The 56617-nt window shown below is 67.6% G+C and carries 53 protein-coding genes and 5 pseudogenes (1 of these 58 running past the window's edge); 41 read left to right on the top strand and 17 right to left on the bottom strand.

Annotated elements, in window-relative coordinates:
* Nucleotides 1-136 precede the first annotated feature (136 nt).
* The 5 genes and pseudogenes from ABD907_RS15255 to ABD907_RS15235 all read left to right on the top strand — a co-directional run.
* Nucleotides 137-364 (top strand): annotated as a pseudogene (locus ABD907_RS15255) (dihydrofolate reductase family protein); the annotation flags it as partial.
* Between the two features lie 89 nt (nucleotides 365-453).
* Entirely contained in the window at nucleotides 454-1038 is a 585-nt protein-coding gene (locus tag ABD907_RS15250; protein WP_345217124.1) for a dihydrofolate reductase family protein, read from the top strand.
* 105 nt (nucleotides 1039-1143) lie between these two features.
* Complete coding sequence (locus ABD907_RS15245; protein ID WP_345217123.1) at nucleotides 1144-1509, top strand: YciI family protein; 366 nt, start codon at nucleotides 1144-1146, stop codon at nucleotides 1507-1509.
* Nucleotides 1506-1847 (top strand): YciI family protein, encoded by a 342-nt coding sequence (locus tag ABD907_RS15240; RefSeq protein ID WP_345217122.1) that lies wholly within the window; start codon nucleotides 1506-1508, stop codon nucleotides 1845-1847. Before ABD907_RS15245 ends, ABD907_RS15240 begins: the two co-directional genes overlap by 4 nt.
* A gap of 13 nt (nucleotides 1848-1860) precedes the next feature.
* Nucleotides 1861-3093, top strand: a complete 1233-nt coding sequence (locus ABD907_RS15235; RefSeq protein WP_345217121.1) for an RNA polymerase sigma factor — start codon at nucleotides 1861-1863, stop codon at nucleotides 3091-3093.
* Here ABD907_RS15235 and ABD907_RS15230 read toward each other — a convergent pair.
* Nucleotides 3090-3455 carry a VOC family protein gene (locus ABD907_RS15230; protein WP_345217120.1) on the bottom strand — a complete coding sequence of 122 codons (366 nt, stop codon included), beginning with the start codon at nucleotides 3453-3455 and terminating at the stop codon, nucleotides 3090-3092. The genes ABD907_RS15235 and ABD907_RS15230 overlap by 4 nt on opposite strands.
* 156 nt (nucleotides 3456-3611) lie before the next feature.
* Between ABD907_RS15230 and ABD907_RS15225 the strand changes: the two genes are divergently transcribed.
* The 8 genes from ABD907_RS15225 (at nucleotide 3612) to ABD907_RS15190 (ending at nucleotide 11685) form a co-directional block, all read left to right on the top strand.
* Nucleotides 3612-4280: a FadR/GntR family transcriptional regulator gene (locus ABD907_RS15225; RefSeq protein ID WP_345217119.1), complete on the top strand. Its 669-nt coding sequence runs from the start codon at nucleotides 3612-3614 to the stop codon at nucleotides 4278-4280.
* Between the two features lie 298 nt (nucleotides 4281-4578).
* Nucleotides 4579-5589: a C4-dicarboxylate TRAP transporter substrate-binding protein gene (locus ABD907_RS15220; protein ID WP_345217118.1), complete on the top strand. Its 1011-nt coding sequence runs from the start codon at nucleotides 4579-4581 to the stop codon at nucleotides 5587-5589.
* On the top strand, nucleotides 5586-6128 hold the full coding sequence (locus ABD907_RS15215; protein ID WP_345217117.1) for a TRAP transporter small permease: 543 nt from the start codon (nucleotides 5586-5588) through the stop codon (nucleotides 6126-6128). Before ABD907_RS15220 ends, ABD907_RS15215 begins: the two co-directional genes overlap by 4 nt.
* Nucleotides 6125-7399, top strand: a complete 1275-nt coding sequence (locus ABD907_RS15210) for a TRAP transporter large permease (protein WP_345217116.1) — start codon at nucleotides 6125-6127, stop codon at nucleotides 7397-7399. The genes ABD907_RS15215 and ABD907_RS15210 overlap by 4 nt, the downstream gene beginning before the upstream one ends.
* A gap of 13 nt (nucleotides 7400-7412) precedes the next feature.
* The gene (locus ABD907_RS15205) at nucleotides 7413-8177 is read left to right on the top strand and encodes an SDR family NAD(P)-dependent oxidoreductase (protein WP_345217115.1); all 765 of its coding nucleotides are present in this window, start codon (nucleotides 7413-7415) and stop codon (nucleotides 8175-8177) included.
* Between the two features lie 30 nt (nucleotides 8178-8207).
* Nucleotides 8208-9155, top strand: a complete 948-nt coding sequence (locus tag ABD907_RS15200; RefSeq protein WP_345217114.1) for a hypothetical protein — start codon at nucleotides 8208-8210, stop codon at nucleotides 9153-9155.
* A 34-nt stretch (nucleotides 9156-9189) separates the two neighbouring features.
* A complete protein-coding gene (locus ABD907_RS15195) occupies nucleotides 9190-10371 on the top strand; it encodes a dipeptidase (RefSeq protein WP_345217113.1) in 1182 nt (393 codons plus the stop codon).
* Nucleotides 10372-10452: 81 nt separating this feature from the next.
* Entirely contained in the window at nucleotides 10453-11685 is a 1233-nt protein-coding gene (locus ABD907_RS15190; RefSeq protein ID WP_345217112.1) for a TerC family protein, read from the top strand.
* Nucleotides 11686-11691: 6 nt separating this feature from the next.
* Here the strand turns inward: ABD907_RS15190 and ABD907_RS15185 are convergent, their stop codons facing one another.
* Together ABD907_RS15185 and ABD907_RS15180 are read right to left on the bottom strand one after the other, a co-directional pair.
* The gene (locus tag ABD907_RS15185; protein ID WP_345217111.1) at nucleotides 11692-11838 is read right to left on the bottom strand and encodes a hypothetical protein; all 147 of its coding nucleotides are present in this window, start codon (nucleotides 11836-11838) and stop codon (nucleotides 11692-11694) included.
* 112 nt (nucleotides 11839-11950) lie between these two features.
* The gene (locus ABD907_RS15180) at nucleotides 11951-12259 is read right to left on the bottom strand and encodes a hypothetical protein (protein WP_345217110.1); all 309 of its coding nucleotides are present in this window, start codon (nucleotides 12257-12259) and stop codon (nucleotides 11951-11953) included.
* A 102-nt stretch (nucleotides 12260-12361) separates the two neighbouring features.
* Between ABD907_RS15180 and ABD907_RS15175 the strand changes: the two genes are divergently transcribed.
* The 5 genes from ABD907_RS15175 to ABD907_RS15155 all read left to right on the top strand — a co-directional run bounded on the left by ABD907_RS15175 (nucleotide 12362) and on the right by ABD907_RS15155 (nucleotide 17713).
* Complete coding sequence (locus tag ABD907_RS15175) at nucleotides 12362-12574, top strand: hypothetical protein (protein WP_345217109.1); 213 nt, start codon at nucleotides 12362-12364, stop codon at nucleotides 12572-12574.
* A 136-nt stretch (nucleotides 12575-12710) separates the two neighbouring features.
* Nucleotides 12711-13499: a ThuA domain-containing protein gene (locus ABD907_RS15170; RefSeq protein WP_345217108.1), complete on the top strand. Its 789-nt coding sequence runs from the start codon at nucleotides 12711-12713 to the stop codon at nucleotides 13497-13499.
* A complete protein-coding gene (locus ABD907_RS15165) occupies nucleotides 13496-14617 on the top strand; it encodes a Gfo/Idh/MocA family protein (RefSeq protein WP_345217107.1) in 1122 nt (373 codons plus the stop codon). The genes ABD907_RS15170 and ABD907_RS15165 overlap by 4 nt, the downstream gene beginning before the upstream one ends.
* Before the next feature lie 263 nt (nucleotides 14618-14880).
* Nucleotides 14881-16047, top strand: coding sequence for an endo-1,4-beta-xylanase (locus ABD907_RS15160; protein WP_345217106.1), 1167 nt, complete (start codon nucleotides 14881-14883; stop codon nucleotides 16045-16047).
* Between the two features lie 76 nt (nucleotides 16048-16123).
* Nucleotides 16124-17713, top strand: a complete 1590-nt coding sequence (locus tag ABD907_RS15155; protein WP_345217105.1) for a S49 family peptidase — start codon at nucleotides 16124-16126, stop codon at nucleotides 17711-17713.
* 79 nt (nucleotides 17714-17792) lie between these two features.
* On the opposite strand, the gene ABD907_RS15150 is transcribed toward ABD907_RS15155, so the two are convergent.
* The 6 genes from ABD907_RS15150 to ABD907_RS15125 all read right to left on the bottom strand — a co-directional run bounded on the left by ABD907_RS15150 (nucleotide 17793) and on the right by ABD907_RS15125 (nucleotide 21727).
* Nucleotides 17793-18557, bottom strand: coding sequence for a VIT1/CCC1 transporter family protein (locus ABD907_RS15150; protein ID WP_345217104.1), 765 nt, complete (start codon nucleotides 18555-18557; stop codon nucleotides 17793-17795).
* Between the two features lie 109 nt (nucleotides 18558-18666).
* On the bottom strand, nucleotides 18667-19764 hold the full coding sequence (locus ABD907_RS15145) for an App1 family protein phosphatidate phosphatase (RefSeq protein ID WP_345217103.1): 1098 nt from the start codon (nucleotides 19762-19764) through the stop codon (nucleotides 18667-18669).
* Nucleotides 19765-19920: 156 nt separating this feature from the next.
* Complete coding sequence (locus ABD907_RS15140) at nucleotides 19921-20151, bottom strand: DUF6458 family protein (RefSeq protein WP_345217102.1); 231 nt, start codon at nucleotides 20149-20151, stop codon at nucleotides 19921-19923.
* Between the two features lie 123 nt (nucleotides 20152-20274).
* Nucleotides 20275-21000, bottom strand: a complete 726-nt coding sequence (locus tag ABD907_RS15135; protein ID WP_345217101.1) for a TetR/AcrR family transcriptional regulator — start codon at nucleotides 20998-21000, stop codon at nucleotides 20275-20277.
* The gene (locus ABD907_RS15130) at nucleotides 20997-21152 is read right to left on the bottom strand and encodes a hypothetical protein (RefSeq protein ID WP_345217100.1); all 156 of its coding nucleotides are present in this window, start codon (nucleotides 21150-21152) and stop codon (nucleotides 20997-20999) included. Before ABD907_RS15130 ends, ABD907_RS15135 begins: the two co-directional genes overlap by 4 nt.
* 425 nt (nucleotides 21153-21577) lie before the next feature.
* Nucleotides 21578-21727, bottom strand: a complete 150-nt coding sequence (locus ABD907_RS15125) for a hypothetical protein (RefSeq protein WP_345217099.1) — start codon at nucleotides 21725-21727, stop codon at nucleotides 21578-21580.
* A gap of 177 nt (nucleotides 21728-21904) precedes the next feature.
* On the opposite strand from ABD907_RS15125, the pseudogene ABD907_RS21140 reads away from it, so the two are divergent.
* A pseudogene (locus ABD907_RS21140) lies at nucleotides 21905-22417 on the top strand (ATP-binding protein); the annotation flags it as partial.
* A gap of 266 nt (nucleotides 22418-22683) precedes the next feature.
* Here the strand turns inward: ABD907_RS21140 and ABD907_RS21135 are convergent.
* The 5 genes and pseudogenes from ABD907_RS21135 to ABD907_RS15100 form a co-directional block, all read right to left on the bottom strand.
* Nucleotides 22684-23337 (bottom strand): IS110 family transposase, encoded by a 654-nt coding sequence (locus tag ABD907_RS21135; protein WP_425555781.1) that lies wholly within the window; start codon nucleotides 23335-23337, stop codon nucleotides 22684-22686.
* Complete coding sequence (locus tag ABD907_RS15115; RefSeq protein ID WP_345217097.1) at nucleotides 23337-23600, bottom strand: IS110 family transposase; 264 nt, start codon at nucleotides 23598-23600, stop codon at nucleotides 23337-23339. The genes ABD907_RS21135 and ABD907_RS15115 overlap by 1 nt, the downstream gene beginning before the upstream one ends.
* Before the next feature lie 232 nt (nucleotides 23601-23832).
* Nucleotides 23833-24153, bottom strand: a pseudogene (locus tag ABD907_RS15110) (transposase); the annotation flags it as partial.
* A gap of 173 nt (nucleotides 24154-24326) precedes the next feature.
* A complete protein-coding gene (locus ABD907_RS15105; RefSeq protein ID WP_345217096.1) occupies nucleotides 24327-25271 on the bottom strand; it encodes a glycoside hydrolase family protein in 945 nt (314 codons plus the stop codon).
* 29 nt (nucleotides 25272-25300) lie between these two features.
* A complete protein-coding gene (locus ABD907_RS15100) occupies nucleotides 25301-26554 on the bottom strand; it encodes an ROK family transcriptional regulator (protein WP_345217095.1) in 1254 nt (417 codons plus the stop codon).
* 187 nt (nucleotides 26555-26741) lie between these two features.
* Here ABD907_RS15100 and ABD907_RS15095 point away from each other — a divergent pair, with 187 nt between their 5' ends.
* The 4 genes from ABD907_RS15095 to ABD907_RS15080 all read left to right on the top strand — a co-directional run bounded on the left by ABD907_RS15095 (nucleotide 26742) and on the right by ABD907_RS15080 (nucleotide 33354).
* Nucleotides 26742-28076 (top strand): ABC transporter substrate-binding protein, encoded by a 1335-nt coding sequence (locus ABD907_RS15095; RefSeq protein ID WP_345217094.1) that lies wholly within the window; start codon nucleotides 26742-26744, stop codon nucleotides 28074-28076.
* Nucleotides 28077-28147: 71 nt separating this feature from the next.
* Entirely contained in the window at nucleotides 28148-29659 is a 1512-nt protein-coding gene (locus ABD907_RS15090; protein WP_345217093.1) for a glycoside hydrolase family 43 protein, read from the top strand.
* Nucleotides 29660-29745: 86 nt separating this feature from the next.
* Nucleotides 29746-32784, top strand: coding sequence for an alpha-mannosidase (locus tag ABD907_RS15085; RefSeq protein ID WP_486334106.1), 3039 nt, complete (start codon nucleotides 29746-29748; stop codon nucleotides 32782-32784).
* Nucleotides 32785-33057: 273 nt separating this feature from the next.
* Nucleotides 33058-33354, top strand: a complete 297-nt coding sequence (locus tag ABD907_RS15080; RefSeq protein WP_345217091.1) for a hypothetical protein — start codon at nucleotides 33058-33060, stop codon at nucleotides 33352-33354.
* 25 nt (nucleotides 33355-33379) lie between these two features.
* On the opposite strand, the gene ABD907_RS15075 is transcribed toward ABD907_RS15080, so the two are convergent.
* A complete protein-coding gene (locus ABD907_RS15075) occupies nucleotides 33380-34459 on the bottom strand; it encodes a LacI family DNA-binding transcriptional regulator (RefSeq protein WP_345217090.1) in 1080 nt (359 codons plus the stop codon).
* A gap of 43 nt (nucleotides 34460-34502) precedes the next feature.
* Here ABD907_RS15075 and ABD907_RS15070 point away from each other — a divergent pair, with 43 nt between their 5' ends.
* From ABD907_RS15070 to ABD907_RS15035, 8 genes are all read left to right on the top strand, one after another.
* Entirely contained in the window at nucleotides 34503-35855 is a 1353-nt protein-coding gene (locus ABD907_RS15070; protein WP_345217089.1) for an ABC transporter substrate-binding protein, read from the top strand.
* Between the two features lie 77 nt (nucleotides 35856-35932).
* Nucleotides 35933-36832, top strand: coding sequence for a carbohydrate ABC transporter permease (locus ABD907_RS15065; protein WP_345217088.1), 900 nt, complete (start codon nucleotides 35933-35935; stop codon nucleotides 36830-36832).
* A 2-nt stretch (nucleotides 36833-36834) separates the two neighbouring features.
* The gene (locus ABD907_RS15060) at nucleotides 36835-37680 is read left to right on the top strand and encodes a carbohydrate ABC transporter permease (protein ID WP_345217295.1); all 846 of its coding nucleotides are present in this window, start codon (nucleotides 36835-36837) and stop codon (nucleotides 37678-37680) included.
* A gap of 53 nt (nucleotides 37681-37733) precedes the next feature.
* Nucleotides 37734-40055, top strand: a complete 2322-nt coding sequence (locus tag ABD907_RS15055; RefSeq protein WP_345217087.1) for a YyaL domain-containing protein — start codon at nucleotides 37734-37736, stop codon at nucleotides 40053-40055.
* Entirely contained in the window at nucleotides 39950-41698 is a 1749-nt protein-coding gene (locus ABD907_RS15050) for a glycoside hydrolase family 43 protein (RefSeq protein WP_345217086.1), read from the top strand. The genes ABD907_RS15055 and ABD907_RS15050 overlap by 106 nt, the downstream gene beginning before the upstream one ends.
* Before the next feature lie 189 nt (nucleotides 41699-41887).
* Nucleotides 41888-43024 (top strand): Gfo/Idh/MocA family protein, encoded by a 1137-nt coding sequence (locus ABD907_RS15045; protein ID WP_345217085.1) that lies wholly within the window; start codon nucleotides 41888-41890, stop codon nucleotides 43022-43024.
* On the top strand, nucleotides 43021-44022 hold the full coding sequence (locus ABD907_RS15040) for a zinc-dependent alcohol dehydrogenase (protein WP_345217084.1): 1002 nt from the start codon (nucleotides 43021-43023) through the stop codon (nucleotides 44020-44022). The genes ABD907_RS15045 and ABD907_RS15040 overlap by 4 nt, the downstream gene beginning before the upstream one ends.
* A gap of 401 nt (nucleotides 44023-44423) precedes the next feature.
* Entirely contained in the window at nucleotides 44424-45746 is a 1323-nt protein-coding gene (locus ABD907_RS15035) for an ISL3 family transposase (protein WP_425555775.1), read from the top strand.
* A gap of 14 nt (nucleotides 45747-45760) precedes the next feature.
* On the opposite strand, the pseudogene ABD907_RS15030 reads toward ABD907_RS15035, so the two are convergent.
* Nucleotides 45761-46653 (bottom strand): annotated as a pseudogene (locus ABD907_RS15030) (LysR family transcriptional regulator).
* 168 nt (nucleotides 46654-46821) lie between these two features.
* Between ABD907_RS15030 and ABD907_RS15025 the strand changes: the two are divergent.
* The 7 genes and pseudogenes from ABD907_RS15025 to ABD907_RS21130 form a co-directional block, all read left to right on the top strand.
* A complete protein-coding gene (locus tag ABD907_RS15025; protein ID WP_486334111.1) occupies nucleotides 46822-47670 on the top strand; it encodes an EamA family transporter in 849 nt (282 codons plus the stop codon).
* Nucleotides 47671-48386: 716 nt separating this feature from the next.
* Nucleotides 48387-50513: an FtsK/SpoIIIE domain-containing protein gene (locus tag ABD907_RS15020; protein ID WP_345217080.1), complete on the top strand. Its 2127-nt coding sequence runs from the start codon at nucleotides 48387-48389 to the stop codon at nucleotides 50511-50513.
* A gap of 55 nt (nucleotides 50514-50568) precedes the next feature.
* Nucleotides 50569-50886 (top strand): hypothetical protein, encoded by a 318-nt coding sequence (locus ABD907_RS15015; RefSeq protein WP_345217079.1) that lies wholly within the window; start codon nucleotides 50569-50571, stop codon nucleotides 50884-50886.
* Nucleotides 50883-51128, top strand: coding sequence for a WhiB family transcriptional regulator (locus tag ABD907_RS15010; protein ID WP_345217078.1), 246 nt, complete (start codon nucleotides 50883-50885; stop codon nucleotides 51126-51128). The genes ABD907_RS15015 and ABD907_RS15010 overlap by 4 nt, the downstream gene beginning before the upstream one ends.
* A gap of 195 nt (nucleotides 51129-51323) precedes the next feature.
* On the top strand, nucleotides 51324-51608 hold the full coding sequence (locus tag ABD907_RS15005) for a hypothetical protein (RefSeq protein ID WP_345217077.1): 285 nt from the start codon (nucleotides 51324-51326) through the stop codon (nucleotides 51606-51608).
* Nucleotides 51520-51927 carry a WhiB family transcriptional regulator gene (locus ABD907_RS15000; RefSeq protein ID WP_345217076.1) on the top strand — a complete coding sequence of 136 codons (408 nt, stop codon included), beginning with the start codon at nucleotides 51520-51522 and terminating at the stop codon, nucleotides 51925-51927. Before ABD907_RS15005 ends, ABD907_RS15000 begins: the two co-directional genes overlap by 89 nt.
* A gap of 79 nt (nucleotides 51928-52006) precedes the next feature.
* Nucleotides 52007-52312 (top strand): annotated as a pseudogene (locus tag ABD907_RS21130) (metal-dependent hydrolase); the annotation flags it as partial.
* 1135 nt (nucleotides 52313-53447) lie between these two features.
* Here the strand turns inward: ABD907_RS21130 and ABD907_RS14995 are convergent.
* Entirely contained in the window at nucleotides 53448-54074 is a 627-nt protein-coding gene (locus ABD907_RS14995) for a TetR/AcrR family transcriptional regulator (RefSeq protein WP_345217075.1), read from the bottom strand.
* A 153-nt stretch (nucleotides 54075-54227) separates the two neighbouring features.
* Here ABD907_RS14995 and ABD907_RS14990 point away from each other — a divergent pair, with 153 nt between their 5' ends.
* The 3 genes in view from ABD907_RS14990 to ABD907_RS14980 are tightly spaced (each overlapping or abutting the next) and all read left to right on the top strand, a layout consistent with a single transcriptional unit that may run on beyond the window.
* A complete protein-coding gene (locus tag ABD907_RS14990) occupies nucleotides 54228-55547 on the top strand; it encodes an ABC transporter substrate-binding protein (RefSeq protein ID WP_345217074.1) in 1320 nt (439 codons plus the stop codon).
* Complete coding sequence (locus ABD907_RS14985; protein ID WP_345217073.1) at nucleotides 55544-56515, top strand: carbohydrate ABC transporter permease; 972 nt, start codon at nucleotides 55544-55546, stop codon at nucleotides 56513-56515. Before ABD907_RS14990 ends, ABD907_RS14985 begins: the two co-directional genes overlap by 4 nt.
* Nucleotides 56512-56617, top strand: the 5' portion of a protein-coding gene (locus ABD907_RS14980) for a carbohydrate ABC transporter permease (protein ID WP_486334105.1). 752 nt of this gene lie beyond the right edge of the window; 106 of the gene's 858 nt are visible here — the first part of the coding sequence; it begins with the start codon at nucleotides 56512-56514; its stop codon lies off the right edge, out of view. Before ABD907_RS14985 ends, ABD907_RS14980 begins: the two co-directional genes overlap by 4 nt.

Here is a 56617-nt window from a genome sequence, read left to right as displayed (position 1 = left end):
GAGGCGCAGCTCGCGGGGGAAAGGCAGAAGGTCCTCGAAGGACATCCGGCGGCGCTGTCGGATCGGGACCGAGGCGTTCGTAGGAGGGGTGAGAGGGCGGCCGCGAGGAGCGCTCCAAGGACGAAGGGACCGCGACATGAAGCTGACGACCACCACCCAGGTCTCCGTCGACGGCGTGATGCAGGGGAACGGCGGACCGGACCGCAGAGGCGGCTTCGAGCGCGGCGGATGGGCCAGGCCGCTGTTCGAGACCGAGACCATGACGTACGTCGACCAGGTTTACCGGTCCGCCGCCGCCTTCCTGCTCGGCCGGCGGACCTACGAGCTCTTCGCCGGCTACTGGGGCGTGCGGGAAGACCTGGACGACCCCGCTGACACCGCGGGCCAGGCCACCTGAAGCACCTGAAGCATCCAGCAGACGACACACCCGATGATTCATCCGAGGAGAGCACCATGAGCGTTACCTACACGTTCGACGTCTTCACCAGCGTCGACGGCTACGGCTCCTACAACGCCGACGGCGACTGGGGCGGCTACTGGGGCAAGCAGGGCCCAGAGCTGCTCGACCACCGCCTCACCCTGTACGACCGGGAGCAGCGGATGGTTTTCGGGGCCAACACGTACCGCGAGAGCGTGGAGATGCTGGCCTCGAGCACCGAGGAGTCAGAAGTCCGTGACCCATGGGTCACCCGGATGCGGGAACTGCCGGCAACGGTGGTGTCGAGCACGCTGGATGAACCACTCGACTGGCCGGACGCCATCATCGTGCAAGGCGATGCCGTCGACGTGGTCGCCCGGCTCAAGGAGGAGTCCGACGTGCCGTTGCGCTCGCACGGCAGCCTGTCGATGAACCGGGCGTTGATGGCCGCCGGCCTGGTCGACCGCGTCCAGGTGACGCTCTTCCCTGTGATCACCGGTCAGACCGGGTCGGACCGGATCTTCCACGGCGCGGCGGACTTCGACCTCGAGCTCATCGAGAGCCGGACGTTCGACGGCCGTACCCAAGAGCTCACGTACCGGCCCGCCTTGCACGTCTGACGCGCAGATCCATGCTCGCGGCGGTGTCGATCGGGCAGAGTCTGCTCGTAGCAGGGGTGAAAGGCCGTCCACGAGGGACGCCGGAACCGCAGGAGATGATCCGAGATGAAGTACCTGGTTTCCGTGATCGACGACACGGCCGGGCTCGCCACCCCGGACGAGATGGCGGCCATCACCGCGTTCAACGACCGGCTCGAGGCGGACGGTCACTGGGTCTTCGCCGGCGGCCTCGCCGAGCCGAGCTCGGCCACCGTCATCGACAACCGGGGCGAGGAGGCGCTGTTCACCGACGGGCCCTTCGTCGAGTCGAAGGAGTACCTCGCCGGCTTCTGGATCATCGAGGCCGCCGACCTCGACGCGGCCCTCGAGCTCGCCGCCGAGGGATCGAAGCGCTGCAACCGGAAGGTCGAGGTACGACCGTTCCGTGACAGCCGAGAGCCAGCCAGGACGACAGGAGACGATTCGACATGACGCAGTACATGATCGCGTTCAACGACGGTGACATGGTCATCCCCGCGGAGGATCTACCCGACGTGGGCCGCGCCGCCTCGGCGGTGGTCCGCGAGGCCAGGGAGGCAGGGGTGTGGGTCTTCGGCGCCGGCCTGGAGCACCACGACGTGGTGAGCGTGGTGGCCACCGACGGCACGGTCACCGATGGCCCCTACCCGGAGAGCAAGGAGCACCTCGGCGGGCTCGTGGTCGTGGACGTGCCGGCGCGCGAGGAGGCGCTGGAGTGGGCAGCCAAGTTCGCCGCGGCCTGCCGCTGTGCCCAGGAGGTCTTCGAGCTCCTGCCCGACCCGACCGCCTGACCGAGGAGCAAGCGTGGTCGACGTCCGCGAGGCGATCACCCGAGCCCACCACGAGGAGTGGGCACGGGTGGTCGCCTCCGTGACCAGGCGCTTCGGCGACCTCGACCTCGCCGAGGAGGCGGCGGCCGAGGCGTTCGCGACCGCCGTCCAGCGGTGGCCGGCCGACAGCGTGCCGCCCAACCCCGGCGCCTGGCTGACCACGACCGCCAACCGCAAGGCCATCGACCGGATCCGGCGCGAGAACAAGCGCGACGCCAAGCACAGGGAGGCTCAGACCTTGTGGGACGACCCGGCTGCGTCGTCGGTGCCCCTCGGCGCCATCGACGACGACCGGCTCCGCCTGATCTTCACCTGCTGTCACCCGGCGCTCGCGATGGAGACTCGCGTGGCGCTGACGCTGCGCATGGTGGCCGGACTGGCCGTGCCCGAGATCGCGCGTGCCTTCCTGGTGCAGGAGGCCACCATGGGGCGAAGGATCACCCGTGCGAAGGCCAAGATCAAGGCGGCGCGCATCCCCTACCGGGTGCCGTCCGCGGAGGATCTCCCGGGGCGTGTCTCAGGCGTGCTCGCCGTCCTGTACCTCGTCTTCAACGAGGGCTACCTGGCGACCGGACCCGGCACCGATCCGGTGCGTCACGACCTGACTGCGGAGGCGATCCGGCTCACCCGCCTGGTTCGGGCCCTCATGCCGCAGGACGGTGAGGTGACCGGACTGCTGGCACTGATGCTCCTCACCGAGGCCCGCCGCACCGCGCGTGTCTCTGCGAGCGGCGAGCTGGTCACGCTCGCCGAGCAGGACCGCGGCGCGTGGGACGCGGTGCTGGTCGCCGAGGGGCACCGGCTGGTGCGCGAGCGTCTGGCCGCCGGGGCGGCTCCGGGTCGGTACCAGGTCCTCGCCGCGATCAACGCCGTGCACACCTCCGCCCACGACGTGCGCGACACCGACTGGTCACAGATCCTCGCCCTCTACGATCAGCTCGTCCGGCTCGACCCCTCGCCGATCGTCGCCCTCAACCGGGCCGTCGCCGTCGCCGAGCTCGACGGCCCGGAGGTGGCTCTGGCGGCAGTCGACCAGCTCGAGGAGAGGCTGGCCGGCTACCACGCCTTCCATGCGACCCGCGCCGACCTGCTGCGCCGGCTCGGCCGCGGTGCGGAGTCGCGCGCGGCGTACGGCCGGGCCATCGAGCTGGCCGGCAACACTGCCGAGACCGCCTACCTGACCCGCCGCCGCAACCAGCTGGGCTAGAGCGGAGCCAGCACGCAGAGCTCGTTGCCCTCGGGGTCGGCCAACACCCGCCACGAGACGTCGCCGGGCTGCCCGACGTCGACCCGGCTGGCGCCCAGCGCCAGCAGCCGCTCCACCTCGACGTCCTGGTCGTCCGGCCGCAGGTCCAGGTGCAGGCGGTTCTTGCCCGCCTTGCCGTCCGGCACGCGCAGGAAGAGAAGGTCAGGCGCGACGCCGTCCTGCGGGCTGCCCGCCGGCGGCTCGAGCACGATCTCGTCGGGCTCCTCGTACGTGCGGCGCCAGCCGAGCGCCTGCTGCCAGAAGCTCGCGACGAGGTCCGGGTCGTTGCAGTCGATGTCCAGACACTGGATCTGCAGGGTCATTACCGCATCGTCGTGCCCGGCGGGTGAGGGTGGCAACGAGAATGTGCGCGCCCCTCGCGTAGAGTCCGGGCCAGCCGGCGGGCAGCATGTCGAGGAGGATCTGCGAGGACGCCGGGGGAGGAACGGAGAATGGTCGCGAGCTCGTTGCACCGTCGGGTGGCTGACACGCTGGGCCGCCGCGTCGCCGGCGGCGAGCTGCCCGCCGGGAGCGTGGTGAACCTCGCCGGCCTGGAGCGGGAGTTCGGGGTCTCCCGGACCGTCGCACGCGAGGCGATGCGGTTGCTGGAGTCGCTCGGCATGCTCGAGGCGCGCCGCCGGGTCGGGCTGATCGTCGCCGACGTCGCCCACTGGGACGTCCTCAGTCCGAAGGTGATCGAGTGGCGGCTCGCCGGACCGGGCCGGGACGCCCAGCTGCGCTCCCTGCTGGACCTGCGTGTCGCCGTCGAGCCGACGGCGGCCCGTTCAGCGGCCGTGCACGCCACCGCCGAGCAGCGCCGGCAGCTCATGGACCTTGCGCACCGGCTCCGTTCTCTGGGTGAGCAGGGTCTGGGTCAGACCGACGAGTACCTGCGCACCGACGTCGCCTTCCACCAACTCATGCTCCGGGCGAGCGGCAACGAGATGCTCTCCGCGCTCGACCAGGTGGTCGAGTCCGTCATGGTGGGGCGCACCCGGCTCGGCCTCTCGCCCGCGATCCCGGTCGCCGAGGTCCTGGACCACCACGAGACGACGGCGCGGGCGATCGAGGAGTCCATGCCCGAGGCCGCCGAGGTCTACTCGCGCCTGCTCGTCGCCCGCGTCCGGGCCGAGTTCGTCCTGCCGTAGCCGGCGCCACGGCACGCACGAGGCGGCTGTACGTCGCACCGGTGCGGCGGTCGGCGTAGCACCCGGGACAGACCCGCGTGCCCGACTGGCGTCGGCGTGAGGAACGAAAGAGAATACTTGTGCCGCCAGCTGCAGCGGTGGCAGCATACAAGCGACAGCGAGAGGCCGCTCGGGAGCATGTCGGTTCGGTGACGAGCTCGGCAGCGTCGACGTGAGGCATCTGGGCCGAAGGGGCGTGCTCAGCGAGGCCGGTGGGCGTAGCGGCACCCGGTCGGTTGGCACACGAAGGAGGACGGTCATGCAACGCCGCAGACGCACTTTGGTGTTATCTATAGCGACCCTTGGCCTGGCCACCGGGCTGGCCGCGTGTGGGGACGACTCCGGCGGGGGAGGCGGGGAGGAGACGTACACGCTGCGCTTCAACCACGTCCTCGCCGAGAGCGAGCCCTTCCACGAGGGCTTCCTCAGCTGGGCCGAAGCCGTGGAGGAGCGCACGGACGGCGGCCTCACCATCGAGGTCTACCCCTCGGCCCAGCTGGGGGTCGAGGAGGACATCATCGAGCAGATCCAGGGCGGGGCGAACATCGGTCAGAACACCGACGCCGCCCGGCTCGGGCAGTACGTCGAGGAGGTCGCCGTCGTCAACGGCCCCTACTTCGTCGAGAACCTCGACGAGGTCGAGGCGCTGCGCGACAGCGAGTCGATGCAGGGCTATCTCGACGAGCTCGAGGAGCAGGGCCTGAAGGTCGTCTCCTTCAACTGGGTGCAGACCCACCGGCACTTCTTCACCAATCAGCCGGTCGACACCCCGGAGGACCTGGGCGGCGTCCGTGTGCGCACGCCGGGTGCCCCGATCTGGCAGGAGTCCATTCGCGCGCTCGGCGCGGAGCCGGTCGCGATGGACTTCGGCGAGGTGTACTCCGGTCTGCAGCAGGGGGCGATCGACGGGGCCGAGCTGGTCTACGCCAACATCCCCGCCGCCAACCTCTTCGAGGTGGTCGACCACGCCACCGAGACGGGCCACATCCTGCTGGTGAACTTCGAGGTCGTCAGCGCCGACTGGTTCAACTCCCTGCCCGAGGAGTACCAGCAGATCCTCGTCGAGGAGGCCGACAAGGCCGGCCGGGAGACGTCGGAGCTCATGGAAAGCCAGATCCCCGACATCAAGCAGCAGCTGCTCGACGAGGGCATGACCATCAACGAGGACCCGGACCTCGAGGCGTTCCGCGAGGCGGGTGAGGGCGCCTACGAGGAGCTCGGGCTCACCGACGTGCGCGACCAGATCTGGGAGGAGATCGGGAAGGGATGAGCAGCGGGTCCGACGACCGCGAGGATCCGGCGAACGACGCAGCCCTGCCCGGGTCGGGGTTCTTCCTGCTGCTCGGCCGGGTCGAGCTCCGCTTCGCCCAGCTCTGCGTCGTGCTCATGACGGCGCTCGTCCTCACCTCCGCGCTCGCCCGGACTTTCGGGGAGCCGATGAACTGGACGGTCGACCTCGCCACCTTCACCTTCGCGTGGGCGGTGTTCGTCGGCGCCGACGTGGCGTGGCGTCGGGACCGCATGGTGAGCATCGACGTGCTGGTGGACCGGCTGCCGGACGGGCCACGCGCCTGGGTCCGGCTGCTGAGCTACGTCATCATCGCCGTCTTCCTCGTGGTCCTGGCCTACACCGGGACACGCCTGGCGGACGACGCCAGCGACCGCAGCTTCGACGGGGTGCCGTGGCTCAGCTACACCTGGGTGACGATCGCGGTCCCGATCGGGGCGCTGCTGATGCTCTACACCACGGTGCACAAGATCCGTGGCGAGATTCGCGCCCGCCGGGACGGCGGCGAGGAGCCGGCATGATCCTCGTCCTCACCGTCTTTCTCGTCCTCGTCGCGATCGGCATGCCGGTGGCGTTCGCGATCGGCATCTCGGGCTTCCTGTTCTTCCTGAGCCAGGAGCTCGACCTCTACATCCCGGCGCAGGTGGCGCTCACCCAGACGCAGAACTTCGCGATCCTGGCGATCCCGCTGTTCATCTTCGCCGGGAACTGCCTGAACGAGACCGGGATGACGCGGCGGCTGCTCGACTTCGCCTCCGCGCTGACCGGGCACATGCGCGCCGGTCTCGGGCACGTCAGCGCGGTCTCGTCGTTCATGATGGGTGGCGTCACCAGCTCGGCCATCGGGGACGCCACCATGTTCGGCCGCATCCTCGGGCCGGCGATGCGCGAGCGCAGCTACGCCCCCGGGTTCGCCGCCGGCGTGATCGGCACCTCCGCCATCATCACCACGATGGTGCCGCCCGGTACCGGGCTGATCCTGTACGGCACCCTCGGCGAGGTCTCCATCGGCCAGCTTTTCGTCGCGGGCGTCGTGCCCGGGATCCTGATGACGCTGCTGATCATGGCGGCGGTGGTCGTGACCGCGCGCCGGCAGGGCCTGCCCAGGGAGCGGGCCAGCCGGCGCTCCTTCGCAGACGTGCTGCGCGCCGGGCTGTCGTCGATCTGGGCGCTGCTGTTCCCGGTCATTCTCATCGTCTCGCTCCGCTTCGGCATCTTCACCCCCTCCGAGGCCGGCGCCTTCGCCGTCGCGTACGCCCTCGTGGTGGGCCTCCTCGTCTACCGGGAGATCACCTGGGCGCGGTTCAAGCTGGCGCTGAGCAACACCGTCAACGACGTCGGCATGATCATGCTGCTGATCGCCCTGTCTGGCGGCTGGGGCTACGCCCTGAGCTGGGACCGCGTGCCGCAGACGATCATGGAGACACTCACCGGCATCTCCGCGAACCCGACGGTCATCCTCGTCGTCCTCGTTCTCGGCCTGCTCGTGGCCGGCATGTTCATGGACTCGACGGTCCTGATCCTGCTGCTGACCACGATGCTCGTGCCGGTCGCGGAGATGGCCGGCCTCGATCCCATCCACTTCGGCATCGTCATGGTCCTCACCCTGACGCTCGGGCTGCTGACACCGCCGATCGGGATCGTGATGCTCATCGTCTGCCAGATGTTCCGCACCGACGTGCCGACCTACATGCGGCAGTCGGTCTACCTCTGGTTCGCGCTGATGATCCTCATCGTCCTGGTCATCCTCGTCCCCGGCGTGGCGACGTGGCTCCCACAACTCATCTACTAGTCGATCAGGAGAGGTGCTCGTGAACTTCAGCGGCAAGACGGTTGTCGTCACCGGGGCAGGAGCCGGCATCGGCCGGGCGACGGCACTGCTGCTCGCCCGGCTCGGTGCGTCGGTGGTCGTGAACTCGCGCGAGGGCTCGGGCCGGGGCGGGGACACCGTGGACCGGATCGTCGCCGACGGCGGCCGGGCGGTCCTCGCGGCGGGCGACGTCGAGGACTCGAGGGCCTGCGACGCCGCCGTCGAGACCGCCCTGTCCCACTTCGGGCGCCTCGACGTCCTGGTCAACAACGCCGGTCTCGCCGTGCCGGGAACCGTCGAGACGACGCCCGAGGACGACGTCGACCGGATGCTCGCCGTCAACGTCAAGGGCACGGTGCTGATGTCCCGGGCGGCCATGCCGGCCTTGCGCGAGGCGGGCGGTGTGATCGTCAACGTCGGCTCGGTGGCCGCGATCAAGGGGCACAAGGACCGCGCCGTCTACGCGGCGTCGAAGGGCGCGGTGGTGGCGATGACGAAGTCCATGGCGGTCGACCATGTCGCGGAAGGCGTCCGGGTCAACTGCGTGTGCCCCGGCACCACACTCACCCCCGCGCTCGAGTCCAAGATCCGGGACGCGCAAGACCCGGTCGCCATGGAGGCACAACTCATCGGCCGCCAGCCACTCGGCCGGCTGGGCACGCCCGAGGAGATCGCACACGCCATCGCCTATGCGGCCTCCCAGGAAGCGGCGTTCATGACCGGGTCGGTGGTGGTCATCGACGGAGGCATGACCATGTGAACACCGCCCGCCCGGACGTACCCTCGCGGTATGCGACCCTCGCGGAGCCTCTCGAGTGCGGCGGTCGCGGCAGGTGCGTCCCTCCTGCTCGCCGCCTGCGGCGGTGGAGCGGGCCACGACGGGGCGGCGCCGGGGCAGGGCGAGAGCACGAGCGTCGAGGCGCCCGGCCCCGACGAGCCGACCTCGTCCGAGGACCGCCCGACGCAGCCGCCGTCCACCCGGCCGACGACGGAACCCTCGCCGTCGGAGCGGCCGCCGCAGGAACGGCCGACGACGGAGGGCGAGAGGCCGCCGTCGTCCGAGGACGAGTCAGAGCCGGACGACCCGCCGGACGACCCGCCGACCGCCGACCGGGACGGCGGCGGACCGGGCCTCGACCCGGACGGCGGGGGCGGGCCGACCACCGATCCTGAGGACGCCGGCGAGCCCACGACACCGCCGACGCCCGACCCGGTCCACGGGCCGACGTCACCGGTCGACTTCGGCGAGACCTACCAGTGGGACAACGGGCTCGCCGTGACGGTCGAGGCTCCGCATCCGCTGGACGACGAGGTGACGTCCTCCAGCACCGAGGACGAGTCGGACGTGCCCACGCCGGAGGCGCGCCGAACCGAGCCGCCCGACGACGCATCCCAGGAGGAGACGCCGACCGCGACGCCGGAGGAAGGTGGCACCGCAGGGACCGCCCCGCCCGGCGACGTCCTCGTCTTCGACATCACCGTGGTCAACCGGACGCCGGAGGGCGTCAGGTCGCTCTACATCGCGCCGAAGATCGAGGGCGCCGCGTGCGAGTGCGCGGAACACTTCGACCCGGGCGCCGGACTCACCGGCACCCCCAGCAGCACGCTGCCGCCCGGCGAGCAGATGAGTTTCTCGGTCGCCTTCGCCACCTCGGCCCCGGCGGACCTCGAGCTGCAGGTCTGGCCCGAGTACCGCTACGCGCCGGCCCTCTTCGTCCCCGACGTCGGCTCGGCCTGAGCCCGCCCGGGGCCCGACAGGCACAATGGCCGCCATGCCCTCGGCCGCCAGCATCGTCGACGAGACGCTGTCCACCACCCCGCTCGTCGACGGCCACAACGACCTGCCCTACGCGCTGCGGACGACGGCGCAGTCCTCCGTGGAGGGCCTCGACGCGCCACGCCCCGAGCTGCACACCGACATCCCGCGGCTGCGGGCCGGGCGGGTCGGCGCCCAGTTCTGGTCGGTCTTCGTCCCGTCCACACTCACCGGGGCCGACGCCGTGCTCGCCATCCTCGAGCAGATCGACACCGTCCATCGGCTGCTTGCCCGATACCCGGACGTCTTCGAGCTCGCCCACACCGCCGACCGGGTGCGCGAGGCCTTCGCCCGCGGCCGTGTCGCATCACTGCTCGGCGCCGAGGGCGGGCACTCGATCGGCGGCTCCCTCGGTGCGCTCAGGGCCTTCGCCCGCCTCGGCGTCCGGTACATGACCCTGACGCACAACGACAACACCCCGTGGGCGGACTCGGCCACGGACGCCCCCGCGGTCGGCGGGCTCAACGAGTTCGGCAGAGGCGTGGTCGCCGAGATGAACCGCATCGGGATGCTCGTCGACCTTTCGCACACGGCCGAGTCCACCCAGCTCGCCGCCCTAGAGGCCACCAGCGCTCCGGTCATCTACTCCCACTCCTCGTGCCGGACCGTGTGCGACCACCCCCGCAACGCCTTCGACACCGCTCTCGAGCGGCTCGCCGCCAACGGCGGCGTCCTCCAGGTGACCTTCGTGCCGAAGTTCGTCTCGAACGCCGCCGCCGCGTGGGACGCCGCCCGCAACGAGGCGTTCGACGGCGGAGCTTTCCCGTGGCCGCAGGACGTGGCGGCGCAGGACGCGACGGAACGGGACGCCGCCGCGGAGGAGGAGGCCGCGCACGAGACGGCACGCCGTCGCGCCTGGGAGCGGGAGCACCCGCGGCCGAGCGTCAGCATCGACGACGTCGTCGCCCACGTCGAGCACGCCCGCGAGGCGGCCGGCGTCGACCACGTCGGCCTCGGCGGCGACTACGACGGCACCGACGTCCTGCCCACGGGGCTCGAGGACGTCTCGGGATACCCGCGGCTCTTCACGGCGCTCGCCGAGCGGGGCTGGTCCCGCGGGGAGCTGGCCGCGCTCGCGGGCGAGAACATGCTGCGGGTCATGCGTGACGCCGAGGAGGCTGCGGCCGAGCCCATCTGAGCAGCTCACCGTGCTGGTGCGACGCGCCGTCGACGCCGGTAGCGTCCGTGGCGGGGCGAGAGTGGTGAAAGGGCGTGTTCGATGGACGTACCCACCTGGATCTGGGTGCTCACCGCGGTGGGCATCGTGGCGCTGCTGGCGTTCGACTTCATCTTCCACGTCCGCAAGGCGCACGTTCCCACGCTGCGTGAGGCGGCGATCTGGTCGGCTCTGTACGTCGGCATCGCAGTCGTCTTCGGACTCGGTGTGCTGCTCCTCGGCGGCGGAACCATGGGATCGGAGTACTTCGCGGGCTACATCACCGAGAAGGCGCTCTCGGTCGACAACCTGTTCGTCTTCCTCATCATCATGAGCAGCTTCATGGTGCCCCGGGAATCCCAGCAGAAGGTGCTGCTGTTCGGTATCGCGTTCGCGCTCGTGGCCCGGACCGGCTTCATCTTCCTCGGCGGCGCGCTGATCAACTCCTTCGCCTGGGTGTTCTACCTGTTCGGCCTGATTCTCCTGCTGACGGCGGGAAGCATGGTCAAGCCGGAGAGTCAGCAGTCGCACGAGAGCGAGAACATCGTGGTGCGGATCGCCCGCAAGCTGTTCCACACCAGCGAGCGCTACGACGGCGATCGCTTCTTCACCGTCATCGACGGCAAGCGGGCCATGACTCCCATGCTCTTGGTGATGGTGGCCATCGGCGGCACCGACATCATGTTCGCCCTGGACTCCATCCCGGCGATCTTCGGCCTCACCCAGAACGTGTACCTGGTCTTCACGGCAACCGCCTTCTCGCTGCTCGGCCTGCGGCAGCTCTACTTCCTCATCGACGGCCTGCTGGACCGGCTGATCTTCCTCTCCTACGGCCTCGCGATCATCCTCGCGTTCATCGGCGTGAAGCTCGTGCTCCACGCCCTGCACGAGAACAACGTCCCGTTCATCAACGACGGCGAGCCGGTGACCGTCGTCGAGGTCAGCACGGGCCTGTCGCTGAGCGTCATCGTCGTCGTCCTGCTGGTGACCGTCCTGGCCTCGTTGTTCAGCAAGCGGGGTCGAGCGCAGAACGCCATCTCCAACGCCCGCCGGCACGCGAATGCCTACCTGGACGCCGAGTACACCGCCGACCCCGCCGAGCGTGAGCGCATCTTCCGGGCGCTGCTGGAGGAACGGGACCAGATCGACCGCCTCGGACCGAAGTACCGCCAGATGGTCCGCGACGAGCGCGCCCTGAGGGAACTCCTGGAGCGTGCGGTCGCCAGCCACGACGCCGCGGTCGCCCGCGGCGAGGCCGACCGCTTCGGACCGACCAAGATCATCGACCGGGACTAGCGCGGCTCAGAAGGCCTCGTGGTCCTGGGCGCCGCACGCGGCACAGAACCCGTCGACGACGTCGGCGGGGCACTCGAGGTCCGTGCACCAGACCGTGAGGTCCGCGTAGACGTCGACGTCCGGCGCGGTCTCGAGAGTGGTGGTGACCGCCATGGTGCAACTCCCTTCTTCCTCCGGTGTCTGGCTACGTCTCCATCGTTGCTCCATGGACTGACATCACCCTGCTACGACTCGCCGAACGGCTCGATCCGAGTGCTTGGGTGCCCTAGGTCAGCGCGCGCACGGCGCGGGCGAGCAGATCCGGTTCCCGGACGGTGTGCTGGTCCATCAGCGCCTGGGCGACGAGGCCGGTGACGAGCGAGTAGACGATGAACCCGACGCCTCGCTCCTCCTCGGACCCGGGGGCGACCTCCGGGACGTCGAGGACCACGGCGGCCAGCGCGCAGCGGGCCCCGGTCTGGGCCACGGCGATCTCGCGGCGCAGCTCGTCGTCGAAGCCGGCCTGGGCCAGCGCCTGCAGCCCGGCCGACTGCAGGTCGCTGGACGCGGGAAGCTGGCGCGCCAGCTCGGCCACCAGCGCGGAGAGCCGAGCCGGCGGCGTCTCGCCGCCGGTACGCTCGCGAACAGCCTGGTCCTCGAGTCCGCGCCCGCCGGCCGCGCGGGATCCGCCGCGAGCGTGTCGGAGACGGATGTGCCCGCGGCTCGCGAGACGGTCGCCGGGGCGTTCGACGCCGCCGCGGAGCTACCCGCCGCCGAGGCCGACGCCCTGCGGGACGCGGCGAGCGCGGCGTTCCTGAGCGGCCTGACCACCGTCAGCCTCGTGGCGGCCGCCCTGCTCGCCGTCACCGGTGTCGTCGCCGGCACCGTCCTGCGCCGGCACGCGAGCTGAGCGCCCGGCATCGAACCCTGGTGAGGCCGTCAGCATCTCGGCATGCCGACGGCGCCGCCGCCACCGGCCCGGATCGGGCAAGAATCGAGGGCGTGCCGGGCCCGGAGCCGGTCCTGGCTGAGAAGAAGGAGCGATTATGACCGAGCCGATCCGCGTCACCGTCTGGGGCGAGAACCGCCACGAGCAGCTCGAGCCCGAGGTGGCCCGGCGCTACCCCGACGGCATGCACGGCGCCGTCGCCCAGGGCATCGAGGGACGCCTCGGCTCGGGTGTCCAGGTCCGCACCGCGACCCTCGACGAGCCCGAGCACGGCCTGACCGAGGAGGTCCTGCGGGACACCGACGTGCTGACCTGGTGGGGACACGCCGCTCACGGCGACGTCTCCGACGAGGTGGTCGAGCGGGTGCACCGCCACGTCCTCGAGGGCATGGGCCTGATCGTCCTGCACTCCGGGCACTGGTCGAAGATCTTCACCAGGCTCATGGGCACCACCTGCACGCTGCGCTGGCGCGCCGAGCACGACCGCGAGCTGGTCTGGACGGTCGACCCGACCCACCCCATCGCCCGCGGCGTCCCGCACCCGATGATCATCGACGAGGACGAGATGTACGGGGAGTTCTTCGACGTCCCCACCCCGGACGAGCTCGTCTTCATCAGCTCCTTCTCCGGCGGCGAGGTCTTCCGCTCGGGCATCACCTACCGCCGCGGCTTCGGCAAGATCTTCTACTTCCGCCCCGGCGACCAGGAGTACCCCACCTACTTCCACGACGGCGTCCGCACCGTCATCGCCAACGCCGTCGAGTGGGCCGTCACCGACCGGCCCGAACGCACCACGCCCACGCTGCTGCGCTACGACACCGAAGACTTCTACAACGGCCAGGGGTACCGAGGTGCGCTCAAGGCCGGGGGCGAGGACACCGCGTGACCTCGCCCGTCCTGCCGGATCGGCCCGTCCCCCTCGTCCTGGTTGGTGCCGGCGGGATGGGCCGGGCGTGGCTCTCGACCATCCTCGCCGAGCCGGGCGCCGAGCTCGCCGGCGTCGTCGACCTCGACCTCGACGCCGCACGGGCGGCGGTGGAGTCGGCGGGCGCCCCCGGCACCCCGGTAGGCCGGGACGCCGTCGGCCTGGCGCGGCGAACCGGTGCCCGGGCCGTCGTCAACGTCACCGTCCCGCGCGCCCACCACCCCGTGACGACGGCGGCCCTGCTCGCCGGCCTGGCCGTGCTGGGCGAGAAGCCCGCGGCCGAGACCGTCTCGCGGGCGCTGTCCCTCGTGGCCGCCGCGGAGGTCACCGGGCAACCCTTCGTCGTCAGCCAGTCCCGCCGCTACAACCACCAACTCTTCGCCTACCGGGAGCAGGCCCGGGCGCTGGGCGACCTCGGCGTCCTGACCACCGAGTTCTTCAAGGCCCCGCACTTCGGCGGCTTCCGCGAGGAGATGCCCCACCCCCTCCTCGTCGACATGGCCATCCACCAGTTCGACACGGCACGGTTCCTCCTCGACGCCGAGCCGGTGTCGGTCTACTGCGAGGAGTACAACCCGTCCTGGAGTTGGTACTCCGGCTCCGCCGCCGCGACCGCTGTCTTCGAGATGACCGGCGGCGTGCGTTACGCCTACACCGGCAGCTGGTGCAGCCCCGGCCTGGAGACGTCGTGGAACGGGTCCTGGCGGCTCTCCGGCGCGGCCGGCACCGCGCTGTGGGACGGCGACCACGACCCGGTCCTCGACCGGCAGCCGCCTACCGACCCGCCGCACGAGGTTCCCGCGCCCGAGGCCCCGGGCGAGGGCATCGCCGGATCGCTCCGCACGTTCCTGGCGGCTCTCGACGGCGGCGAGGTCCCCATGGGAGAGGTCCACGACAACGTGCTGAGTCTGGTCATGGTGGAGGCCGCCGTCGAGTCCGCCACCACCGGCGCGCGCGTCCAGGTCGACGACGTGCTGGAGCGTGCGCACCGGCAGGCGCTGGCCGAGGAGACCCGCGAGGATGTCCGCGCCCGGCTCGCGTCGTGGACCTCCGTCCGTGCGGCACTCGCTGACCGGTGAGACCGCCGCTCGGGGCTGAGGCGTGAACCTCAGCCCCGGGGCAGAGTTCATCGCTCGACCGTTCACGCGTGGCCGACGCGCTCGCACGGGACATGCGCCGAGCACCGAAACTCTTTAGGCGCGCCTGCTGTTGTCGCACCGATCGAGCTTTCGTACTGTCGGGTTTGTTGCGGCATAGGACCAATTGGGCGACGTCGCCCACCGGCCGAATGGTCGGGCCGCACCGACGAGCTCGAGAAAGGCCTCGAGCGGGAGGTAGAGACATGCGCGCACGATCCGCACGACTGCTGCTGGGAGCCGGTCTGGCGGCCGGAATGCTGGCGGCGGCGCCCGCCGCCAGTGCCGAGAGGCCGCCCGGACTCGCCAAGCAGGACACCCTCGCCTGGCTGGCACCCGATGACCTCGAGATCGGGGCCGCCGTCGCCGGGGGAGGGCACCACCAGAACCAGGACTACCCGCCGCCGTTCTACGAGGACGAGGAGTACCGCGAGCTGCTCGCCACCGAGTTCACCTCGCTGACGCCCGAGAACCAGCTGAAGTGGGACTTCGTCCACCCGGCGCCGGACGAGTACAACTTCGAGGCGGCCGACGACATCGTCGCCTTCGCCGAGGAGAACGGTCAGGACGTGCGCGGGCACGTCCTGATCTGGCACAGCCAGAACCCGGCATGGCTCGAGGAGGGCGACTACACCGACGCCGAGCTCCGCGGCATCCTGCGGGACCACATCACCACCGTCGTCGGCCGGTACGCCGGGCAGATCGACCAGTGGGAGGTCGCCAACGAGATCTTCGACGGCTCCGGCAACCTGCGCACCGAGGAGAACATCTGGCTGCGCGAGCTCGGGCCGGGCATCATCGCCGACGCCTTCCGCTGGGCGCACGAGGCCGCCCCGGAGGCGGAGCTGTTCCTCAACGACTACGGCGCCGAGGGCATCAACGCCAAGTCCGACGCCTACTACCAGCTCGCCCAGGACCTGCTGGCCGACGGCGTCCCGATCCACGGCATGGGCCTCCAGGCCCACCTCGGGCTGATGTACGGCTTCGACCCGAGCCTGCAGGAGAACCTGCAGCGCTTCGACGACCTCGGCCTCGCCACCGCGATCACCGAGCTCGACGTCCGCATGGAGCTGCCCGAGAGCGGCGAACCGACCCCGGCGCAGATCGCCGAGCAGGCCGAATGGTTCAGCTCCACGCTCGAGGCGTGCGTCGCCGTCGAGGGCTGCCAGTCCTTCACTCTATGGGGCGCGAGCGACCTGTACTCCTGGGTGCCGCACACCTTCGAGGGCCAGGGCTCGGCGACGCCCTGGACCGAGGACCTGGAGCGCAAGCCCGCGTACTGCGCGCTCCAGCAGACCCTCGCCGAGGCGACGCAGCCGCAGCGCTACGCGCACCACCCGGCCCACGAGGAGTGCCGCCAGCTCCTCGGCTGACCCGCCACCGACCGCGCAGGGCCGGGCCGTTCGCGTGCCCGGCCCTGCGCGCGGCGTGAGCACCTACGCTCGGGACATGGGAATCCTGGAGAAGCTGCGGCTCGCGGTCGACAATGACTCCACCGCCCCCGACTGGGTGGTCCTCGACCTCCACGGGAGCTACCCGGCCTACCAGGCCGCCGATCCCGTGCAGAGCCTCCTGCGCCGCGGGGAGTCCCTCGAGGGGCTGACCGGCCGGCTCGAGAAGCTGGCGGGTACCGACTGGGTGCGCGGCGTCCTCGTCCGCGTCGGCAAGCTCGACGCCGGGCTGACCACTGCGCATGCCATCGGCCGGGCCGTCGGGCGCCTCGCGGAGAGCAAGCGGGTGGTCGGCTACGTCCCACAGGTCAACATGCGCACCCTCCTGGTGACGGCGTCGCTGACGGAGGTGGTCGCGCCCGAATCCGCCGAGGTCCGGCTGCCGGGCTTCGCCGCCGAGCAGGTCTTCTACGGGGCCTTCCTGACCAAGCACGGCATCACCTTCGAGAACCTGCGCATCGGCGAGTACAAGGCGGCGTTGACGCGGTTCTCCGAGAAGGGGATGGACGAGCACAACCGCGAGCAGCTCACCGCGTACGTCGACTCGGCCGAGCGCAGCTGGACCGGCCACGTTACCGAAGGGAAAGAGGGCGCCGACGGCGTGCTCGAGGCCGGGCTGACCAGTGCCGACCAGCTCCTCGAGCGTGGACTGATCTCGAGGATCGGCTACGACGACGAGATCTGCACGCTCGTCGAGCACCGCTGGACCCGCACGGTCGAGCTGCTGCTGCCTCGCGGCCTCGGGCGCAAGGCCCGCCAGGCCGAGCACATCGCCGTCGTGCCCGTCACCGGCCCGATCGTCACGGGCAGGTCTCGCGGCACCCCGCCCGTGCCGTTCCTGCCCGGCGCCCAGACCGGCTCGGAGACGGTCGTCGCGGCGTTGCGGAAGGCGGACCGCGACGAGGACGTCAAGGCGATCCTGCTCTACGTCGACTCGGGTGGCGGCTCGGCCCTCGCCTCCGACGTGATCGGCCGCGCCGTCGCCAGCTGCACGACGCCGGTCGTCGCCGTGATGGGATCGGTCGCCGCCTCCGGGGGCTACTACGTCCTCACGGCTGCCGATCACGTGGTCGCCGATCCCTACACGCTCACGGGAAGCATCGGCGTCGTCGTCGGCAAGCCGGTGCTGAGCGGCTTCGACGGCCGGCACGGGTTCAAGCCCGAGGCCGTCGGCCGCGAGGGCGCGCTGTTCGAGAGCCCGCACAGACCGTTCTCCGACGACGACCGTGCCTGGGCCGAGCGGATGATGGACGAGGTCTACGGCCGGTTCGTCGACCGGGTGGCCGCCGGCCGCGGCCTCACCACCGAGCGGGTGGACGAGATAGGCAGGGGACGGATCTGGAGCGGCGCCGACGCCCACGAGCTCGGGCTTGTCGACGAGCTCGGCGACCTGGACACCGGCATCGCCGCCGCGCGGCGGCTGGGTGACCTACCGGAGGACGCCGCGGCCAAGCCCTTGTCGCACGGGCTGCAGCTCCCCGGTGCGCCGAGCTTCGGCAAAGACCCGGCGTCCGCCCTCGCGGGTCTGTGGCCGTTCGGGTCCGAGACCGTGCTGACCTGGTTCGACCGGTCGGTCACAATCCGCTGACTCGTGTGCTGACTCGTCATATCTCGACGTCGAGAGGTGACGAGTCGGCACGGAGGTGACGAGTCGCGTGAGGGGGACGTCAGACGACGCCGGCCGCGCCCAGCAGGTAGCCCACCAGGTACGTCGCGGCGAGCGCGAGCCCGCCGCCGACCACCACTCGCACCGCCGCGTGCCGGCGGCTGCCGCCACCGATCCCGGCCGCGACGGCGCCGGTGAGCCCGAGGGCGAGCAGCGTGGCCAGGAACGTCACCGGCACGCGCATCCCGGGTGGCGGCAGCAGGATCGCCAGCAACGGCAGCACCGCGCCGAGCACGAACGAGCCGAACGAGGCGAACGCCGCGTGCCAGGGGCTCGCGACGTCGCCCATGTCGATGTTGTGGCGGGCGCGCACGTGGGCCGCCAACGCGTTCGTGACGGTCACCTCTTCGGCCACTTTCCGGGCGGTCGCCGGTGAGATGCCGCGGCGCCGGTACACCGCGGCCAGCTCCTCGAGCTGACTCTGCGGATCCCGCTCGAGGGCGCGGCGCTGCTCCTCGACGAGATGGCGCTCGCCGTCGCGCTGGCTGCTGACGGAGACGTACTCACCGAGCGCCATGGACACCGCGCCGCCGAGCGCCGCCGCCAGACCTGCGGTCGCGATGGGTCCGGTCTGCGTGGTCGCACCGGCGACGCCGACGACGACGGCAGCCACCGACACGATCCCGTCGTTGGCGCCGAGGACTCCCGCGCGCAGGGCATTGAGGCGCTGCTCCCGGCCGGCGGGACGCCCTGGATCACGCTCGCGTGCGGTCGCGCCGGAGGCCGTCTCGGAGGCCTCGCCACGTCCGGTCGTCAGGATGCCCATGTCCTCGAATGTAGGAGCGCGGCAGCGTCCTCACAACGAAGGGAAGGCAAGCCTTCCCGCGCAATGGCGCGATTTGAGGCTGTTCGGCGCCGCCGCTCGCGGGCGGGTCTCAGCGCGAGGCGAGCGCCTCCCGACGTTCGGCGATGACATCCGGCAGGAGGGTCGCGAGTGCGTTGCCGTCGCGACCCTGTACGGTCGGCACGCCGTGCTCGGCGGCCGCGTTGCGCATCGCCGGCGGGTGCTCGATCGCCTCGGGCGTGCCGTGGGCGAGGACCTGCTCGGCGGGGGAGAGCTCGCGGATGGCGATCGCCGCGATGTGGCGTGGGTGCTCGCGCGCCAGCTCGTCGTAGACCACCGGATCGTGCTGGCCGTCGTCACCGACGAGGATCCACCGGATCTCCGGGAAGGTGATGAGCAGGTTCCTCAGCTGCGTGCGCTTGTGCTCGACGCCCGAGCGGAAGAGACCGGTGGGTGTCGGCCCCCAGTCGGTCATGAGCATCGGGCCCTCGGGGTAGCCGTGCTTGCGCATAAACCGGCGCAGGGTCGGCACGGTGTTCCAGGCACCGGTCGAGAGGTAGAAGACCGGGGCGTCCGGGTGCCCCTCGAGGATGCGGTGGTACAGCGTCGCCATGCCCGGCACCGCCTTGCGGGCCGTCGTGTGCCGGACGAACGTGTTCCAGGCCGCGATGAACACGCGGGGCAGCATCGTCACCATGATGGTGTCGTCGATGTCGGAGACGATGCCCGTGCGGACGTTCGGGTCCACGACCAGGACGTTGGCCGTCACCGGCTCGGCGGCGACCGCCTCGATCTCGACCTCGTGCCACCCCGGCTCGAGCCCGTGGTCACGCACGATGACATCGATGTAGCCGCCGCGATCCGTCGTCGTGCGGAGTGTCCGGTCGCCGGCCCGCACGGTCACGGGCAGGAAACCCACCTGGGCCGTGAAGAATGACCGCCACCCGCGCTGCGCCTCGGCCGCCACGTTGATGGGGCTGACCGGTGCACTCTCGTCGGTGGCGTCCGGGTCCTCCTGCTCGGCCGCCGGATCGGCCATGATGACCCGGCCGAGCACATGGACGCTGCGCACGGAGCCGTAGCCGGCCAGACCGATGGTGCGCGGGCGCCACCCGCGCTTGCGCAGATAGACCACGCTGCGGCGGTTGATCGAGTCTTCGGCCGCGTTGACCACCCGGGACAGTCCCATGGACACCACGCTATCGGCAGCAGCGCGAGCGTCGCGGTTCGTTGTCCGCGGTCGTGCCGGGGGCGCGTCAGCGCGAGCTGCGAGTGTCCGCCCGCATACTCGCCGCTGATGGCGTGCCGAGCCACGTCTCCGTGGACTCGGGGCTCGTAGTCCGGCTCACACGCCCTCGTCACGAATGTGGCGGTCATCGTGGCGCTCGACGCGCTCGGTGTGGCTCGTGTGCGTGCGCTGGGAGTGGACGATCAGCGCGATGATGAGGGCCAGCACCCCGGCGCCCATGCAGATGTACCCGACCATGGTCAGGTCGACGCCCTCGATGACGTCGGACACCGCGAAGGCGAGAATGGCTCCGACCACGATGAGGAAGATGCCTGCACCGATACCCATGTTCGTCTCCTCTCGTCCGGGCCCGCGCCGTGCGTGCCCGTGCGGCGCGCCGCACGACGCCAGTCTGGCGGCGCAGGGCGGGCACCGCACGCCGAGTGCGCGGCGACCGAGAGGGCCGGAACGTCAGAGGCCGGGCACGCCCACCGCTCGGCCGCAGGCACGAGCCACGTGTTCGAGGTGCGCCGCCCGCGCGTCGACGACCCGCTCGTAGTGGCCGAAGAGCTCGAAGCTCACGGTGCCGAACAGCATCGTCCAGGCGTCGATCACCCCGATCACGACGGCGGGATCCAACCTGCCGAGTGCCGCCGCCTTCGCCTCGGGCAGGCTCTCCAAGACGTCCCCGACACGTTGCTGGGCGTCGTGCAGCAGCTCCGGCGGCACGAGATCGTCCATGGTCTTTCCTCCGGACGGCGGGATGTCGACGGCGATGCGCGCCAGCAGCAGCACCACCTCCGACGCCGGCGCAGCGGTGTCCTGCGGGGCGACGTAGCCGGGCACGGGTGAGCCGTAGATGAGCGCGTACTCGTGCGGATGCTCCAGCGCCCAGCCGTGCACGGCCCGGAAGACCGCGAGCCAGCGTCCCGACAGATCCGACCGGTCGACCGCGGACTCCGCCTCGCGCGCGGCGGCACCCACGCCCACGTACGCGGCGACGATGAGCGCGGTGAGCAGCGCGTCCCGGTTCGGGAAGTAGCGGTACACGGCCGAGGGTGCCATCCCGAGCTCGCGCGTCACGGCACGGACGGAGAGGCCGGCGGCGCCGCGCACGGCCAGGTGTCGCCGTGCGGTGTCCGTGATCTCGGCGACGAGCTCGGCGCGCACCCGTTCCCGGATTCCTCCTGGCGTCATGGCCGCGAGTGGTAGCGCCCGTACCAGGTGCGCCGGTTGAGCTGCAGGCCGTCGAAGTCCTCGAGGTAGAGGTTGGCGACGGCCCGGCTCGAGGTATCGATACGCAGCTCAGCACCCCGCGCGTCTAGCACTGGCAGGTAACGGTCAGCCATGAGTCGTCGTAGTCGACGGCCATGACGCTTACCGGGCCCCGAGGTGGGGCGGGCGACGTGGTTCTCGAGCTCGAGCACAGACCGACCACGGTGATCGACCGTCCGCGTCGTCATCAACGCCGCAGCCCTCCCCGACTCATCCGCGAGAAGGTGAGGCTCCCGACGCCGGGCAAGGCGGAGACTGAGCCATAGTGCGGCGGCGTTGAACGGAACGACAAGCGCGAGGATCAGCGCCGCGAGCACAAGACCTCGCGCACCCCCAGCCAACCGAGCAGCAACAGCGTTACGAGACAAGGCAGCACGGCCGTCGGCCAGGACGACGGATACACCAGCACCCGCCATGCCTACGTCCACGCCAACCCCCACAGCTGACGACCACGCGCCGGCACGGTGCCCGGCAGCGAGGGCAGGTCGAGGGCCATGTGCTACCTCGACGTCGCCTCGTCGACCCTTGCATACGCGGCGAGCAACCGGACGATGGCGGCGTTGAGCGACTCTCCGCGTCGCTCCGCCTCTTCCTTGGCCGCCTGCCAGATGTACTCCGGCACGCGGATCGATCGCAGCGGCTGCGCCATCAGTACTCCATCCGTGCTCGTCCAAGGCCACGGACAGTCTTCCCCGATGTATATACGTTGGTCAATACACTCGGATGTGACCGCCCCGTCGCGGCTGAAGTAGTGGGCAGGTGTGCGACACCGAACCTCTGGTAGCTCCGCCCGCAAAGGGGTCTAACGGTCTAAACGGCCTAAAGGATGGGAGGCGGCGCGGCGATGAGGAACCCATTCAAGCCGACGGCGGGTGCATCCCCACCGCTGTTGGTCGGCCGCGAGGAGGCTCTCGGGGAGTTCGTCGAGTCGATCCACGACGGGCCCGGTGCGCCGGGACGCCTGACCATCTTTACCGGCCCGCGAGGCGTGGGGAAGACGGTCATGCTCAACGAGGTCCGCACGCAGACCGAACAACTGGGCTGGATCACCCTGGCCGAGACCGCGACGACCGGCATGGGCGAGCGGTTGACCTGGTCGGCGCGACGACACGCCAGCGAGCTCGACGACGGCCGGCGGGGCCGACGCATCACCGGGGTGACTCTGCCCGTGGTGGGCGGGGGAATCGAGCTCGCCGAAGGATCCGAGCGGCCACCCGACCTGAGGGAAGAGCTCACGGCCCTTCTCGAGCTGCTCGAGCCCCACCAGACCGGCGTGCTGATCACCGTTGACGAGATCCACCGCAAGCGCCTCGACGAACTACGACACCTCGCGACCACGATCCAGCACCTGATCAGTGAGGACCGTGAGATCGCCCTCGCCGTCGCCGGCCTGCCATCAGCTGTCTCCGACTTACTCAACGACGAGATCCTGACCTTCCTGCGCCGCGCCGCCCGCGAAGAGCTCAGCGACGTCCCGCTCGAACAGGTCCGCGACGCGTTTGCGAAGACCATCACCGAGAGCGGTCGCACCATCACCGACACCGCGCTGGATGCCACCGCCGACGCCACCAGCGGTTACCCGTTCATGATCCAGCTCGTCGGTTATCACACTTGGCGCAAGGCCATCGGTGACGTCATCGATGACCAGGCCACGACACTCGGCATCCCCGCCACGCGTAAGCGGCTTGGCTCCACCGTGCACGCGGCAGCGCTTGCCGATCTCTCACCTGTTGACCGTACCTTCCTCCTCGCGATGTCCCAGGACGACGGACCTTCACGGGTACGCGACATCTCTCCGAGGATGACGGCTGCGGACAGGACGCCGCAGCCGGGGATCTCGAGCAGGGATGGCGCAAGCTGTCGCACGAGGTCACGCAGCTCGCGTTCGAGCCTGTTGATCTGCGTGGTCAGCTCTTGGCAGCGGCCGAGGAGTTGCCGGGCGATTCGAGCCACGACGCCCTCGAACCGCTCAAGCTCGACGAGAACCGAACGGACCACGTTCTGTCGGCGTAGGCCCCGGCTGGGGATCAGGAGACCGGGGTCGAGTTCGTGGAGATGCCAGCGGACCTGCTGCGCGATCCGCGAACGCTGAACGACCAGGTCTTGGCGGTGGTCCGAGAGCAACTTCACCTCACGGGCCGGCCCGTCGAGTTCCGCGATCGGCAGGCCGCGGTGGCGCAGCGCGGCCAGCGCCACAGCCTCGGCGTCGATGGGATCGGACTTGCCTGGCTCGCGGCTGCTGCGCCGCGCGCCGGCCATCAGCAGGGTCGGCACGCGAAGGACGCGCTGAAACCTGCAGCGAGTAGGTCGGACTCCAGCCGACGAGTCAGATGCCGGCAGTCCTCCAGCGCGAACCGCACGCCATGCTCGTCGTGATTCGCGAACTGCGCTGACCACTCGACCATAGCGAGATGCCCATCGGAGTTCGTCCGCACCGTCTTGGTGCCGAGCCGTCTGCCGACCTCGTCAAGTGCCACCACCGTGTGGGTGCGCTTGTGGGAATCGGTGCCGACCATGACCATCCAGGGACCTCCCTTACCGGGGACTCGGGCACCCTGTCGCCAGCGAGGCGGGCACGCCTCAATCCAGCGCGAACGTGGTCGCACGCAGGCTCCTATCAAGCCACGCACCCGCTGACGCCAGGACGCCCGACCGGGGCCGCACATCAAGAGAAGCCACCGAGCCCGCTTGACGCCCGGGACACCGAAGAAACGAGCGAACCCCGGTCGGGCAGATTCGCTCTGGCATTGACCCGAAGAAACTCGCAGCTCGCTTCAGAATCTCGTTCACCCGCCACAGCTCGCGGACCTCCTGCTCGAGCTGTTTCTCGCGCTCGGACTTCTCCGCCCTCACCGGCGGGGCTGGGCCCTCGATGCCCTCGGCGGCATCAGCCCGGCGCACCCAGGGCCGCACCGGCTCGGTCCCATAGCCCAGCTGCTCGGCGACCCGGCTGATCGTTCCCTGACTAGTGCCCAGCTCGGCGCGCAGCGCCCGGACCATCCGCACCGCAGCAGCCTTCTCCTCTTCGCTGTAGCGACGCGTCGACGGCTTCCCAGCGATCCCTTCTCGTGGCATGACTCCATCCTCGTTTCCAAACTCAGGAGTCTCCACCAAACCCAGGGTGCTTCAGTCGGGTGCTGATCGATTGGGCTTGGCTTGGTCACCACAATCCTTCGGTCTGGAAGAGCAGGAGGCGGAGTCGGGTAAGCGGGTCGACGAGAAGCACCCGGCTCGACTGCCGGGATAGGTCAGGCATCGGTTGGCTGCCCAAGGGTTACGCGGTGTTCGGCGTCGCGGTCACAGACGAGCCGGTTACCGTCCACTCGGATGGTGGCGCTCTGGATCGTCGAGCGCCGGTCGGCGTAGCTCGCCTCGTTCAGTCCGGTGCCGTCGGTGCGGCCGGTGCGTTCGGGGTGAGTGAAGTAGAAGATCTCGGCTTCCTCGCCGGTAACCACGACGTCGGCGTGGAGTGCAGGGCCTTGATCATCGCGTCGGCTCCCGCCGCCGCTGAGTAATGTGCCAGCACTTGTCCAGGTCGTGAAGTCGTCGGAGCGGTACACATGCTGCCCGTCCCAGCCGTCGACGATCATCCACACCTTGCCGTCGAGCTCGAACACATTGGGTCCCTCGTGCGGACCGTCCGTGATGGCCGGGCCGACCGTACGCCATGCGTACAGATCGTGGGAGTCCGCGGCGTAGGTGTGTGAGCCGGCCACCGAGTCCTTGTACCAGAGTCGCCAGCGGCCGTCGGGTAGGCGATGGACGCACGCGTCGATCGCTTGACGCGTGTCGAGAGCGATCGGGCCGTGATGATGCCAGGAGATGAGGTCGCTCGAGGTGTAGTGGTGGATGGTGCGCGGATCGTTGCCGGAATAGGCCGGCATGCCGCGGATGTAGCTGCAGTACATGTGGTACTGCGCGTCGTGCCAGAGGATCTCGGGCGCCCAGAAGGTGTTGCGCCCGAACTCGAATTCGAGGCCAGGAAGCGTTCCCCGGTAAGTCCAGGTCTCACCTTGGTCGGTGGAGGACGCCACTCCGAGATCGGTGCCATGGAACCAGGACTGTCGCGGTCCTACCGCGTTCGCGCGTCTGTTGGTGTAGACCATCCACCAGGCGCCTTCGCCTCGGTTGTAGATCAGTGTCGGGTCTGCGGCGCCATCATGGATGGGGTCGCGGAACAGGGGGGCGCCCATGTGTCTCCATTCGAGCTTTCTGGTGGTTGCTAGGCGGACCGGCCAGTGCGTTCTGGTCGACCCAGGACTAGCCGGGTCGGTCGCGGCGTGTACGCGTGGTCGAGGACCAGGCTCGCCGCGCCGATCGCCCCGAGGTTCTCGCCGACCTTCGTCCCCCCTAGGGCTACCGGGTGTAGGGGGCTCGCGGCCGTAGCGGCTTCGAGGGCGGTCGGGGCGGCGTCGAGGATGTATGCCGACATGCGGGGCCAGTACGGGCCGCCGAGGACGACCCGGCTGACGTCGACGAGGTTGCCGATCGTCAGGGCTGCGCGGGCCACGCCAGCGGCGCCTCGACGAACGATCTCGCGTGCTGCAGGTTCGCCGGCATCGGCCAGGTCGTACAGCATGCCCAGGCGGCTGTCGAGGTTGTCGTCTGGTCCTGGAGCCGGCAGGACTCCTTTGTGGGTGGCTATCTCCACCAGCGCCCGCGGTGAGGCGGCTACGTTGATGCAGCCCCGGAGCCCACAGGCGCAGGGTGGGCCGTCGGGGTCCACGACGAGGTGACCCGCTTCGCCGGCGCTGTGTGTCGTGCCGCGGACCACTTCGCCATCAATGACGAGTCCGGCACCGATCCCGGTTCCGAGATAGAGTACGATCGCGCTGCAGCCGTCGGTGAACGTGCCTGCCCATGTTTCCGCGACGGCTGCGGCGATGGTGTCCTTCTCGAGCACGGTGGGAAGACCGGTCTGGGCGGCGAGTTCGTCGCGCACTGGCACGTCACGCCAGTTCGGCAGGTGCGGCGGGTCGCAAATCACACCACGAGCGACATCAACTGGCCCGGGCGCGCCGACACCCACGCCGAGAACGCCCACACCATCGGTCCCAGATTCCGCGATGAGCCGCTTGAGCACGCGGGCGATCTTGGCGACCGCCTTCTCCGGATCGTCGGGTGTCGGAAACCGCTCAACATCGATCGGCTTGCCGACCAGGTCCAATGTGGTGACTGTCGTGAGCGCCGGGTCGATGTGAGCGCCCAGGGCAGTGCGGGCGGAGGCGTCGATGTGCAGCTGTGTCCGACGTTTCCCGAGACCACCGGTGGTCTTCTCACCTTCGACGAGCAGCCCTTCGTCGAGTAGCCGGCGACAGATGTTCGTTACCGTCTGTGGAGAGAGGCCGGTGGCCTTGCCGAGTTCGACTCGGCTGACCCCATCTGCGCGCCTGATGGCGTGGAGGATGACGGTCTCGTTGAAGTTGCCGAGCTGTGTCGCGTTGGTGCCGCGTGGCACTGCGACGTCGTCAGTCATCTCGTCCTCCTCGAAGCGGCCCGCCGTTGACATTAGTCCATCACTGTGATGAAGTCACGCCGACGACATGGCCGCCAACGAACGTGTGGGCGGTACCCGTCGTAGGAACCAACTCGCAGGGCTGGACGACGGACGTCAGGCCCGTATTCGAGGCACAGGACCGTTGGGAATGTCAAAGGAGACCAACATGGCATCGTTACGACGTCGCCGAGCAACTGCCGCGGTTGGATTGGCGCTCTCGGCCACGACCGCGCTCACAGCGTGTGGGCAGGGTGAGAATCCGGCGAACTCAGGCGGAGACGCGGGTGGCGGCGACTCGGAGGGCGGGCAGGTACAGCTCCGCTTCGTCTGGTGGGGCGGGACTTTGCGGAACGAGATGACCCAAGAAGTCATCGAGGTCTTCGAAGCGAAGAACCCGGACATCGACATTCTGCCCCAACCGGGATCTTGGGACGGGTACTGGGACAAGCTCGCGACCGAAGTTGCGTCCGGCACCGCCCCGGACATCATCCAGATGCCCGACTCGTACTTCAACGAGTATGTCGGCCGAGGAGCCTTGCTCGACCTCACAGACCTCGCCCTCGACCACTCGAACGTTCCGGATGCCATCTGGAATACCGGGGTCATCAACGACCGGTTGTGGGGTGTGCCGTCCGGGGTCAACACGCACGCCATCGTCGCCAACCCGGCCATGTTCGACGCGGCCGGTGTCGAGATGCCCGACGACACGACCTGGACATGGGACGAGTATGCGGACATCGCCACGGAGCTGAGCGAGAGCCTCTCAGATGATCAGGTGGGGTCCGGGACTCCAGGATTGGATCAGAACAACCTGGCCACATGGCTTCGCCAGAACGGCGCCGAGCTGTTCACAGAGGAGGGTGAGCTCGGGTTCGACACCGCCGACGCCACCGGATACTTCGCCTTCATCAAAGACCTGGCAGATCGGGGTGCCATCCCCGGTGCCGAGACCATCTCGGCAGAGATCGGCCTCGGACTGGAGCAGAGCGGTATGGCCACAGGACGCCACGCGATGGGTTTCTGGGCTTCTAACCAACTTGCTGCTCTATCGGAGGCGGCAGGAACGGAACTCGAGCTGCTGCGTCTGCCCACGTCGAACGGCAATGCTGAGGACGGCGCGTTTGCCATTTCGGGTGGGTGGTACGTGGCCTACGAGGGGACGGAGCACCCTGAAGAGGTCGCTCGGTTCCTTGACTTCATGGTGAACTCGCAGGAGGTCTGGAACACCATTCTCACCGAGCGTGGCGCTCCGCCGAACACGGAAATCCGGCAAAACTTGATCGACGGCGGGCACCTGGGTGACGCCGACGCCCGCTCCATCGAGTTCCTCAACGATCTCGAGACGGTCGCTCTCGAAGAGCCACCCGCGGTCCCGCCAGTCGGTGCTGGCGCCTTCCAGGACATCCTGCGGCGCTACACGGTGCAGCTCCTGTTCGAGCGAATGACACCGGAGGAGGCAGCGGAAGGTCTCGTCAGCGAGGCAAACTCCGCGATCGAGTGACGGCACAACACGGAGGGGGCTCCCCGGGCCGTCAATGCCGGACGCCCCCTCCACGCAGGCAAGGGCACCGCTTGAACACCTCGACAACGCACTACATCGCCAATCCGCTGCTGAATTCGGATTGGCCGGACCTGGACGTCACGCGCGGGCCGCACGGCTACGTCATGGTTGCCTCGAGCAGTCACCGTGTGCCCGGCCTGCCGGTGCTGACCTCTCCGGACCTGGTGTCGTGGCGCCTCGCCTCTCGGGCGGTCCAGCACGTCCTACCACCGTCGAGCCACGTGCCCGCCCACAATGGAGGCTGGTGGGCTCCATCGATCCGCTACCACGATGGCCTGTACCGGATCTTCGTACCCGACCCTGACCGCGGCATCTTCGTCACGACGTCGCCCGCTCCGGAAGGGCCGTGGACCAACCCCCACCTCGTGCTGCCCGGACTCGGCCTGATCGACCCGTGCCCGTTCTGGGACGACGACGGCCGCGCCTGGTTGATGTTCGCCTGGGCGCGCAGCCGCAGCGGGATCGCCAACCGGCTCTCCCTGGCCCCGATGAATCCGACCGGCACCCGCCTCGTGGGGCCCGCAGGCACCGTCATCGACGGTGCGAGGTATCCGGGCTGCATCGTGCTTGAGGGGCCCAAGCTCTACCGGCGCGATGGCTGGTACTACGTGTTCGCTCCTGCCGGTGGCGTCAAGGAGGGTTGGCAGACGGTCTTGCGTTCCCGGTCCATCCACGGCCCGTATGACATGCGGATCGTTCTGGCTCAGGGCGACACCGAAGTCAATGGCCCACACCAGGGGGGGTGGGTGACCACCGATGAGGGCGAAGACTGGTTTCTCCACTTCCAGGATCGTGGGCCCTACGGTCGGACCATCCACCTGCAGCCGATGCGCTGGGAGAACGGCTGGCCAGTCATCGGCGCCGACGGCGAACCCATGACCCACTTGCCGCCGCCCGCGGCGGCACGAGACCCCGTCAGAACTCATCCCCATACGAGCGATGAGTTCCGTTCATCTGTACTCGGACTGCAGTGGGCGTGGCAGACCAACCCCGAGCCGCACTGGCTGGAGTTGCGCGGCGACGGTGTCGCGCGACTGGCCGCGTTACCTACCGATGTCGGGAACCTGTGGACCGTGCCACAGATGCTCACCCAGCCGTTACCAGGCTGGCCCTGCGAGATCCGTACGACTGTCACGGCGCCGGACTTGCCCGTGGGTGGGCGTACCGGGGTGGCCGTCCTCGCACCGCAGTACAGCTGGGTCGGGGTAGAGCAGCGCGACGACGGCATGTGGGCAGTTGTGCGCAGCCGACCCGCGGACGCCCTGGACGAAGACCTGCTCCTTGAGTCGCGGCTGGGATCCTCACGTTCGATCAATGTCATCGTGACCTCGGACGGTGCAGGCAAAGTCACACTCGGGCTGATGCACGGTAACCGCGTGTCATTGGCAGCGCCGGTCGCCGCGGCGCCAAGCAGCTGGACGTCTGCGGAGCTTGCGCTATTCGCAGCTGCTCCGGTGGGCATCGCGAGCTCGGGGCATGTCCATTTCGGGCCAGTGGTCTTCGACCCCGCGGATGGCGCGTAGCGGTGCTCACCGGCTTGCCCGAACAACCCATCTGCGCTGCTGACCCCCGGCCTCGCGCTCGTTCCCGAATCGCTGGAGGACCTGACATGCACAATGAGCGGCGCCTACTCCTGGAGCGACGGTTGCGCCGTGTGGTCGAGGAACGTCTCAGCCCCGCAGTGTATCCGGCACGGAGGCCGGTGACGGTCGGCATCTGGAACGCCGGGCGTCGCACACCGTCCTTCGGCGATGCGTCGGAGGCGCCGTACACAACCATCCAACCGGGACAGGCCTGGGGGGAACCATGGGCGACGTCATGGCTGCGACTCACCGGCACAATGCCCACCGAGTGGGCCGGCCGGCGCGTGGAACTCCTAGTCGATGTCGGCTTCTCCGCCGGCCGCGTCGGCTTCCAAGCGGAAGGCCTCGCGTACAGCTCGACCGGGCGGACGATCAAGGGCCTGAACCCGACGTCGCGGTGGATACCCGTTGACAGCGGCGATCCAGGTGCGGAGGTGACCGTCTTCGTCGAGGCGGCGGCGAATCCCACCGTCCTTCCTCTCAACGACGGCGTCCGGGACTTCAGGCCGACCCCTCTCGGAGACCCGGCGACGCTTCCGTCGACCCCGTTGTACCAGCTCCGCGAATGCCACCTCGCACTTTTCGACGCAACCGCGTGGAAACTGGCACGAGATATGGAGGTACTGAGCCAGCTCATGCAAGAGCTCGGCGCGCAGTCCGAGCGCCACTGGCGGATCGTGAGCGCCCTCGAACGCGCCCTAGATGCGCTCGACCCCATCGACATAGCCGGCACGGCACAACACGCCCGCGATGAACTTGCACCGCTACTGAGCTCGCCCGCACACGCGAGCGCCCATCGGCTGAGCGTGGTCGGTCACGCCCACATCGACTCGGCATGGTTGTGGCCAACCAGCGAGACCGTACGCAAAGTCGCACGGACGACAGCGAACGTGCTGCAACTGATGGACGCGTCGCCCGACCTGGTCTACGCAATGTCGCAGGCGCAACAATTCGCCTGGATGAAAGAACATTATCCGCAACTCTTCGAGCGCATACGCGAGCGCGTGAGACAAGGACGGTTCGTGCCCGTCGGAGGAATGTGGGTCGAGTCCGACACCAACATGCCCAGCGGCGAGAGCCTGGTCCGGCAGCTCGTCTTCGGCAAGCGGTTCTTCATGGAGGAGTTCGGGCTCGAGACGGAAGAGGTGTGGTTACCTGACTCGTTCGGGTACAGCGCCGCCCTCCCACAGCTCATCGCATTGAGTGGTTCGCGGTGGATGCTCACCCAGAAGATCTCGTGGAATCACACGAATCGGTTCCCCCACCACACGTTCTACTGGGAGGGTATCGACGGCACCCGGGTCCTGACGCACGCACCGCCGGCGGACAAGTACAACGCCGAGGTGACCGCTGCGGAGCTGGCGCACGCGGCCAGCAACTTCGCCGAGCAAGGGCAGATCGGTGGCTCGATGCTGCTCTACGGCCACGGCGACGGCGGAGGTGGGCCGACGCGGGAAATGCTCGCCCGGATACGCCGCTTGCGTGACCTCGAAGGCTCGCCCCGCGTGGAGAGCGAGACACCGCGTGCGTTCTTCGAGCGCACTGAGGCGGCGAACGACGCGGCACCGGTGTGGGTGGGCGAGATGTACTTGGAGGCCCACCGCGGCACGTACACCTCGCAAGCGAGGACCAAACAGGGAAACCGCCGCAGCGAGCGCCTCCTCCGCGAGGCGGAGATGTGGGCCACGTCAGCCGCCGTGTTGCGCGGCGTCGACTACCCGTACGACGAGCTCGACGACATCTGGAAGCAGGTATTGCTGCTGCAGTTCCACGACATCCTGCCTGGGTCGTCCATCGCGTGGGTCCACCAGGAAGCCGAGACGACCTACGACGAGCTCGCCACGAGGCTCGAGCAGATCATCGAGTCATCCCTCTCTGCCCTGTCGGAGGACTCCGGACCGATGGTCCCGGTCGATGCCGTCCCGTTTCCGGCCTCGGGCGGAAGCCCTGACCCGATGAGTGCGGCTCCCGAGGTGAGCGCGTCAGTCGATCGAGACGGCACATTCCGCCTGGACAACGGCCTGGTGCGGCTTCACATCGACGGATCTGGCCACATCACGAGCATCCGCGACCTCGTGGCCGGCCGGGAACTCGTTCCGCACGGAACCAAGGTCAACGTCCTGACCCAGTACCGAGACACCCCCGCGCAATACGATGCGTGGGACATCGACCCAACCTATCGGACCGTGGCCGAAGCCATCGACGACGTGACCAGCATCGAGCATTGGAAAGGCGAAGGCGTCGCCGCTGTTAGGACAGAGCGCGCATTTGGCTCCTCCACGGTCGTACAGACAGTCCAGGTCAACGCTGGACAGCGACGGATCGATATCGAAGCCGATGTCGATTGGCACGAGAGCGGGAAGCTGCTGCGCGTGTCGCTCCCGCTCGAGATCAGTGCCGACCGGTTCGCCGCGGAGACACAATTCGGGCACGTCTATCGACCTACTCACACCAACACCTCCTGGGATGCCGCAAAGTTCGAGATCTGCGCCCACCGATGGGTCCATGTGGCAGAGCCGGACTACGGTGTCGCGGTGATTAACGAGTCGACATACGGGCACGACGTGCGGCGGCCAAGCCCAGGGCGTGTTCGAGCCACTCACACCGTCGTGGGGCTCTCGCTCTTGCGCGCACCGCGATTCCCAGACCCTGGCGCCGACCAGGAGCGCCACATCCTGCGTTACGCCGTCGTGCCCGGCGCCAGTATTGCCGACGCCGTGTGGCATGCATGCACTTTCGCGCAGACCGATCGGACCAGCCGAGGCGAGGCGGCATTGGCACCACTGGTCCGGTCGAAGACATCCGGAGTGGTCGTCGACACCATCAAGCTCGCCGACGACCGCAGCGGCGACGTCGTCGTCCGCGTGTACGAGGCACTCGGACGCCGGGCACGATCGGAGCTCGAGATCGCGTGCGACGTCAGCCGTGTATGGGTGACCGACGTGCTCGAGCGCCCCGTGGCAGCACAAGTCGAGCTGGCCAACCAGCGCGCGACTGTGGATCTCACTCCATTCGAGGTCCGGACTCTCCGGATGACGCCAGCCGTCCGGAAGCTCCCGTCCTGACACGACCAACAGCGGGTGTGTACCGCAGGACGCAAGGGGTACGTACGAGGCGAGATCGGCGTGAGGCCCTAATAAGGCTCTTCTGACTTCAGGTGGGGTTGGGTGACACGCCGGTGCGGCGGATGAGCATGTGAAGGGGTCGAGGTCTTCGAGGATCTGGAGCGACCAAGCAACCGGACCTCGAAGAAGACCTCGACCCGTGTCTGACGATACGTTTCTGCTTTGTGCTGCCCAGCGCCCGGCGCTGGTGTGTCGTACTGCCACCGCTGCGATGTGCTGGTCGGGCTCGATGGCGTGCACGTGATTGCCGTGGAGCGCGACGACGCCAACGGGGCGCTGACGGTGACGGTGGAGTCCGCGCCCCGGCTGGAGGGCTGTCCGCGCTGCGGTGTGGTGGCTGTGAGCCTGGGCCGGCCAGTGGTGGAGCTGATCGACGCCCCGATGGCGGGCCGGCCGGTGCGGATCCGGTGGCGCAAACGTTCCTGGCGCTGCCCGGGCAGCAGGCTGGTGCTGCATCCAAAAGTACTTTTCACAGTCACCGACACAGCACCAGTACCACACCCGCCATGAAAGCGTCGGGTTATCCGTCGCGACGTCAGGAGGCTCTCGGGGCAGGTCCTGTGCTGCCCCTTTCAATGAGCACCGGAACGGAATCAAGGCGAGCTTGCGGTGCTTGGCCCGTGATGACCTCGAGCAAGAGGGTGCCGGCTTGCTCGCCGTAACGGTGGACGTCATGGCTGATCGCCGAGAGAGAAGGATGCGTGCTCTCGCACAGGAGTGAGTCATCGTAGGCGACGAGCGAGATGTCCTCCGGTACTCGAAGCCCCCTCTGGTGCGCCACGCCAAGACCGGCTACTGCCATGATGTTGTTGTCGTAGAGGATCGCCGTGGGCGGGGTGGAAGCCTCTAGAACCGCGGCGGTCGCGGCCCGGCTCCCCACTGCGGACGGTTCCGCCTCGCGCAGGACCGGCGCGGGAAGCTTGAGCTCTGCGCACGTGGTCACGAAGGCACTGTTGCGGATGGCCGTATGCGCCATGGTCGTGCGTTCGCTGATTCGAGCGAAGCGACGGTGTCCCAGCTCGGTAAGACGACGTATTGTTCCGGCGACCGCCCGAGCGTCGTCGCTCCAGATGGCCGGGGCCTCTGACGCGTATTGAGGGTCTCCGACCACGATGAAGCACGCTCCAAGGTCGCGGAGTACGCCGAGGCGGCCATCGTTGACCCTGAGATCGACCAGTATTAGACCATCGATCCGTCGCTCTGCGACCCACCGTCGGTAGGTATCGACCTCAGCCCGTTCGTCATCGGCGAACTGCAGGAGCAGACCTGTCGCGCTCTGGCTCAACGATGCTTCGAGCCCAGCGATGAAGCTCATGTAGAACGGCTCCGTCCCGATGTCCCTCGGGTCGCGAGTCAGTACGAGCCCGACGATTCCGGTCCGTGCGCCGACCAGTGCGCGGGCAGCCGCATTCGGGAACCACCCGGCGTCCGCGGCGATGTCCAGGATGCGCTGTCTGGTACGTGAGGAGACGCCCGGTCGGCCGTTTAAGGCCAACGAAACGGCGCTGGTCGAGACGTTCGCGAGACGCGCGATGTCGGACAGCCGCACAGGTCGTCGTGGCGCAACGCTCAAGCGGTTGAGTTCAGGGTTGCCCTTGGCTGGCTGCGGATCCACGCTCACGATCCTAACGCAAGGGGGTTGTTGCTCAAGCGTTTGAGTGATAGCGTTTTGCCATCCAACCTCAGGCTTCAAGGGAGAAGGCCTCATGAACGTTCGCACTCGTACGGCGGCAGCACTCGCGGTTGCGACGCTTGCTCTGACTGGCTGCGCCGGTGGTACCTCCGCGCCCGAAGGACAGGAAGGCACTTCAGGCGGTCAGGAGGATGATGGCTCGGGGGCTCTCGGCCCGGAGGCCCTCGACGAAGCTGGCGAGGCGGAGATCACATGGTGTGCCCAGAAGGACTCTTCGGGACAATTCACGGCCGTGCTCGAGGCGTTCAACTCCGACCCCGCCAACGAAGGTGTCACCCTCTCGCTCCTCGAGTTCCCTGCGTCAACAGACGAGTGGCGCAACCAATTCATTCAGCGTCAGCAAGCGGAGTCGCCCGAGTGCGACATCTTCGGCTCCGATGTCGTGTGGACTGCTGAGCTCGCCCAGCGTGGGTTCATCCGCGACCTCACGCCGTACGTCGAGTCGCGTGCGGACGAGTTCATCCCCTCCACGCTCGAAACCGCAGCCTACGACGGCTCGTACTGGGCCGTGCCGCTCGGCACGAATGTCGCTTTCCTCTACTACAGGACCGACCATCTCGACTCCGCTCCCCGCACGTGGCAGGAGGCGTACGCGGCCGGTCAGGCGAATGACGGCCTCATCTACCAGGCGGCTGCCTACGAGGGGCTCACCGTCAACTTTGTGACCCTGGCCACCGCGGCCGGCGGCACCATCTTGAGCGACGACGGGAAGGCGTCGGCCATCAACTCCCCGGAGAACCTCGCGGCCCTTGAGTTCATGAGCCAGGGCATCGAAAACGGCTCTGTCCCACCGGCCGTCCTGACCTACATGGAAGAGGAGACCCGACGGGCCTTCGAGGCCGGCGAGGCGACCCTAGCCGTGAACTGGACGTACGCGTACGTGCTCGGCCAGGACGCGCCAATCGCCGACGACTTCGACATCGTCGCGCTGCCCGCGTGGGACGGCGGTGACGCCAGTGGTGTCCTCGGGGGTGTCAACCTTGTTGTGTCCGCGTTCTCCGAACACCCGGAGGAGGCGTTGCAGGCGATCGACGGCATCACCTCCGCTGCGAGTCAGGTTACCCAGGCCCAGAAGGGCCTGGCGCCCACACTTGAGGCTGCCTACGACGACGCCGCAGTCCAAGAGGCGTTGCCGTTCTGGGAAACCCTGCGCGACGGCGTCCGTCAGGCGACGTCCCGTCCCGTGACGCCCGTCTACGCCCAGATCTCGCGTGCGATCTACACCAACGTCAGTGCAGCGCTGAGTGGTGAGGTGTCGCCGGCGGCGGCTCTCGAGCAGGCTGACGCCGATATCAACGAGGCCCTCACCACGTTCTGATCATCAAGGCACGCACGGGTGGGCCCAAGCCGGAATCGCTGGGCCCACCCCACGGCCACCATGTGGAGGCATTCCTCATGAACGCCAGCTCCGGGCTGGAGCGACGTCGTCGGCGACTCGCTGTCGCGATGGTCTCACCCGCCATCACGATGATGGCTCTCGTTGCTGTTTTCCCTGTCCTCTACGCCGTATGGCTCTCCTTGCACGAGTATTCGTTGCTACAGCCGGGCCTCTCCCGCTGGGCTGAGCCATTCGGCCTGGGCAACTACGTGATCGCCTTCGACGACCGTGACTTCTGGGCGGCGCTACGCACGACGCTCCTATTTACGGTCGTCTCCGTCGCACTGGAGCTGGCCATCGGCATGGTGATGGCGCTGCTCATGAACTCGGTGGTACGCGGGCGTGCCTTTTTGCGGGCGGCAGTACTCGTCCCGTGGTCAGTGCTCACCGTGGTCACCGCGATCATATGGCGGTCCGTCTTCGACCCGACCCTAGGTTTTGTGAATAGTTTGCTCGGAGCCGTCGGACTGCCTGATGACACGGTGTGGCTGGGCTCGGCTCCCGAGGCCTTCTGGGTCATGGTCGTCGCGGATGTGTGGAAGACCGCGCCGTTTATGGCGCTCCTGCTTCTTGCCGGCCTGCAAGGGGTCCCGATAGAGACCCACGAGGCGGCTGCGGTCGACGGAGCGGGAGCCTGGCAACGGTTCTGGCGCATCACGCTGCCGCAGCTGCGCTCCGCACTCCTGGTCGCCTTGATCTTCCGCACGCTCGACGCCTTGCGAATTTTCGACCTCCCGTACGTGCTCACGAAGGGTGCTTTCGGTACCGACACGCTGTCTCTTATCGCCTTCCGTAGGCTTCAGGAGCAGGGGATCATCGGGCTGGGGTCGGCACTCTCGGTCATCACGTTCCTCGTCGTCATGGTTGTGTCCGTGGTCTACATCCGGCTCATGCGGCCGTCGGAGGGTGGGCGGTGATCATGAGGACACACCTTGCTGCACGGCGTCGCGTCGCGAGCGCCCTCCGTGCCTTTGGCGTCGTCGCTGTCGTGTTCGTCTGTCTCTTCCCGTTCTACTGGCTGATCAACCTCTCGCTGCGGACAGGTGCGGAGCTCTCGAATGCCTCCCTGGTGCCGACGGACCCGACCTTGCGCAACTACCAGTCAGTGCTTGCCAACGGGGATTTCCTCGCGGCTTTAGCCAATTCAGCGATCGTGGCCACAACGACGACCGTGCTGGCGCTGGTCGTCGGTGCACCCGCTGCCTATGCGCTCGCCAAACTACCGCTTCGCCGAAAGGGACTGATCCTTGCGGCCGTTTTGTCGGTCACCACGTTCCCGGCCATCGCGGTGGCAGCGCCACTGTTCAGGTTGTGGACCGATATTGGCCTGTACAACACCATTCCAGGACTCGTGCTCCCGTACCTAGTGTTCACCTTGCCGTTGGCGATCTTTATCCTGGTGGCCTTCTTTCGCGAAGTTCCTGACGAACTGGAGGAGGCGGCGGCTCTGGATGGCCTGGACCCCTGGCGCAGCTTCCTCAGAATCGTGATGCCCCTGTCAGCTCCCGGGCTGGTCACAGCGGCACTCCTCACGTTCATCTTTGCGTGGAATGAGTTCCTTCTCGCAATCACGCTGACGTCGACACCAGCCGCCCGGACGGTGCCTGCCGCCATCGCGTTCTTTACTGGGTCGATCCAGTACGAGCAGCCCCTCGGCACCATCGCCGCGGCCTCGGTGCTCATTTCGGTTCCGCTCGTCGTGCTGGTCGTCGTGTTCCAGCGACGCATCGTCAGCGGGCTCGTCTCCGGCGCACTGAAGGGCTAATTTCCGTTATTTCGCCGTTGGCGCGTCGCCTCGTTTCGCCTACACACCCAACAGTGATCGAAAGGAAGTTTGTCATGCCCGCGTCAGTCACCGTCCAGGTCGTCCCCGGAGAGCGAGGCTCGCACCTTCGGCTCGAGCGAGGGGGAGCCCGGTTCGCGCTTGACCGTCCTGTGCAGGTTGGCTTGCTGGACGGCCCTGGGTACGAGGCGGCGTACGACTCGGTACAGGAAAGCGGCGACGCCGTTGTAGGGACCGCGAGAGTGCAGATGGCCGAGGGAACGGAGGTGGTCCTGGAGGACCACATCACCGTGCGCAACGACGCGGCCGTTGAGATCGTCCGGCATGCACGCGTCGTCGCCGTGGGAGCTTCCGAGGGTGTGAGGCTCGGGCTCGCTGGGAAGACGGACGTCGACGGAGCTCGAGACGAGGCGTGGCAGTACTTCATCCCGGGCACGATGTACAACCGGAACGACTCCGACGGGGACGGTATTGAGGACTACCTCGGCACCTACGTGCAGGAGCACCGCGATGACAAGAACGGCTGCCTGGCCGCCCTCGCCCGGGATTCTCGGTCTGGCGCCACCGTCTCGATCGCACGGATCTCTCTCCCGGCTTTCGACACGGGGATCACACCCGAGCAGCGACTCGCGCGAGAGTTCGTCCAGCGCACCGACATCGGCTCCCTGGGAGTCGCGCCGGCTGCGGAGCAGGTCGACCTGCGAGCGGCATACCCGTTCGTCGAAGAGGTTAGCTTCTGCCTCGACACGGACGGGTCCGGTTGGGGCGCCTACCTTCCGTCCGAGGTCGGAGCCAGTGTTGACGTGACTTACGAACTTCGGCTCTCTTGGACGCCGGACCTCACGGAGGCCATCTGGCAGTTGCATCGCCATCAGTACAACCGTCTGGGCACCCGTCGGCCGAGCCCGGACCTGACGCTCGCCGACTCGGTGGAACACCGCCAACTCCTTACCCAGCTCTACTACCGCAAGTGGGAGAAGGAGGAGGACCCGCTGGAGCCGGCGGGTTACCTCGTCCACTTCTCGCCTCGCACGGGCGAGACCCTCGGCTCATTGATCGAGTTCGGCTTCTCCGGTGACCAGAGTCTGCTCGCCTACACCCAGCTCGCGTGGGGTTACCGCAAGGACGTACCGCTCTACCGAGACCGTGCTCGCAGCGTCCTCGACTTTTTCGTATCGGCCTTCCAGCTAGAGAACGGCTTCTCGCACGGAATCTACGACCCGTTTCGGAACCGGTTCACCCACTGGTTCACGGGTATCCTCATGCCTTTCCAGTACGCCGAGAACGAGGACGACGTACGCCGGTACGTGGGCGACCAGATCTCCCGCGCCCTCATGCCCATCGCTCGGGAACTGCGAGAGATCGAGGGCAACTACCTACGGACCATGTGCGAGTCGGTCTATCCCCTCCTCCTCTCGTACGAGCTAGACATGCAGCGCGGCCGGGAGAACGACACTTGGCTAGAGGCCGGTCGCCGATTCGGCGACTTCCTCCTGCGAGCGCAGGCCGAAGACGGATCGTGGTACCGCGCTTACGCGCCGGACGGTACCGGTCTCACATCGCCCGAGGCCTGGTTCGGGGCGTCTTACGTGGAGCAGAAGAGCGGCACGATCTTCCCCGTGCCGGTCCTGACCGCGCTCCACCGGATCACAGGTGAGGGCAGGTACCTACGGGCAGCCGAGCGCGCAGCAGACTTCATCCTGCAGACGTTCGTCGAGCCCACCGTCTACATCGGCGGGTTGAACGACACGACACACGTCAAGTCCGTGAAGACCGACTCGGTGGGTGTCATGTTCCTCATGCGCTCCCTGCGTGCCGCATACGACGTGACGGGCCACCAGCGCTTCCTCGACGGTGCTGTCAAGGCCGCGAAGATCCTCGCGTCCTGGGTGTATCTCTGGGACGTGCCACTACCCGAGGGGACCCTCCTCGCGCAGGCAGGGTTCCGATCCACGGGCTGGGCCGCGTGCGACGTCATCCCTTCGGGTGGATACCTCGACAACGAGTTCCTGGAGTTTACCGGCGACCTCGTCGCCATCGCCGCGCATGCTCGCCACGAGCAACTCTTCGACGTCGCCGAGATCGTCGAGTACGGGATGCAGTACGCCTTGTCGACCCCCCGCAACGATCACGGCTACGTCGCTCCTGGGATCCAGTGCGAGGGCGTCATGACCGCGTACTGGTTGAGCCGCCCGGACAAGACTGAGTTCTCCGGTGCTGTGGCCAAGAGCAAGGGTGACGATAACGACACATGCAATGCGCTGACGAACGGGCAGGCATCGTACGCGATTTACGAACTGGAGGACGCCTACGGCACGGCCGAGTTCGACCAGATCCGAGCGAAGTTGTTCGGCTGAACTGGCAGAGGCAGGGCATGCGGCTCGCGCCGTATCCCGGAGTCACCCGAAGGGGGAAGGCATTGAGGATCGAGGACGGGCGGACGTTTGAGAACCCGGTGCTGCCCGGATTCCACCCGGATCCGAGCGTGTGCCGCGTTGGTGACGCCTTCTACCTCGTCACGAGCTCCTTTGAGTATTTCCCGGGCATTCCCGTCTTCACGAGTCTCAATCTGGTCCATTGGGCGCCCATAGGCCACGTCCTGGACCGCGCCGGCCAGTTGGATCTGCGCGGTGCCCGAACCTCGGGCGGCATCTACGCGCCGACGATCAGGTGGCACGGGGGGATGTTCTTTGTGACGGCCACGAACGTGTCCGCCGGAGGTCACTTCATCGTGCATGGTGAGGACCCACGGGGCCCCTGGTCCGACCCAGTCTGGGTAGACCAGGACGGCATCGACCCGTCGCTATTCTTCGAGGGCGACACCGTCTACTTCACTTCGAACGTAGAAGCCGACGTGGCTGGCCCACACGTGACGGACGCCGAATTCGAACGAGGCATACAGCAATGCCTCATTAACCCAATTACAGGCAAGAGGTTGAGCCCGACACGATTCATCTGGGGAGGTACCGGAGGTAAATTTCCCGAAGCGCCGCACCTGTATCGCCGAGGTGGTTTCTACTACCTGGTGATCGCGGAGGGCGGGACCGAGTACGGGCACTTTGGCTCGGTTGCTCGATCACGAAGCCCGTGGGGGCCATTCGAACCGTCACCGTATAACCCACTGCTCTCTCACTCGGGCTCACCCAATCCCGTCCAGGCCGTCGGGCACGCTGACCTCGTCGAATTGGATGGCGATGAGTGGTGGCTGGTCTGCTTAGGGATCCGTCCGCGGGGGAATTGGTACCACCACAACCTCGGGCGAGAGACCTTCCTTGCTCCGGTGACCTGGACGAGTGATGGCTGGCCGACCGTTCGCCACGCTCAGGTCCAGATGAGAGAGCAACGACCTCGGCGACTTCCTTCCGCTTCCCCCTTGCCTTCTCCTGCCACCCATCACGAGTGGAACACGGTTCGGACACCGCTGGATCCTGTGGTCTTCAGTAGGCGCCCCAATTGGTTGAGTCTGACGGGGCGCCCGGCGACCCTCGATGAGCTCCACCCATCATTCCTAGGGAGGCGGCAGCAGCATTCTGATTTCTCATCCTCGGCCGGGGTGGACTTCGACCCGCAGGAGGTCGGCGATGAAGCCGGACTCGTGGTACGGATGAGCGAATCACATCATTTCGAGATCGCGGTCGTGCGGCGCGGAAATACACGCGTATTGATGACCCGGCTGCGCGTCGGAAGCATCGTGCAGGAAACGGTACATGGAAGCATCCCAGACGGCCTTGTAACCATGCACATCGACTGCGTCGACGACTCGTACACGCTTGGTGCTGCCACCCTCGACGGTCCCGTGAGGGTCACTGGAGACGCCGTTCTCTTATCATCGGAGGTCGCCGGCGGATTCACCGGCGTGTACATCGGGATTTACTGCACCTCACAGACAGACGGCCGAGCGACGATCGCGTACTTCCGCGATTTCAAATACTACGAGATGCCGCGCCTCCCAGTGACTGAGGAATGGGGTCTCGACGAGCCTGAAAGGAAGGAAGTATGAGATGAGGCCTTTGCCGCCCTCGCCCGGAATTGAAACCAATCCGAGACATGCATCGACCCCTTGGAGCCGCGTCGACCGCGTCGGCTCACTATGGAGAAGGAAGCCCGTGATGCCACGAATTGCACCCAGTTTCGCGACCGCCACGTCGGCTGCGGTCTCCGTGCCCCCGACCAGTGACTGCTTCGTCGCATGAGCGCGCTGCGACTCGGCGTCCTCGGTATCGGCGATATCGCTCGGAACCTTTACCTGCCGAGAATCCGGGAGGCAGAGGCACGCGGCAGAATCCGCCTCACTGCGGTCAGCAGCCGAAGCGGCAACGCCCACAGCTGGATGGCGGAGCACTACCCCGACGTGCCAGTGCACGCCGATTATCAGGGGATGCTCGACGACCCGTCCGTCGACATGGTGGTGAATCTGACGCCGACATTGGCGCACGCCTCGACGACGCTACAAGCGATCCGCGCAGGAAAGCACGTCTTTTCCGAGAAGCCTCTTGCGGCCAGTCTCGAAGATGCGGACGAAATTATCTCTGCCGCAGCCGAGTATGGAGTCACCGTCTCGGCCGCCCCTGTTATCGCACTGCACCCGGAGCTGCGTCGAGCGCTCCAGTGGGTGCGGAAGGGAGCTCTTGGTAAGGTCGCGATGGTCCGCGCACGGGCGTCGCACCCGGGCCCCGCTTGGGATCCGGAATTCGCGACCGATCCTGCTTGGTTCTACCAACCCGGTGCGGGACCGGTCCTCGATCTCGCCGTGTACCCGTTGCACGTGCTGTGCCTCATGCTGGGACCGGTTCAGCGGGTGACTGCCTTCGCCGGCATCTCATACCCACAACGTGAAGTGCGCTCCGGAGTGGCCAAAGGGTCGGTTGTCGAGGTGACTACTCCCGACAACGTGCAGATGGTGCTCGATTTCGGCGACGCCCGATTCGCCTCGATCGACGCCACATGGAACGTCATATCGGCCAGAGGACCGAGGATGGAGATCTACGGCGACAAGGGCGTGCTCAACCTGTACTCGCGACCCGAGGAGCGCCCGTACGAACTATTCCTCAGCGACCCCGCTACCGGAGTGCGGGGGTGGCTTGAATACGAGCACCTGTACCGGGGATCACTCATGCCAGCGGTGCCCGATACGCCGACCGACTGGTCGTTTGTCGATGGCATTGAACACGTCGCCGAATGCATCACGACCGGTGCTCAGCCGCTCGCTAGCGCTGAGCTCGGCCGCCACATCCTCGATGTGTGTCTCGCAGCGCTTTCCTCGGCCGAAGTCGGCCGGGCGGTGGAGGTGTCCACCACATTCCCCCGATCGGAGAACCAGTCATGACCACCACCCTCAGCCGGGAGATCGTCTTCGAATCGACCGCGACAGCGACTCTCGTCGATGTGGAGCTACCGCCCCTCCAGCCGAGGCAGGTCCTCGCGAAAACGATCGCGTCCGTCATCAGCCCCGGCACCGAATTGACTGCCTTCACGCAGCGCTTTGCGCCTGACACGAACTGGGAGACCTACGCCCGACTGCCGTTCCGACCCGGATATTCGTCCGTCGGCCGGGTGGTGGCCGTTGGGCCCGGCGTGGACTCAGTGAGCGTCGGCCACCATGTCCTGATCGAGGCGTCGCACGCATCCCACCACTTGCTCGACGCTGTGGAGTGCCAGCTCGTTCCGGCGGGGATCGATCCCGAGTCCGCCGCTTGGTTCGCGCTCGCCCAGATCGCGTTCCGCGGCTTTTGGAACACGGATACCCGAATCGGTGGCTCCCTGGTCATCGTGGGCGCGGGACCTATCGGTCAGATGGTGGTCCGCTGGGCATCCGCCGCCGGGCTGGCCCGCATCACCGTGGTTGATCCCGTCACGGCGCGACTCACGCACGCATTAGACGGCGGCGCGCATGAAGTGTTCGACTCAGCCTTGGGAGACATCGCCACGCCGCTGCACATCGAGGGCGAGGGCAGCCCCACCACGTACATCGACACGACGGGCAACCCCCAGGTGTTCGCTGACGTGCTGCGCCGCGCTCCGCGTTTCGGGCGAGTCGTCTTGCTGGGCGACGCAGGTGATCCTCGCGAGCAGCGGCTGACCTCCGATGTGCTGTTCAAGGATCTGAGCATCGTCGGTGCATTCGGCGCGCAAGTGCGCGAGGGCTGTCCGAATGCGCGTGTGCGGCAACTCTTCCTCGATCTCCTCGACACGAGCAGGTTTTCGGTCGACCGCATGATCACCCACCGGTTCCGTCCCGAGGACTGCCAGGCCGCGTACGACCTTTTGGCCAACGCTCGGCAGTCCACCATGGGAACCGCGTTCGTGTGGGAAGGAGCCTCATAGACCGGATGCCAAGGAGGACGAGTCCAGACAGACTAGAGAACTCATCTCTACCTGCCTTGATTTTCGGGAGACTGCTTAGTGCGTAGGCGCCGAGCTGGGTGGTTCCCGTTGAACCGTTGGTTGCGATCGCTGACCGTGCAATGAGGGACCGATAAGTTCGTCGATGATCGACGAAAGTGGCGTGCGCTACCCCAGTAGAGGCGCGACAGCGGGGCGAGGTAGCCCGGCGTGAGAGGTACACCCACCAAAGGAACTCTTCTGACTTCAGGTGGGGTTGGGTGACACGCCGGTGCGGCGGATGAGCATGTGAAGGGGTCGAGGTCTTCGAGGATCTGAAGCGACCAAGCAACCGGACCTCGAAGAAGACCTCGACCCGTGTCTGACGATACGTTTTCTGCTTTGTGCTGCCCACGCCCGGCGCTGGTGCGTCGTACTGCCACCGCTGCGATGTGCTGGTCGGGCTCGATGGCGTGCACGTGATTGCCGTGGAGCGCGACGACGCCAACGGGGCGCTGACGGTGACGGTGGAGTCCGCGCCCCGGCTGGAGGGCTGTCCGCGCTGCGGTGTGGTGGCTGTGAGCCTGGGCCGGCCAGTGGTGGAGCTGATCGACGCCCCGATGGCGGGCCGGCCGGTGCGGATCCGGTGGCGCAAACGTTCCTGGCGTTGCCCGGAGCCGGCCTGCCCCACGGGTGCGTTCACCGAGCAGAACCCGGCCATCGCCGCTCCGCGGGCCCTGCTGACCACTCGGGCGGTGGACTGGGCGGTCGGGCAGCTGCGCCGGGAGAACGCCTCCGTCCAGGGCATCGCCCGCCAGTTCGGCATCACGTGGCGGACCGCCTGGCGCGCGATCAAGCCCGTCCTGGCCCGGGCGGCCGCCAATGAGTCCCGCTTCGCCGGGGTGAGCACCCTCGGGGTCGACGAGCACATCTGGCACCACGTCTCGGTCAAGGACCGCGGCCCGAAGGAGCTGACCGGGATGGTAGACCTGACCCGCGATGAGAACGGTCAGGTCCGCGCCCGGCTGCTCGACCTCGTTCCCGGACGCTCGACGAAGGCCTACGCGAACTGGCTCAAGTCCCGCGGCCAGGACTGCCGCGACCGAGTCAACGTCGCGACGCTGGACCCGTTCTCCGGCTACAAACGGGCGATCGACGACGAGCTCGAGGATGCCACCGCGGTCCTGGACGCCTTCCACGTTATCCGCCTGGGCACCGCCGCCGTCGATGAGGTCCGCCGCCGCGTCCAGCAGGAAACCCTCGGTCATCGCGGCCGCAAGGGCGACCCCCTCTACGGGATCCGCAACATCCTGCGCGCCGGTATCGAGAACCTCACCGACCGGCAGTGGAACCGGCTCACCCGGGCCATCACCGCCGACGAGCGCCACGAGGAGGCCTTCATCGCCTTCCAGTGCGCCCAAACCCTGCGCGCGGCCTACCGCTGCGCCGACCCGGTCGTCGGGCGCCAGGCCGCGGAGAAGATCCTGAACACCTTCCATACCTGCCCCATCCCCGAGATCGCCCGACTCGGGCGCACCCTGCGCCGGTGGCGCGAGGCCTTCCTGGCCTACTTCACCACCGACCGAGCAACCAATGGCGGTACCGAGGCCGTCAACGGCCTGATCGAGCTCCACCGCCGCATCGCCCGCGGCTTCCGGAACTACGACAACTACCGCCTACGCATGCTCCTCATCGCCGGCGGACTCAACCCCGTGACCCCCACCTGAAGTCAGAAGAGCCCCTAATCAGGGGATGCGGTCAGTCCGTTCCGGCTGCGGCGTTCGCGTAGACGCATAGTGATCTCGTCAATCAGGTGGCTGATCCCGCTCGGTCGCGTGTCGCGCCACCAAGCTAGTGAACGGGGATGCGTGGCCCGTCTTTGACCGGACGGTAGATGACCCCTGGGCGCGGGTGGTGATCGGCTGTGGCGGCTGCGGTGGTGCCGACCCCGCGGCCGGCGGCAATCTTGTCGAGCCAGTTGTCGACGTCGCTCGACTGGATGAACCGGGGGGAGTGCGCGGCGTCGCGCCACAGTTCCTCGCTCGTGGCGCCCGCGCGCGGGTCGATCACGACGGTGCGGTCGGCGATCTCGGCCATGCTGACCTGGCGTCGGCGGCCCCATTGGGAGTCATCGGCCGCGAACGCGACCAGGCGTCGTTCGAGTCCCACGATGACGGATTCGAAGCGGTGCTCGTCGAGGGGTCGGCGCACGATCGCGACATCGCACAGACCTTCGGCCAATCCTGAGGTCGGCGAGTTGTGCCGCACGAGTTCGAGCTCGATCTCCTCGTGGTCGCGTGCCCACTGTCGCTGCAGTGGTGCGGTGTGCCGGCCGAGGGCTGCCCATGCGTAACCGAGCCTGAGCTGTCCGTGCCGGGTGCGCAGGAACTCGGTGAATCGCTCGGCCTCGGCGAGGACCCTCCGGGCCTGAGGCAGCAGTTGGTGTCCGGCGGCGGTCAGTTCGCACCCGCGGGGGACGCGGCGCACGAGCCGGTCGCCCACGCTGCGTTCCAGGGACACGATCGTGCGCGACACCGATGCCTGTGACACGTGCAACTGTCCGGCCGCGTCCGTGAACGACCCGAGCTCGGCCGCGGTGACGAACACTCTCAGCTCTCGCACCGTCCAATCCATAACCAGAGCGTATGGCCGGTCCGAAACATGCACTAGGTGAAGGCATGGCCGCGACCTACCGTCGCTCACATGGACATGGTCGAGACGGTCACGCATGAGCGAACACAGCCGCGCGCACTGTCCGCCGCTTCGGCGACGCCACGGCAGCGGGTGGGCGGGATCGTGATGATGCTGACCAGTTCCGCGTCGAACCAGACCGGCGCAGCGCTGGGCGCGATGGCCTTCCCGACGATCGGCCCGGTGGGGGTGGTCGCCGTTCGGCAATTCATCACCGCGCTCGTGCTAGTCCCGACCGTTCGTCCACGGTTCCACGGCCTGCGTAGGGACCAGTGGCTGCCGGTTTTGGGGCTCACCCTGGTGTTCAGCGTCATGAACCTGACCCTGTACTCGGCGATCGACCGGATCGGGCTCGGGCTGGCCGTCACGATCGAGTTCCTCGGCCCGCTCACGGTCGCGATCGCCGCCTCGCGACGCGTGGTCGACATCGGATGCGCGGTCCTGGCGGGCATCGGGGTGATCGTACTGACCAACCCCGGGCCGACCACCGACATCCTCGGGATCGCCCTAGCGCTCACCGCGAGTGTGGCCTGGGGGTCCTACATCCTGCTTAACCGCGCCGTGGGCCAGCGACTGCCCGGCCTGCACGGCACCGCGGTGGCTAGCGCGGTCACCGCCTGCGCCTGGTTGCCGCTCGTGGGCGTGTGGTTCTGGACCCACACGCCCACGCCGACCGCATTGCTCCTCGCGGCCGTCTGCGGGCTGCTGTCGTCGATTGCGCCCTACGTCGCGGACCTGCAAGCTTTGCGGCGGGTCCCGGCGGCGATGTTCGGCACGTTCACGAGCATCAACCCGGTCTGCGCCGCCCTCGCGGGTCTGCTCATCCTGGATGAGGTCCTCGACGTCAACGAATGGGTCGGCATTGGGCTCATCGTGGCCAGCAACGTGGTTGTCTCTGCCCGTGGACTGCGTCGGCCCCGAGAGGTGCAGCCGAATCCGGAAGAGAGAAGGCCGCGGTGAGTGCGTGCTCCGGTCCGGTGGCTCGACGCCGTCCAGCCCGCTTGCCGGTCCTGTCTACGATCGACTGATCGCGCCAAAGGGAGTCGGCCCCGTACCGGGTACGTCTTCGATCAGGCCACCGGACCCACTGCTTCAGCGAGACTCGATGGTCCGCTTGATCTCGGGAACTTGCGCACTTGGGAACCAGTTCAGGTGGCCGTGCAGCATCCCGCGGGCCTCGTACTCGTGGACGGCGACGCCCCGCCTCGTTCAGTTGCATGGCGAAGAGAACGGAGGATGGCGCGAGTCCGTCGTGTTCGGACGTGACGAGCCAGGCCTCTGGCATCCCGCGAAGAGCACCGAGACCGGGAGCCGCCGTGGAACATCGCCGGGAGCGCCTCGAGCTTCCCTCGGGGGCCAGGAAGTGGTAGACGCCATATGCCAGGAGCATGCCGTCGGGAACCCGCGCACCCCGGTCGCGCAGCGCGAGGGCAGCTCCGGAAGCGAGGTTCGCGCGTGCGCTGGCTCCGCCGATGAACAGGCGGGGCGCCGGGGCCCGACTCGCGCTCGGCCAGCCAGGACCAACCGGTGAGGACGTCGTGCAGGCGGCCAGGGAAGCCGGCGAGTGTCGCACCGGTGACGGCGGCCCGCAGGAGCGCCCCTCGACGGGATAGACAACAACAAACAGTTGCGCAGTACATTCTGCTGCGCTGGCCGCGGGGGATTCGCTCGCTCCTTTGCTCCTTCGTCGCCGTTGCGGGCGTAACCCCGCTGTCAAGCAGTGGGCAAGAAGCCAGCACGCCTCAAGCAATATGACCGACATCTTGGCCGGCGCGCTGTCAGGCCCCCTCTGCCACCAGCACTTAACAGAGGTAACCCGACAAGGAGCGACGCGCGATGTCTTTGACCACCAGCCGAACGCAACCAACAACGAACACCGCCGGCGGCCCAGGCGAGGTGCGCCGCGGCTGGCCCAAGACTGCGTATTGGCGGTCGCGGCCGATGCGGCAGGCTACGGAATCGCCTCCATCACCGGTCACGGGGTACTCGCCGTGGCTTGCGCGGTGGGCACGGTCCTGGCCGCCGCCGCGGTGTGCGTGTTCGGGCACCGCGGCGTCAAGCGCGCCGAGCTCGCACCCGACTTCATCAGCAAGCTGCTCGAGACGGTTGAGAAGCGGCTCGAGCTCGAGATGACAGTCAAGACCCACGACCGCCGCCGATGGCCAGCCACCTCGAACGATGACGGCGAGGTTGACCCAATCGAGGAACGTGCGCGCAAGACGCTGCCACAGCTGCTCGGCGCTTCGACGAAGCTAGCGGCTGAGAAGAATCAGGCCGGCGAGCTCATCGCTGTTACCGCGAGCCACAGCGTGGGCGTAAAGGTTGCGGCGGCCGGCTACCGACTCCGGGTCGAGCGATCGATCTCGACGATGCTGTCGGGACGTTGGAAGGCCAGCTGGGACCTGACCGAGGACACGGTGACCTTCCGGCTGCGGCCGACCTTCCCGAAGTCAGTGCCGCACCGACGCGAGCCCATCGCCTCCGAGAACCTGTTCAAACTGCCGATCGCTGTTGACGAGGACGGGCACATCGTCAGGTGGGACCTCACCGCGGGCGGCCCACACGCACTCCTCTCCGGCAAGACCGGCAAAGGGAAGACGGTCCTGATCAACGGGGTCGTGATGGAGGCCGCCATGCGCGGCTGGCCGGTGTGGATCGCGGACCCCAAGCCGGTCGAGTTCATGGCGATGCGGTCCTGGCCGAACGTCCAGCTGGTCGCGACCGACGTCGTCGAGATCATCGCGATGCTCAAGCTCGCCCACGACGAGATGGAACGGCGCTACGCCCAGATCGATGACGGCGTCGACGAGTCGGGCTTCGAGCCGCTCACCGTCGTCGTCGACGAGTTCCGCAACCTTGTCCGGCAGATCGATGATTGGTGGGCGCGGGTCCGGGCCCACCAGAAGGGCTTGCCGACCAGTTGCCCGGTCCACGGCTGGCTGCCCACGCTCGCCGAGAAGGCCCGCACCGCGAAGATCCACTTGCTGGTGGGTACACAGCGCCCCGATGCGACCTTCCTCGGTGAAGGCATGCGCGACAACTTCGACACCCGCTTCTCTCTCGGACCCCTGTCCCCGCAGGGTGCACAAATGATGTGGGAGGCCCCGCATCTCGGCGTGGCCGTTCCCCGCCACGCCCGCGGCCGCGGCACGGCCCGCCTCGAGGACGATCGGATCGATGAGGTCCAGGTGCTGTGGACACCCGACCCCCGCCGCGCGAGCAGCCCCGAAGTCCTCCGGATCCTCGAGGACCTGAAGCCCGACCGGGCTGTTCACGACCGGCTCGCTATCGACCTCGGCGACGAGAGCGACCTGGAGGGCGCAGAGATCTCCGAGTGGACCCGGATCCGCGAGGCACGTCTCGTGCCGGCCGAGGCCGTGACCGAGAACGTCCGCGTATCCGGCGACGGGGTGACAACATCGACACCAGGTAAGGAAACGCACGGCGCGGGACATGCGATATCCGGGAGTGGACCCAGACCCGACGTGGCCCTCGTCGATGCCATGCACGAGGTCGAGGACACCGGCGAAGCGCCCGCCGACGAGTCCCAGGACGGTTATGGCGAGCACAGCCACGTTGCCTCATCACGCGTGTCGGCAGGCGACCTGCTCCTCGTCGACGAAGACCTGTGGCTATGGGCGATGGTCGAGGACGCTCAGGACGACCTCGTCGACGACGGCAACATCTGCATCGACTGGCGCACCGACGACGACGAGTCCGGAAGCCTCAGTCTTCCCGCCGCTGAGGTCGTCACCATCCGCTCACCGCTCGAGCCCGATGCCGCGGCCGCAGATGTCAGGTGAGGGCCGACTTGTGCACTTAACAGACGTGAGAGCACACGCGAGGGAAGGATCGGCGATGGAAACCTCAACGCCTGCACCGTCGGCGGCAGAGGTCACGATCGGCACGGTCTCGGGCCGCGAGTTCGACGAGGTTCGGCACGAGGTGACCTGCTCGAGCTGCGGTGTTCTCGGGAATTGGCTCCTCCACTCCTCGGCGCAGCTCGAGCGCGACTGGCACCTGCTCAGCCACAACCAACACGCGGTGACCGTCCAGTTCGACATCGAGGAATGGACGCGCATCACGCAGGCCGTGGCCGACCTTCTCTTCACGCCGGTCGACCTGATCCGTCGGCGTGCACTGCGCCCGGAGCCGACATCTGTGGAGATGTCGTGACGACCTACACCTGGCAGGTTCAGCGAGGCTGGCAGCACCGGGCCGCCTGCGCGGACCAAGACCCAGACCTCTTCTTCCCGGAGACCAAGACGGCGCAGCGTCGCGCCGAGGAGATCTGTGCCACGTGCCCAGTCAAGCCCGACTGCCTGGCCGCGGGCCTGATCAACGATGAGCGTTTCGGGATCTGGGCGGGCCTGACCCTGACCGAGCGCCAAGCGCTGGTGAGGAGGATGGCGTCATGACGGCCACGGCTATTGCTCCGACTGAGGAGATCTCTCGCCCTAGCTGCGAGTCGTGCGTGACCGCGCCAGCGACCTTCCGCCTGGTCTGGGCTGACTCGACCGAGTTCCAGGTCTGCGCCGGCTGCACACCTCCGCAGCTGATCACGGTCGCGCCAGCGACTGGGACCACCGTCCTGATCGACAGGGAGGGTTGAGATGAAGAACGGCGAGCTGGACGACGACACCGTGTGGCTCATCGTCATCTGCGTGTTCGTCGCCCCCATCGTTCTCGGCGCGCTGCCGGGCCTGCTGCCAGATGTCGAGCAGTGGCTGCTCGACCTACAGGTGCTGGTCGCCGAGAACGCCACGTGGGTCCCGCCGGGCATGACCGCCGGCCTCGACCTCCCACGGATTGCGCTCGGTCTCGCCGCTGTCGTGTTCCTGGCGACCGCCCTTGGCGGGCTCGCAAGAACAGCGCTTCGGGGGAGGGCCGGCCGATGAGCACGCATGCGGTGACCGAGCGCCCGCAGTTTCGAAAGGGGACACCGATGAGCCTCCAACCGTCCGCCCAGGTGATCTACCTGGACACGCTCTACAACTGGCGCGACAGGGACTGTGCGCGCAGAGCGATCCCGAGGCGTTCTTTCCGGGCAAGGGAGAGTCTCCTGCGCCCGCCAAGGCCATCTGCGCGCGCTGCCCGGTGACCGCCCGCTGTTTGGAACACGCACTGGCCAACGACGAGCGCCTCGGGGTCTGGGTCGGAACCTCCGAGCGAGAGCGCCGTCGTCTGCGGCGCTACCGAGAGGCCAAGGCATCATGACTGCGCAGCTGGCGATGCCCAGGCTCGATGGTCCGCACATCGAGCAGCAACCGGGCCCCGTACTTCGTCCAGACGTGCAGATGCTGACCACCGTTCGGGAACGGTCGCGCAATCGCTCCCGCCCGTCTCCAACGTGGTCGCCCGCGGTGTCGGCGCCCTCACCGGTGGCCATCGGTACGGCACGCACTCTCTGCTGGGGGTCGGTGTCGCGTTCGCCCTTGCATGGGCTCTCGCTCCGCTGCGCGTCACATCCCCGGCCACCCAGACTTCCAGCTCGGAGCATGGCTACTCGTCCTCCTCATGGTGGCTTTCGCCGCTCGAGCGCTCCGTCTCACCCGCGGCTCGGTCTCCTCATGGATCGTTGCCCTGGCTGCAGCGACGGTAGCGGTGTGGTTCGCGCCCGCGCATCTGTGGTGGTTGCCTCTGGCCGTCGGAGTGGGCTGTGTGGTCCACGTCGCCGGTGACGCGCTAACCACCCAGGGGCCCACTCCTGTGGCCGTTCACGCCAACCCCTGCGGTTCCCACCCCGCTGTGGCGAGCCAACGGCTACATGTCGCTACCGATCTTGGGAACAGCCGGCTCCGCACGCGAATGGGTTCTCGTCCTGATCGTGAACCTCTACTCGCCTGGATGCTCATCCAGGCTGCGGGCGGCTGGTCTTCTAACCCATAGCCAGTGTCGTACGGGCGTTCGATACATGGCTGCATGGGGTACGCGCTGGCCGCACTGAGAGAACGTGTCGAGAATCTGCGCTACGGCGACCTTCTGGTCGCCGCGCCGCCCCCATGCCCGTATCGGACACATACGCCGGTCCTCGTCGAGGTCACCGGACCCACCTACGGCGGTGAGACGGTGACACTCAGCCTTGAGGCCGTCGCCCGCCGCCAGGAATGGGTTCTCGTCCGTCAGCCCTGGCCAGGTCACCGACCATGGCTTGCCTGGGTCGGCGCGCAACACGTATCCGAGCGACACGACCGTTGAAGAGGGCCGCCGAGCCTGTCACGACGGCCGGTGATCGGGCGCTGTCGGCTTTGGTGCAGGGACTCAGGCGCCGGGCAACACACGTACGCCGCAGACTCCGACGACCTTTACACCTGGCACACGGTAGGGCCAGTGTTCACCGCCTTCCCGCATGAAGGCCCAAACGTCTTCGAGTTCGCCGGCAATGCTTCGATGATTGTTGACGGCTGGGCCGGCCAGATGGTCTATCGCCCCGAAGACTTCACGACCTGGACGCGCAGCGGGACATTGCTCGGTGAGAGCGGGACTCGAACCGACGACCAAGGACCGGCCCTGCACGCAGACGTCGTCGTCACCGGTGACCACGCTGAGATCTTCTACTTCACCCACCCAGAACGCCGAGGCAGGACCGATGGCGCGGGGCTGCCCGAGGCGACTTACTCCGACCGTCGATCAGTTCCAGAGCGCGACTATCTGGGTAGACGGGGACCAGCTGTTCTGCAACCGAAACGCTTACCATCATGTCGACCTCGGGATACCGCTGCAAAGTTGAGGCGCGGTCACAAGCGCGTACGCCAACGCCAGATGATCTCCTCGATGCAGGCGTCGTATGCCGCTACTAGGTCGAACGTGGGGTCGATGAGCCACTGGAGTTCGAGGCCGTCGAACATGGCGATCATCGCTCGTGCCTCGGTTTCGCGTCGCTCGAGCGGCATTGGCGCGATCTCTCCGCGCTGCACTGCGACGGTGATGTGGTGACTTAGCTCTGCGACGACGCGCGCGTACCTGGCGCGGACAAAGTCGTGCGCCGGGTGGTCCTTGTGAGCAGCTTCCGCACTCAGCGTGACGAACAGTTCCACAAAGCCGCGGTGTTCGACGTGGTATGTCATGAGCGCGCGCAGCGCATGGAAGTGCGCCAGACCGTCCGCCCCACTGCCGGCGGCACGCAACCGTTCCCGGTGGCCTTCGTCCCATTGCTCGAGCACGGCCATAAGGAGACCTTCCTTACTGCCGAAGTGCTGCAGGAGCGAGGCGGGCGAGACGCCCACCGCTGAGGCGATCTGACGCACCGATCCGCCCACGTACCCACGCTCGCCGAAGACCTTCCGTGCCGCTTGGAGGATCTGTCCACGGGTCCTCGTGCCGTTGCGGTACGGCCCTCGCACCTGTGTGGACGAGCTCTTCATGAGTCGACTCCCTCCGCCCCTTGCGGGAAAACCTAACACTCGTTTATGGTTGCGGCTCAATCACAAACGTTCGTTCACAGTTCAGGACGTCACGGACGCCTGGCCTTCGCTCGACGACGAGACGGACCACCCAAGTGGTCTCCGGAGGACCTCATGACAACTACGAACCCAGCCACATCCGCACTGTCACGGCGTACGTTTCTCGGCCTGTCTGCCGCCGCTGCGGCTCTACCGCTTGCTGCCTGCAACGTCTCGGGGACTGGTTCCGGCGGCGGGGACGGCACCGGTGGTGCGATCAGCTTCTGGGACATGCCTTGGGGCCCTCCCGAGTACAACGAGACCGGCAAGCGGCTTGTCGAGGAGTACGAGCCCGATGGTGGTCTTCCGGGTGCGAGATACCAGACGATCCAGTGGAGCAACTTCTACCAGACCTTTTCGTCGGCGATCGCGTCCGACACCGGACCAGCAGTGAGTAGTGGGGCAGGCTTCCAGGCGTTTCAGTTCGCCGAGCAGGGAGCCATCGCGTACGCGGATGACCTACTCGACAAGTTGCGGCAGAACGGCCTTGACGACTTCCTGCCTGGGACCGTCGAGTCCCTGCAGACGCCCGACGGCCTCGTTGCTGTGCCCTGGCACGTTGACCTGCGCCCGCTCTGGTACAACAGTGCGCTGCTCGATCAGGCAGGCGCGGAGGTCCCCTCCGACTGGGATTCCTTGCTCGAGGCAGGCCGAACGCTCAAGAGGCACGGCCTCGTCGGTTTCGAGATGGGCGCCGGCGCCGGCAACACCACCGGCTCGCACATCCTTGTCGGGCTCATGATCAACAACGGCGGCGGGCTGTTCGACGAGGAAGGCAACCCGGACTGCCTCATAGACCGCAACATAGAGGCGGTCGAGTTTGTCCTCCAACTCGTCCGAGAGGGCATCGTGGGCCGTGGCGCCGTGAACTTCACCACTGACAACAACAACGAGCGGTGGGCCTCCCGTACCGTCGCGATGGGCTTCTCAACACCGAACCTGAAGATCGAAGCCTCCTCCGTTGGTGACGATCTTGTTGTGGCCAGCCCGCTAACAGGCCCGCACGGTGATCACGGCGCAGTCATGTTCGTCAACAACCTCATGATGTATACGAATACGCCGTCGCAGGAGGCGTCAGAGGCGTTCCTGACGTACTACCTCGACGCGATGGCAGCGTATTGGGAAGAAGGCACGCTCGGAGTCATCCCGGCGCGACGCTCGATCGCAGAAGACCCGTCGTACTCCTCCAGCGAAAACCGGAGGCGGCTGGTTAATGAGTGGCAGCCGATCGCCAAGACCTACGCTGCGCGTGGTACCCAGTCCTTCGCCGGTCTGGCCGCTGTTGACGGTGGTCAGACCCTGCAGCAGTTCACCCAGCGGGTCTTGCAGGGCGACACGAAAGCACGTGACGCCCTCGCCGTCCTCCAGCAAGGGTTGGAGGAGGCGGTGGCATGAGCGTCGATTCCACCGTCACCCGGGTCAACGCCGGGATTAAGCGAGCAAGGTCCGGTGTCGGCGTTGCTGGTCCCGGGCGAACTGGCGGCCGCTCTCGGCCGATGTCCAAGCGCGGGTCCACGACATTGGTCCTGCTCGTGGCGCCCTCGGTCCTGCTCTTGGCGCTCATCAATGGGTACCCGCTCGTCTATGCGGCGCTCCAGTCGGTCAGGGACGGCACACTCATCGCTGTGGGCTCCCTCGTCGGGCTCGACAACTATGTGAGCGTGCTGACCTCGGAACGGTTCTGGAGCTCCGCAGGATTCACGATCATCTTCACACTTGTCGGCGTCTTCGGCAGCTGGGCGGTCGGCCTCGGGCTAGCGCTTCTACTACACACCAGAGTGCCGGCCCGCGGTCTGATCAAGGTGCTGCTCCTGCTGCCGTGGGTTGTGCCGATCGTCGTATCGTCGACTGCGTGGAACTGGCTCCTGGCCACCCCCGACAGCCCGATCCCGCAACTTGCGGACGCGCTCGGCTTCGGGCGCGTCCTCTTCCTTGCGGATCCAACGCTCGCAGCGATCACGGTCTGCGTGTTCAAAGTGTGGATCAGCTTCCCTTTCATGATGCTCATGAGTTCTGCCGCACTCGCCTCCGTGGACACCACGGTCTATGAAGCGGCAGAGATGGATGGCGCGTCGCGGTGGCAGCAGTTCACCCGGATGACGCTTCCGCTGATAGCGCGGAGCACCTATATCAGCTGGATTCTCATGACAATCTTCTGCGTCAACGACTTCCCGACCATCTACCTGCTCACAGGCGGCGGCCCCGTCGACGCGACCAACTCACTCATAGTGCTTGCCTACCGCACGGTATTCCAGGACTTCCAGACGGGTCAGGGTGTTGCAATCGCCTTCCTCATGACGATAACCCTGGTATTCGTCTCCGTCCTCCTGTTTCGCCAGATGAAGAAGGTCGACACGCCATGACGACCACGACGACTGCAAGCCCTCGCCGCCCCCCTAAACCTCGGTCGAACCGCCCACATGAGGCCAAAGGCCAGTGGTTGCGCTTCGCGATCCTCTTGGTCG

Source organism: Georgenia halophila (genome assembly GCF_039541595.1).
The sequence above is the reverse complement of the archived record's forward strand: the minus strand, read 5'-3'. Positions and strand labels throughout refer to the sequence as shown.

What these genes read in the sequence shown, in the direction of transcription:
- ABD907_RS15115 (WP_345217097.1), bottom strand. Translation starts at nt 23,600, where the DNA reads ATGGTCATGGTCGGCACCGATTCCCACAAGCGCACCCACACGGTGGTG.
- ABD907_RS15170 (WP_345217108.1), top strand. Translation starts at nt 12,711, where the DNA reads ATGACCGAGCCGATCCGCGTCACCGTCTGGGGCGAGAACCGCCACGAG.
- ABD907_RS15220 (WP_345217118.1), top strand. Translation starts at nt 4,579, where the DNA reads ATGCAACGCCGCAGACGCACTTTGGTGTTATCTATAGCGACCCTTGGC.
- ABD907_RS15095 (WP_345217094.1), top strand. Translation starts at nt 26,742, where the DNA reads ATGGCATCGTTACGACGTCGCCGAGCAACTGCCGCGGTTGGATTGGCG.
- ABD907_RS14995 (WP_345217075.1), bottom strand. Translation starts at nt 54,074, where the DNA reads ATGAAGAGCTCGTCCACACAGGTGCGAGGGCCGTACCGCAACGGCACG.
- ABD907_RS15100 (WP_345217095.1), bottom strand. Translation starts at nt 26,554, where the DNA reads ATGACTGACGACGTCGCAGTGCCACGCGGCACCAACGCGACACAGCTC.
- ABD907_RS15160 (WP_345217106.1), top strand. Translation starts at nt 14,881, where the DNA reads ATGCGCGCACGATCCGCACGACTGCTGCTGGGAGCCGGTCTGGCGGCC.
- ABD907_RS15130 (WP_345217100.1), bottom strand. Translation starts at nt 21,152, where the DNA reads ATGGCTGACCGTTACCTGCCAGTGCTAGACGCGCGGGGTGCTGAGCTG.
- ABD907_RS15085 (WP_486334106.1), top strand. Translation starts at nt 29,746, where the DNA reads ATGCACAATGAGCGGCGCCTACTCCTGGAGCGACGGTTGCGCCGTGTG.
- ABD907_RS15195 (WP_345217113.1), top strand. Translation starts at nt 9,190, where the DNA reads ATGCCCTCGGCCGCCAGCATCGTCGACGAGACGCTGTCCACCACCCCG.
- ABD907_RS15040 (WP_345217084.1), top strand. Translation starts at nt 43,021, where the DNA reads ATGACCACCACCCTCAGCCGGGAGATCGTCTTCGAATCGACCGCGACA.
- ABD907_RS15015 (WP_345217079.1), top strand. Translation starts at nt 50,569, where the DNA reads ATGGAAACCTCAACGCCTGCACCGTCGGCGGCAGAGGTCACGATCGGC.
- ABD907_RS15185 (WP_345217111.1), bottom strand. Translation starts at nt 11,838, where the DNA reads ATGGCGGTCACCACCACTCTCGAGACCGCGCCGGACGTCGACGTCTAC.
- ABD907_RS15105 (WP_345217096.1), bottom strand. Translation starts at nt 25,271, where the DNA reads ATGGGCGCCCCCCTGTTCCGCGACCCCATCCATGATGGCGCCGCAGAC.
- ABD907_RS15155 (WP_345217105.1), top strand. Translation starts at nt 16,124, where the DNA reads ATGGGAATCCTGGAGAAGCTGCGGCTCGCGGTCGACAATGACTCCACC.
- ABD907_RS15230 (WP_345217120.1), bottom strand. Translation starts at nt 3,455, where the DNA reads ATGACCCTGCAGATCCAGTGTCTGGACATCGACTGCAACGACCCGGAC.
- ABD907_RS15135 (WP_345217101.1), bottom strand. Translation starts at nt 21,000, where the DNA reads ATGACGCCAGGAGGAATCCGGGAACGGGTGCGCGCCGAGCTCGTCGCC.
- ABD907_RS15210 (WP_345217116.1), top strand. Translation starts at nt 6,125, where the DNA reads ATGATCCTCGTCCTCACCGTCTTTCTCGTCCTCGTCGCGATCGGCATG.
- ABD907_RS15065 (WP_345217088.1), top strand. Translation starts at nt 35,933, where the DNA reads ATGAACGCCAGCTCCGGGCTGGAGCGACGTCGTCGGCGACTCGCTGTC.
- ABD907_RS15060 (WP_345217295.1), top strand. Translation starts at nt 36,835, where the DNA reads ATGAGGACACACCTTGCTGCACGGCGTCGCGTCGCGAGCGCCCTCCGT.
- ABD907_RS15200 (WP_345217114.1), top strand. Translation starts at nt 8,208, where the DNA reads ATGCGACCCTCGCGGAGCCTCTCGAGTGCGGCGGTCGCGGCAGGTGCG.
- ABD907_RS15045 (WP_345217085.1), top strand. Translation starts at nt 41,888, where the DNA reads ATGAGCGCGCTGCGACTCGGCGTCCTCGGTATCGGCGATATCGCTCGG.
- ABD907_RS14985 (WP_345217073.1), top strand. Translation starts at nt 55,544, where the DNA reads ATGAGCGTCGATTCCACCGTCACCCGGGTCAACGCCGGGATTAAGCGA.
- ABD907_RS15190 (WP_345217112.1), top strand. Translation starts at nt 10,453, where the DNA reads ATGGACGTACCCACCTGGATCTGGGTGCTCACCGCGGTGGGCATCGTG.
- ABD907_RS15240 (WP_345217122.1), top strand. Translation starts at nt 1,506, where the DNA reads ATGACGCAGTACATGATCGCGTTCAACGACGGTGACATGGTCATCCCC.
- ABD907_RS15005 (WP_345217077.1), top strand. Translation starts at nt 51,324, where the DNA reads ATGAAGAACGGCGAGCTGGACGACGACACCGTGTGGCTCATCGTCATC.
- ABD907_RS15215 (WP_345217117.1), top strand. Translation starts at nt 5,586, where the DNA reads ATGAGCAGCGGGTCCGACGACCGCGAGGATCCGGCGAACGACGCAGCC.
- ABD907_RS14990 (WP_345217074.1), top strand. Translation starts at nt 54,228, where the DNA reads ATGACAACTACGAACCCAGCCACATCCGCACTGTCACGGCGTACGTTT.
- ABD907_RS15125 (WP_345217099.1), bottom strand. Translation starts at nt 21,727, where the DNA reads ATGGCGCAGCCGCTGCGATCGATCCGCGTGCCGGAGTACATCTGGCAG.
- ABD907_RS15245 (WP_345217123.1), top strand. Translation starts at nt 1,144, where the DNA reads ATGAAGTACCTGGTTTCCGTGATCGACGACACGGCCGGGCTCGCCACC.
- ABD907_RS15140 (WP_345217102.1), bottom strand. Translation starts at nt 20,151, where the DNA reads ATGGGTATCGGTGCAGGCATCTTCCTCATCGTGGTCGGAGCCATTCTC.
- ABD907_RS15145 (WP_345217103.1), bottom strand. Translation starts at nt 19,764, where the DNA reads ATGGGACTGTCCCGGGTGGTCAACGCGGCCGAAGACTCGATCAACCGC.
- ABD907_RS15050 (WP_345217086.1), top strand. Translation starts at nt 39,950, where the DNA reads ATGCAATGCGCTGACGAACGGGCAGGCATCGTACGCGATTTACGAACT.
- ABD907_RS15150 (WP_345217104.1), bottom strand. Translation starts at nt 18,557, where the DNA reads ATGGGCATCCTGACGACCGGACGTGGCGAGGCCTCCGAGACGGCCTCC.
- ABD907_RS21135 (WP_425555781.1), bottom strand. Translation starts at nt 23,337, where the DNA reads ATGGCCGGCGCGCGGCGCAGCAGCCGCGAGCCAGGCAAGTCCGATCCC.
- ABD907_RS15025 (WP_486334111.1), top strand. Translation starts at nt 46,822, where the DNA reads ATGCTGACCAGTTCCGCGTCGAACCAGACCGGCGCAGCGCTGGGCGCG.
- ABD907_RS15250 (WP_345217124.1), top strand. Translation starts at nt 454, where the DNA reads ATGAGCGTTACCTACACGTTCGACGTCTTCACCAGCGTCGACGGCTAC.